Source organism: Streptomyces sp. NPDC043853 (assembly GCF_056436025.1).
Map to the genome: position 1 here is coordinate 601,862 of NZ_JBWKDJ010000002.1, position 57,671 is coordinate 659,532.

Below are 57,671 nucleotides of genomic sequence, written 5' to 3' on the forward strand. Positions count from 1 at the left end.
AGTTCGGCCGCGCCGGAGCAGAGCCCGGTGTCCATGACGAAGGCGAAGCTCTGCCCGCGGCGGAGCTCGCTGACCTGCTCCAGGGTGATGCCGTTCAGCACGCCCTCGCGCCGGATCCGGCCGACGTCCGGGCCGGTGATCCCGTGCCGCGCGAGGAGTTCGGGCAGCATCCGGCGGCCGTCGGGCTCGGTGAGCCGGTAGCCGAAGGATTCCACCGGGTGGGAGAGCCGGCGGGCCTCCAGCACGTAGGAGGGCCCGGTGGCGAGGACCCCGTCCCCGGTCACCGGCTCCTCGTCGAGCAGGACGGTCTCGCGGTACGCGGTGGCGTACCGGAGCCGGTCGAAGAACTTCTGCCCGGAGGCCGGGTAGTGCGCCGCGACGGGGTGCGGGACCCGGTCGAGGTTGATCCGCTGGATCACCCCGGCGAGGCCGAGGCTGTGGTCGCCGTGGAAGTGCGTGACGCAGATCCGGTTGATGTCGTGCGCGGCCACGCCGGCCCGCAGCATCTGGCGCTGGGTGCCCTCGCCCGGGTCGAAGAGGATGCCCTCGCCGTCCCAGCGCAGCAGATACCCGTTGTGGTTGCGGTGGCGCGTGGGCACCTGGCTGGCGGTGCCGAGGACGACGAATTCACGTGCGGACATGCCTGATTCCTACGCAGGTTTCCGGCCTCGCGGCCATTTCTTTTCGGCGCGCGGCCCGGGCCGCGCGCCCGGAGGGGACCTATCCGGGGGGCCAGGCGAAGCCGCGGCCGCCCAGCACGTGCGCGTGGGCGTGCCACACCGTCTGGCCGGCGCCGGTGCCGGTGTTGAACACGATCCGGTAGCCGTGCTCGTCCACCTTCTCCAGCGCGGCGACCTCTCCGGCCTCGCGCAGCACGTCCGCCATGGCCTGCGGGTCGCCGGAGGCGAGGTCCGCGGCGTCCCGGTAGTGCACCTTGGGGATCACCAGCACATGGGTGGGCGCCTGGGGGTTTATGTCGCGGAAGGCGACGGTGGTGTCGGTCTCGCGGACGATCGTCGCGGGCACCTCACCCGTGACGATCTTGCAGAACAGGCAGTCCGCCTGCGGTTCCCCGGCCATGGCCGTCGCCTCCCGTGCTCCTGGTCGTGGTCCTGTGGTCCTGGTCGTGATCCGATCGCCGGCGCGCGTACCCGCGCGGCCGTGTGATCACTTCCCGTCGCATCGTATCGGGCGGGTCACGCCCAGCGGCCGGTACGGGCCAGCAGTACGGCGACCGCTGCGGTGCCGGCCGTCGAGGTGCGCAGCACGGAGCGGCCCAGCCGGTACGGCCGGGCGCCGGCCTCCGCGAACACGGCGAGCTCCTCGGGGGAGACGCCGCCCTCGGGGCCGACGACCAGCACGACCGAACCGGCCTGCGGGAGTGCGGCCGTGGCGAGCGCTCCGGAGGGGGTGTCGCGGTCCTCGTGGAGGACCACCGCCAGGTCGGCCCCGGCCAGCAGCGCCGCCACCTGCTTGGTGGACATCGCCTCGGTCACCTCGGGGAAGCGGACCCGGCGGGACTGCTTGCCCGCCTCGCGGGCCGTGGCCCGCCATTTGGCCAGCGACTTGGCACCGCGGTCGCCGCGCCACTGGGTGATGCAGCGCGAGGCCTGCCAGGGCACGATCGCGTCCACGCCCGTCTCGGTCATGGTCTCGACGGCCAGTTCGCCCCGGTCGCCCTTGGGCAGGGCCTGGACCACCGTGATCCGGACCTCCGGCTCGGGCTCCTCCCCGATGGCCCCCAGGTCCATGACGACCAGCCGGTCCTTGCCCTCGGCGGCCTTGACCACGCCCTCCGTCCAGTGGCCGCGCCCGTCGGTGAGGACCACGTCCTCGCCGGGGTTCAGCCGCTTCACGGACACCGCGTGGCGGCCTTCCGGGCCGTCCAGCACGAACTCCGGTCCCGCCGGGACCTCTTCGACCACGAACACCGGGGCCGTCATGACGCACTCCTTCTCCGCACCGCCTGCAACGCGCTCTGCGCCTCGGCCACTTCGGCCGCCAGGACCTCCACCAGCTGCCCGGCCGGCAGCGACCGCGCCTGCCGGTGACCCTGGCCCGCCCACAGTGCCATGCCCTGTGGGTCGCCTGCCTCCGCCGCCGCCCTGCGCAGCCCCGAGGTCAGGTGGTGGACCTGGGGGTAGGCGGCCGGCGCGTACGGTCCGTGCTCCCGCATGAACCGGTTGGCCAGGCCGCGGGCCGGACGTCCGGAGAACGCCCGGGTGAGTTCCGTACGGGTGAACAGCGGGTCGGTCAGGGCCTTCTTGTGCAGGGCGTGGGCCCCCGACTCGGGGCAGGCCAGGAAGGCCGTGCCGAGCTGGGCGGCGTCCGCGCCGGCCGCGAGCACCCCGGCGATCTGCGAGCCGCGCATCAGCCCGCCCGCCGCGACCATGGGCAGCGCGACCGCCTCGCGGACCTGGCCGACCAGTGCGAGCAGGCCGGTGCCGGTGCCGTCGGCGTTCGGGTCGTCGCGGTGGGTGCCCTGGTGGCCGCCCGCCTCGATGCCCTGGACGCAGAGGGCGTCGGCGCCGGCGTCCTGGGCGGCGCGGGCCTCGGCGACCGAGGTGACCGTGACCATGGTGAACGTACCGACCCGGCGCAGACAGGTGAGGGCGGACGGCGAGGGGCAGCCGAAGGTGAAGGAGACCACCGGGACCGGGTCCTCCAGCAGAATGGCCAGTTTCGCGTCGTACGCGTCGTCGGTGGTGCCGGCGGTGTCCTCCGCGGCGAGCGAGACCTCGTACCAGCCGGCCTCGCCGGCCAGCTGTCCCCGGTAGACCTCGACCGCGGCCGGGTCGGCGGGCCCGTACTGCGGGAGGAAGAGGTTGACGCCGAACGGCCGCCGGGTGAGCCCGCGGAGCAGCTTGATCTCCTGGTACATGCCGTCGGCGGTCTTGTAGCCGCCGGCCAGGAATCCCAGCCCGCCGGCTTCGCAGACGGCGGCGGCGAGCGGCGGGCAGGACGCTCCGCCCGCCATGGGGGCCTGCACGATCGGGTACTGGTGAAGACCGTTCGGTGCGGAGGACATGAGCTGCATCGTGCCACGTCCCCCGCACCTCAACGAATCGCTCCATTCGCCTGGCATAGTCCGGTTGTGCAACCGGCCAGGCGCCGCGCCGCGGTACGGAAAACCCGCGGCGGCGGCAGGCGGCTCAGCGGCCGTTGAAAGCGTCCTTGAGCCGGCTGAACAGGCCCTGCTGGCCCGGCGCGAACTGACCCATCGGCCGCTCCTCGCCGCGCAGCTTCGCCAGCTGCCGCAGCAGGTCCTCCTGCTGGGCGTCCAGCTTCCCCGGGGTCTGCACCTCGACGTGGACGATCAGATCGCCCCGCCCGCCGCCGCGCAGGTGGGTGACACCGCGGCCGTGCAGCGGGATCGACTGGCCGGACTGGGTGCCGGGCCGGATGTCGACCTCCTCCATGCCGTCGAGGGTCTCCAGCGGGCACTTGGTGCCCAGCGCGGCCGCGGTCATCGGGATGGTCACCGTGCAGTGCAGGTCGTCACCGCGCCGCTGGAACACCTGGTGCGGCAGCTCGTGGATCTCCACGTACAGGTCGCCGGCGGGGCCGCCGCCGGGGCCGACCTCGCCCTCGCCGGAGAGCTGGATCCGGGTGCCGTTCTCCACGCCCGCCGGGATCTTGACCGTCAGGTTGCGGCGGGACCGGACCCGGCCGTCGCCCGCGCACTCGGGGCACGGGGTCGGGACCACGGTGCCGAAGCCCTGGCACTGCGGGCAGGGACGCGAGGTCATGACCTGGCCGAGGAAGGACCGGGTCACCTGGGACACCTCGCCGCGGCCGCGGCACATGTCACAGGTCTGCGCGGAGGTGCCGGGCGCGGCGCCCTCGCCGGAGCAGGTGGTGCAGACGACCGCCGTGTCGACCTGGATGTCCTTGGTCGTGCCGAAGGCGGCCTCGTCCAGCTCCAGGTCGAGGCGGATCATCGCGTCCTGGCCGCGCCGGGTGCGCGAGCGCGGACCGCGCTGGGACGCCTGCCCGAAGAAGGCGTCCATGATGTCCGAGAAGTTGCCGAAGCCACCGGCCCCGAAGCCGCCCGCGCCACCGCCGCCGCCGGAGGCGGACAGCGGGTCGCCGCCGAGGTCGTAGACCTGCTTCTTCTGCGGGTCCGACAGCACCTCGTACGCGGCGTTGATCTCCTTGAAACGCTCCTGCGTCTTGGGATCGGGGTTCACGTCCGGGTGGAGCTCACGGGCGAGCTTGCGGAACGCCTTCTTGATCTCGTCCTGCGATGCGTCGCGGCGCACGCCGAGTACGGCGTAGTAGTCCGTGGCCACTTACGACTCCGCCAGGATCTGTCCGACGTAACGTGCCACTGCGCGTACCGCTCCCATCGTTCCGGGGTAGTCCATGCGGGTCGGGCCGACCACGCCGAGTTTGGCGACTGTTTCGCCGCCCGAACCGTAGCCGACCGAGACCACCGACGTGGAGTTGAGTCCTTCGTAGGCGTTCTCGTGGCCGATGCGTACGGTCATCCCCGACTCGTTGACCTCGCCGAGGAGCTTGAGGAGCACGACCTGCTCCTCGAGTGCCTCCAGCACCGGCCGGATGGTCAGGGGGAAATCGTGTCCGAAGCGGGTGAGATTGGCGGTGCCGCCGATCATCAGCCGCTCCTCGGTCTCCTCGACCAGGGTTTCGAGGAGGGTGGCGAGTACCGTCTGGACCGTCGTCCGGTCCTCGGTCTCGAAGGATTCCGGCAGGTCCTGCACCAGCTGCGGCACGTCGGCGAAGCGACGGCCGACGACCTTGCCGTTGAGCCGGGCCCGCAGGTCCGCGAGGGACTGCTCGCCGAACGGCGTGGGGCAGTCGACCATGCGCTGCTCGACCCGCCCGGTGTCGGTGATCAGGACCAGCATCAGGCGGGCCGGGGCGAGCAGGAGCAGCTCCACGTGCCGGACGGTGGAGCGGGTCAGCGACGGGTACTGGACGACGGCCACCTGACGGGTCAGCTGCGCGAGCAGCCGTACGGTCCGGCCGACGACGTCGTCGAGGTCCACGGCCCCGTCGAGGAAGTTCTGGATGGCGCGCCGCTCGGGCGTCGACAGCGGCTTGACCCCGGCCAGCTTGTCGACGAACAGGCGGTAGCCCTTGTCGGTGGGAATGCGGCCGGCGCTGGTGTGGGGCTGCGCGATGTAGCCCTCCTCCTCCAGCACGGCCATGTCGTTGCGCACGGTGGCGGGCGAGACACCCAGCTGGTGACGCTCGGTGAGCGCCTTGGAGCCGACCGGCTCCTCCGTCCCGACGTAGTCCTGGACGATGGCGCGCAGCACCTCGAGTCTGCGTTCGCTGAGCATCGCGTGCCACCTCCAGCTGTGAGCGTCCCGCTGCGGTCCGTGATTGGCACTCACGCGGTGCGAGTGCCAGAGATCCCCCCGGTCAGTGTACGGCGGGCAGGTGTGTCCGAGGCAAGGGAGCCCGGCGCGGCACTCGTCACGCTCGCCCCGTCCGGGCGCCTTCCCGCCCACCCGTCAAGGTAGCGTCGCGCCATGGACGTGCGATGGGAAGAGGCGGGCTGGGAACGGCTGACCGGACGGGCCGGACGGCGGCGACTGCCGGTGTGGGACTGCACGGTGGGGCTGGTGGCCGGGGACGACGCGGTGCTGCTGGTGGACCCCGGTTCGAGCGTGCGCGAGGGCGCGGAGCTGCGTGCGCAGGCGGAGCGGCTCACGGGCCGCCGGGTGACCCATATCGCATTCACGCACGGGCATTTCGATCATGTCCTGGGCGCGGCGGCGTTCTCGGGGGCCGAGGTCTTCGGCGCGGTCGGGCTGGACGGGCTGCTGGGCAGCGAGCCGGGCCGGGAGGAACTGCGCGGGGACGCGGTGCGGCACGGGCTGCCCGAGGAGGACGCGGCGGGGTCGGCCGAGCTGCTGGCGGCGCCCCGGCACCTGGTGTCGGGCGAGTGGACGCTGGAGCTGGGCGGGGTGCAGGTGCTGCTGGCGAACGTGGGGCCGGGGCACACGCGGCACGACCTGGCGGTGTTCGTGCCGGGCGGCGGCCGGGAGGTGGTCTTCTGCGGGGACCTGGTCGAGGAGTCCGGGGAGCCGTTGGCGGGCCCGGACGCGGTGCCGCGGCAGTGGCCGGCGGCGCTGGACCGGCTGCTCGCCCTGGGCGGTGAGGACGCGCTCTACGTGCCGGGGCACGGGGCGGTGGTCGACGCGGCCTTCGTGCGTGCCCAGCGCGCCACACTGGCCGAGCGGTTCGGCGTGTCGCCTTGATCCGCTTCGGCGTGTCGGCTTGATCTCCGGGCGGTTGCCCCTACCCTCGGCCGGATGCGTGAGTACTCCCCCGACCTGACCCCCGCGTGGAAGCGCCCGAAGCCGGTGCCGGAGGTGGCGGCCGAGCCCGATCTGGTGGTCGAGGTGGCGGGCACGGACTTCTGCGGGGCGGTGGTGGGCTGCGAGGCCGGCACGGTCATGCTGGAGGACCGTTTCGGCAAGCGGCGGGTGTTCCCGCTGGAGCCGCGCGGGTTCCTGCTGGAGGGGGCGGTGGTGACGCTGGTCCGGCCCTCGCGCGCACCGGCGCCTCCGGCCCGTACGGCCTCGGGGTCGGTGGCGGTCCCCGGCGCCCGGGCGCGGGTGGCCCGGGCCGGCCGGATCTACGTGGAGGGCCGCCACGACGCGGAGCTGGTGGAGAAGGTGTGGGGCGACGACCTGCGCATCGAGGGCGTGGTCGTGGAGTACCTGTCCGGGGTGGACGACCTGCCGGCGATCGTCGCCGAGTTCGGCCCCGGGCCGGACGCCCGGCTGGGTGTCCTGGTGGACCACCTGGTGCCGGGCTCGAAGGAGTCCCGCCTGGCCGCACAGGTCTCCGCGGTCCCGGGCGTCCTGGTGGTGGGCCACCCGTACGTGGACGTCTGGCAGGCGGTGAAGCCGTCCGCCGTGGGCATCGCGGCCTGGCCGGTGGTCCCGCCGGGGCAGGACTGGAAGACGGGCGTGTGCCGGGCCCTGGGCTGGCCTCCGAACACGGGCGCGGCCTGGCAGCACGTCCTGTCCCGGGTGGGGTCCTACCGGGATCTGGAGCCGACGCTGCTGGGGCGGGTGGAGGAGCTGATCGACTTCGTTACGGTCGGTGGTGCGGCCTGACGCCCGGATAGGTGCCGAACTCGCTGGTGTCCAGCTCGGTGCCGAGGAGGTCCAGCCAGAGCGCCTCGCCGAACTTCGTGATCTGCTGCGTCCTGTAGTCGGCTTCGTCGCCCTTCCCGACGGGACGGGTGAGCAGGACGCAGTGCGCCACGATGGGGTCGATGATCAGGTAGGCGGGCACCTTGCCCGCTGCGTAGATCGAGCGCTTGACGCCGTAGTCCCTGTCGACACTGGTCTTGGACACGACCTCCACCACGAGGGTGATGAGCTGGGAGGGAAGGAGGCGGCCCGAGTCCGGGCGGGCCTCGCGCTCCAGGACCACCAAGTCGGGGACGGGTTCGCTGGCCTCGTCGACGATGTCGATGTCCTGGGTCTGCAGCCGTGCCCACCGCTTGCGCGGAATCTGGTCCTGCACCCCTTCCACGATCAGGTTGTGCACCAGATCGGGTATGGCCATCATCACGATTTCCCCCCGGAGGAGCTCGACCTTGACGCCCTCGGGAGCCTCGAACTGGTCGAAGAACTTCGCCATCCCACGCTCGTCCACAGCGGTCATCTCCGTGGTCCTCCACATCCGCCGCGTACCGTCCACGGCAGCCTAGGGACAGGGTAGGCAGTGCAAGCCGGATCCGCGGGGATTCACTCCGGCGAGGGATCAGTCCACGAGGTCGCGCACGACCGCATCGGCCAGCAGCCGCCCCCGCAGGGTGAGGACGGCGCGGCCGGCCTCGTACGGGGCGGGCTCCAGCAGCCCGTCGGCCAGCGCGCGGCGGGAGGCCGCGAGGCCGGCCGGGGCCAGCAGGGACAGCGGGACGCCCTCCAGCAGCCGCAGCTCCAGCAGGATCCGCTCCACCCGGCGGTCTTCCTCGGACAGGACCTCGCGCCCGGCACCGGGCGACCGGCCCTCCGCCAGCGCCGCCGCGTACGCGCCGGGGTGCTTCACGTTCCACCACCGGACCCCGCCCACGTGCGAGTGCGCGCCGGGGCCCGCGCCCCACCAGTCGGCCCCGCGCCAGTACAGCTCGTTGTGCAGGCAGCGGCCCGCCTCCGTGGTGGCCCAGTTGGACACCTCGTACCAGCCGTAGCCGGCCGCGGCGAGGGTCTCGTCCGCGATCAGGTAGCGGTCGGCGTGCACGTCGTCGTCGGTCATCGGCACCTCGCCGCGCCGGATCCGGCGGGCCAGCTGGGTGCCCTCCTCGACGATCAGCGCGTACGCCGAGACGTGGTCGGGGCCCGCCCCGATCGCCGCGTCCAGCGAGGCCCGCCAGTCGTCGTCGGACTCGCCCGGGGTGCCGTAGATCAGATCCAGGTTGACGTGCTCGAAGCCCGCCGCCCGCGCCTCGGCCACGCACGCCTCCGGCCGCCCGGGGGTGTGGGTGCGGTCGAGCACCTTCAGCACGTGCTGCCGGGCACTCTGCATGCCGAAGGAGATCCGGTTGAACCCGCCGGCCCGCAGCTCGGCCAGGTACTCCGGGGTGACGGACTCCGGATTGGCCTCGGTGGTCACCTCGGCGTCCGCCGCCAGCCCGAACTCCTCGCGGATCGCGCCGAGCATCCGCACCAGGTCCCCGGCGGCCAGCAGGGTCGGCGTGCCGCCGCCGACGAACACGGTCCGCACCTCGCGCGGGTCGTCCCCGAGCACCTTGCGGGCCAGCCGGACCTCGTCGGTCAGGGTGTCGGCGTAGTTGTCCCGGGAGGCCAGCACCCCGCCGGTGCCGCGCAGCTCGGTGGCGGTGTAGGTGTTGAAGTCGCAGTACCCGCAGCGGGTGGCGCAGTACGGGACGTGCAGGTAGAACCCGAGCGGCCGCGCCGCCGCGCCCTGCAGGGCATGCGACGGCAGCGACCCGTCCTCGGGCACGGTCTCACCATCGGGCAGTGCGGAAGGCATGGGTCCATTGTCCGTCACCGCGCACGCCCGCCGGACCGCGTCAGTCCTCGACGCAGCGGATGATCACCCGCTGCCGTGTTCCGGCCTCCGTGGTGCAGGTCACGGTGTCGCCGACCTCGTGCCACATGACCGCCTTGCCCAGGGGCGTGTACGGGCTGAGCCGTTCGGCCGTGCTGTCCGGGCCGGGGCTCAGGGCGATCTCGTACATGGTGACCCCGTCCTGCTCGTCCGCGTCCTCGAGGCCGACCAGGCAGCCGGGGGTGACGAGACCACCACCGGAGGCCGGATCGATCTCGGCCCGGTCGAGGACCGCCCGGAGGAACTCCTTGCGGTCGTTGAGCAGCTTGTGCCGCTGCTCACGTCCGGCCTGCTGCGCGCGCCAAGAGGAGCCGTCGACGGCGACGACCTCGGGCGCGGGCTTCTCCAGCTCGTCGCGGATCCGGTCCAGCTCCTGCGAGACGCGGCGGAACGCGGCCACCGAGAGCCGGTCGACCCGAACCCGCCGGTCCCGTCCAGCGCTCGGCTCCGGCTGTGGCTGCGGCTGCGGCTGCGGCTCCGGCTGCGGCTGCGGCTGCGGCCGAGTCCGTGCGGGCACGGCGGGGCGCGGCGTCGTGGCCGGGCGCATCAGCTGGGTGGTGCCCCCGTGCCTCCGGGCCTCCTCCGACCAGGTGTCGTGGTACCGGACGAGGGCGATCTGCACGCCGTCGACCAGCACCGGCACAGAGGTACGGCCGATGCCGGCCCGGATCGCACCCTGCACCTCGTGCCGGGTGAGCGCGATCAGCGGCTTCCCCCCGCGGACCAACTCGACCAGGTCCTCCCCCGACCGGCCGGAGTGTGCTAGGAACCGGGCCTGGCCGGCCGGGTCCTCGGGGTGCGGGACCGACCGGCTCATGCCGAAGGCGTGCTGCGCGGTGTTGACGTCGTCCCGGTGCAGCCAGGCAACGGTGCGGAATCCTTCGGGATCCACGCTCCAGCCGGCGGCCGAAGCCGGGCCGTCACCCCGGGCACCGACCCGGTCGGCGGCCGGGGACTCCGGCGACCGAACCGGAGCCGGGATCCGGGGCGCACCCGCGGCGGCCGCCGGGGGCGGGGCCGGAGACGGACACGGGGCATCGGGGCCAGGAGTCGCGGTCGGGTCCGGCTGCCCGGCCTCGGCAGAGCCCCCCGCCGGGGCAGGGACGACCTGGGCAGAGCCCCCGGCCTGCGTGGGGACGGCCGGGGCGGGGACGGCCGCGCCGGCCATCGGGGCCTCGGCCGGGGCCTGCGCCGGGACCGGAGCCTGGGCCTGCACGGACATCGCGGCGGAGGTCGCGCCGACAGCCGCGGACCGCGGCGTCAGGGCGGTGGCCCGCTCTATGCACAGCCGGTCCAGCTCCGCCCACAGCGGCTCGAGCGCCTTCGCCGGGTCGAGGAAGAACCGGCTGCCGCGGATCCGGACGAACGTCCAGCCCACCCGCTCCAGCTCGCGCTGTCGCGCGGCGTCCGCGTCCGCGTTCTCCTCCGTGTGGTAGGCGTCGCCGTCGCACTCCACCGCGAGCCGCCGGGTGCCTCCCTCGACCACCAGGTCGATGCGGTAGCGGCCGGCCGGGTACTGCGGCCGGACCCGGTAGCCCCGTCCCCGCAGCGCCAGGAAGACCCGCTGCTCGAAGAGGCTGTCGAACGCGTCGTGCGGCTCGTCCGGCGAGACCTCGCCGAGGCCCAGTCCGTCCAGTTCCTCGGCCGGCCGCGAGAACCAGTCCAGGTACGCCCGCCGCAGGTCGGTCTCGCCCAGATCGGTCGGGCCGAAGCTGTGGAAGAGCCACACCTGGTCACGGGCCCGCGAAGCGGCCACGTTGATGTGCTGCTGGTACAGCGCACTGCTGTACGGGCCGACCCGGCGCGGCCCGTCCGGCCCCTCCAGCGAGGCCACCGCGCTGATGAACACGATGTCGCGCTCATCCCCCTGGAACTCCTCGGCGTTGCCGACCCGGAGCCGGCGCCGCTGCCGTTCGTCGAGCGGCAGGCGATCGGTGAGCAGGTCCTCGATCAGGAACTTCTGGCCCGCGCCGAGCAGGGTGATGACGCCCATGGTCCTGCCCGCGTACGCGGGGTCCTCGGCACACCGGACGACCGCGTCGACCAGCCTCTCGGCCTCGGCCCGGTTGACCTGCCTCTGCCCGGTGCCCTCCACGTACCCGGAGGCCACGTGGACCGACTTCAGCGGGGGCAGTCGGTCGGCGCCGTACTGCCTCAGGGGCTGGAGCAGTCCGCCGTAGCAGAGTTCGTTGGAGAACCCAATGATCTCCGGCATGCAGCGGAAGTGCTCACGGAGCATCAGCCGCCCCCGGCCTCCGGCGAGTCCGGTCGCGATGTCGAAGAAGCTGGCGGTCGGGGTGAACAGGTTGCGGCGGAAGTCGGGAAGCCCGCTGAGCATGCGCCGCTGGAGGACGAAGAGCTCGTCGTGGTCGATACCGACGTTGGCGGGGCTGACCTGCTTGTCGTCACCCACCACGATGATCTTCGCGCCGAGCCAGGCCAGCAGCAGCGCTTCCGGCCCCGACTGGCTGGCCTCATCGATGATGACCACGTCGAAACGGCCCGCGACGTCCATCGGGACGGTGTCGGTGACCTGGTGCAGCGGCATGATCCAGGCGGGTACGGCCGACTGGCTGGCCTGGAGGCTCTCCCGGGCCTGCCGCCGGTACATGGCCGCGTACTTGCCGGTGCCCTTGCCGAGCCGCTTGACGTTCTGCTGGTACGAGGTGAGGGCCACCGCCTGGTCGTCGGTGAGCCGGGACAGGCAGCCGAACCACGCCTTGTCCGCGGCCAGCCGCTCCAGGCTGATCCGGATGTCGGCGTCGGCCTGGGCCAGCCGGGCGAGCTCCTTGGCCTCCGCCGCCGGATCGGTGAGTTCGCGCATGCGGGCGTCCCAGGCCGACCAGGCCCAGGCCGCTTCGTAGTCGGCCAGCCGGGTGTCCCAGTGGGCGGCCTCCGGGTCGCCCTCCAGTTCGCCGGCGAGATCCGGGAGTTCCCCGGCGACCGCCTGATAGGCCTCGTCGCAGGCCCGCTTGCGCCCGAGGGCCTCGCGGAGTTCGTCCACGTCACCGACGGCCTCGACGTACGCGGCCGTGTCCCGCGCCTCCGCGGCCTCGAGGGCCCGGCCCACCGCGGCTGCCGCGCCCCGGCGGTGGGCCGCGGCACGCAGGGCTTCGGCGGTTCCGGCGAGCTGCTCGCGCGGGACCTGGGCGGCCCGGTTGGTCTCACGCGCCCGCAACAGGTTGCGTACGGTGGCCCGGACCTGCTCGTCCTGCCAGAAGGTGCCTGCGAGACCGGGTGTCCCGGCGGCGGCCTCGACGACCGCGGCCCGGTGGCCGGCCAGCGCGGTGAGGGCGGTGAGCGCAGCGGCGTCCTGACGCAGGCGGGTGAGGCGTGCGGCGGGCGGCTGCCAGGGCTCGGCACCGGTGCTGCTGTGCTCGTTCTCGGCGTCCTGGAGGTTGCGTTCCAGCCGGATCCGGTGGAGGACGGTGGCGGCCGCGTCCGGGGTACCGAGCGCCTGGCCGTCCACGCGTACGGTCTCGGGGAAGTCACCCACGGCCTTGCGGAGCCGGGTCTTCAGGCCCAGGGGACCGCGGAGTTTCTCTCCCGCGGACAGGCCGTCCCGCAGAGCGGTGGCCAGGCCGAGGGCACCCGGCAGGTCGTACCGGTCCAGCCCGCTGACCAGCGCCGCTCCGAGCGCCGTCATGGCCGATTCGGCTTCCGCCAGTGCGGCGGCCGCACGGCCGTGCCGGTCGCGCAGTGCCAGGTCACGGCCGGCCAGGGCCTCCTCGCGGAGGGCGGCGACCCACGGGCCGGGCTCGCCGGCCGTGGTGGCGACGGAGGCGGAGAAGGTGTCCAGTGCGGATGCCAGCCGCTGCTGGGCGTCCGCGGTGAGGCCGGAGACGGCGTCGTCGAGGCGGGAGGCGAGCGGATCCTCACGGAGCAGGGCGAGGTCCGCCTCGGCGGCCCGTACGGCGGCCACGGCGAGAGCGAACTCCTCGCCGGAGAGCAGCGTCGCGGGTTCGGGCAGCCGGGCGCCGACGGACGCGGCCAGATCGCGGTGCCGGCCGGTGAAGGCGAGCGACGCCGCCCGCAGCGCGGTGAGCAGATCCCGTCCGACGACGGGCCGCTCGGTGGGCACGGTGCCGATCCAGTCGTACCGCGGCCGCTCCTCGTTGAGCCGGCGCGCGATCTGCGCCAGTGTGCCCTGGTAGTCGCCGATGTCGGCGCCGTGCCGATGGGTCTCCTGCTCACGCAGGGCGCGCAGGGTCTTCAGGGCCGTCGCCTGCGCCGAGCGGGCGGCGCGCAGCCGCTCCTCGTGCCCCTGAATGCTGCGGGTGTACTGGCGCGGAGAGAACTCGCCCTGGCGGTGCAGGATCGCCTTGATCGACTGCTCCAGTTCCTGCTGGGCGGTGACGTCGTCGGTACGGCTGACGCACAGCTCTCTTACGGATTCGGGCAGCTTGTCCTTGAGCACCTTGAGGGCGCGGGCGGTGTGGCTGGTGATCAGGACCCGGCGGCCGTGCGCGAGCAGGTCGGTGACCAGGTTGGCGATGGTGTGGGTCTTGCCGGTGCCGGGCGGTCCCTGGACGACGACGAGGTCCCGGTCGCGGAGCCGCTCCGCGATGGTCCGCTGTTCGTCGTTGGAGGGCAGGGCGAAGTAGAGCTCCTGCGGTGCAGCGCGGCCGGCCGTCCCGTCGGGGTCGGTGCCATGGCCGGGGTCGAGCGGAGCGGAGCCTCCGGCTCCGGCGATGGCCCGGAGGAGCGGGGTGGGTTCGGCGCCCTGTTCGATGCGGGCGGCGATGCCCTGGAGGGCTTCGAGCATGCTGCGCCGGGTGCGTTCGCGGAGGATCAGGGCCGGCGCGAAGCTGACGACCGGCCCGGAGCCGCCGGCCGCGGCGCTGTGGCGTACTGCGGTGGGCTCGTAGCGTCCCGCCTCGTGGGCGGCGATGACCCAGGTGCCGAGGGCCCGGTGGAGGGCGCCCAGCTGCTCCGGGTCGGTGGTGTCGGCCGCATCGAGGTCCTGCCGGATGCTCTCCCGGGTGGCTGCGCGGGCCTTCTGCTCGGCGTCCAGCATGGACTCTTCGAGGGCGGGGGCACCGTGCTCGGGGTCGGGTCCGACGGTGATGGTGCCCGTCTCGCGGTCGAGGGCGATGACGGCGCGGCAGGTGACGAGGTGGCGGCGGACCGCCTCGCCTCCGGAGGTCCAGGTGAGATAGCCGAGTCCGACGACGAGTTCGTAGCTCTCGCCGAGGTCGGTGACGTCCTCGTGGATGCGGTAGAGCCGGTCGTAGGCGCGGGCGGCGGGCTTCACCGCACGGTCGTGTTCGGCCCAGCGGAGCCAGCGGGCGGACCAGTCGCGGTGTGCGGCCAGGAGCTCCTCGCGTCGGTGGAACTCCTCCAGGGTGACGGTGGTCGTCTCGGTGCGCGTGCCGCCGCCGGGCTGGACGGTGGACACCGGGAGTCCGGCCTCGGCGGCGAGGGCAGGGGCCTCGGTACGGTCGGAGGCGCGGATCTCGGAGGGGTTGAGCCACGGGGCCAGGAGCCGGGCCGGGACGGGCGCTTCCTCCCGGTGGGGGCGGCGGGCCGACAACCACAGCTGTCCATCGCCGACGACGTGCTCGACGAGAAAGGACTCGAACCGCTCCGGGAGCTCGCTGAACCAGAGGAGGTGCCGCGCGCCGTCGAGGTTCCGTACGGGTTTGGCCCGGGTCTCTCCGGCCTCTGCGAGGTAGCGGAAGATCTGCCGGACTCGGGCCAGGTCCTCGGGGACGGCGGCGGGGACGGACACATTTACCTCGCTGTTCGAACAGCCGACGGGCAGGGCGAAAACCGCATCCTATGTCCGGCTGTGACAGCTCATCAGGCCTATCCGCCCCTCGAACGCCGGGCCCTGGAAGAGCCCGGCGTTCCCCGGGGTCTCAGGCCTCGCGGGTGCCCTCGTACATCTCGTCGATCAGGTGCTTGAACTCACGCTCGACGGCCGGGCGCTTCAGCTTGAGGCTGGGCGTGAGGTCGCCGTGCTCGACGTCGAGGTCGCGCGGCAGGATGCGGAACTTCTTGATGGTCTGCCAGCGCTGCAGGCCCTCGTTGAGGGTCTGGACGTAGGTCTCGACGAGGCGGTTGGTCTCGGGGGCCGCGACGACCTCGGCGTAGGACTTGCCCTCCAGGCCGTTCTCGGCGGCCCAGCCGAGGAGGGACGGCTCGTCCAGGGCGATGAGGGCGGTGCAGTAGTTCCGGTCGGCGCCGTGCACCACGAGGTTGGAGACGTACGGGCAGATCGCCTTGAACTGGCTCTCGATCTCCGTCGGCGCGACGTACTTGCCGCCGGAGGTCTTGATCAGGTCCTTCTTGCGGTCGGTGATGCGCAGGTAGCCGTCGGCGGAGAGCTCGCCGATGTCGCCGGTGTGCAGCCAGCCGTCGGACTCCAGGACCTCGGCGGTCTTCTCCGGCTGGTTGTGGTAGCCCTCCATGATGCCGGGGCCGCGCAGCAGGATCTCGCCGTCGTCGGCGATGCGGACCTCGGTGCCGGGGAGCGGCTTGCCGACCGTGCCGGTGCGGTACGCCTCGCCGGGGTTGACGAAGGAGGCGGCGCTGGACTCGGTGAGGCCGTAGCCCTCCAGGATGTGGATGCCGGCGCCGGAGAAGAAGTAGCCGATCTCCGGGGAGAGGCCGGAGGCCCCGGAGACGCAGGCGCGCAGGTTGCCGCCGAAGGCGTCGCGGATCTTGGCGTAGACGAGCCGGTCGGCGATCTTGTGCTTGAAGGAGAGCGGGAAGGGCGCGCCGGCCTTGCCGGTGCGGTGGAAGTTGTCCTGGCTGACCTTGGCGTAGTCGCGGGCCACCCCGGCCGCCCACTGGAAGATCTTGTACTTGGCGCCGCCGGCGGCGCGGGCCTTGGCCGCGACCCCGTTGTAGACCTTCTCGAAGATGCGCGGGACGGAGGCCATGTAGGTCGGCTGGACCACCGGCAGGTTCTCGATGATCTTGTCGATCCGGCCGTCCACGGCGGTGACGTGGCCGACCTCGATCTGACCGGACGTGAGCACCTTGCCGAAGACGTGCGCGAGCGGCAGCCACAGGTACTGGACGTCGTCCTTGCCGATCAGGCCGGTGGCCACCATGGCCTTGGCCATGTACGACCAGTTGTCGTGCGGCAGCCGCACGCCCTTGGGACGGCCGGTCGTGCCGGAGGTGTAGATCAGGGTGGCGAGCTGGTCGGCGGTGATGGCCGAGACGCGCTCCTTGACCACCGACGGGTGCTTGGCGAGGTACTGCCTGCCGCGCTTCTCCAGGTCGGCGAGGGACACCACCCAGCCGTCCGGGTCGCCCTCGGCGGGGATGGCGTCGGCGGCCTCCATCACCACCACGTGGTGCAGCGCGGGCAGGTCGGCGCGGCGCTCACGGGCCTTGGCCAGCTGGGCGGCGTCCTCGGCGATCAGCACCCGGCTGTCGGAGTCGGAGAGGATGAAGGCCGACTCGTCGGCGTTGGTGCTGGGGTAGACGGTGGTGACCGCGCCGCCCGCGCACATCACGCCGAGGTCGGAGAGGATCCACTCGACCCGGGTGCCCGAGGCGAGCGCGACCCGCTCCTCGGGGCCGACGCCGAGCTCGATCAGGCCGGCGGCGATGGCGAAGACCCGCTCCGCGGCCTCGCCCCAGGTGAGCGACTTCCAGTCGTCGGGACCCCGGCCGGCGGCCGAGGGGACCGGATAGCGGTACGCCTCGGTGTCGGGGGTCGCTGCGACGCGCTCAAGGAAGAGGGCCGCCACGGAGGGCGGGCGGTTCTCGATCATCGTCTTTGTGTCGCTCACGAACATCCTCCGGACCACGCGGCAGGGCTTGTGTAACTGGCGAGTAACCAGTGATCAGGGTAGGGGCCACCCGCTCGACGCGTAAGGGCCCGCGGGCGGCCGATTCATAACGAAAGAAGCCCCCGCGCCGGAGCACGGGGGCCAATTCCGGATGAGCGGTGACGAGTCGGTGGCCGACCCGCGGGGGACCTGTGAGGACCCTCCGCCCGGCGGCTACTTCTTCTTGGCGGCGGACTCGTCGCTGGACAGCACCGCGATGAAGGCCTCCTGCGGGACCTCCACGGAACCGACCATCTTCATCCGCTTCTTGCCTTCCTTCTGCTTCTCCAGCAGCTTCCGCTTACGGGAGATGTCACCGCCGTAGCACTTGGCGAGGACGTCCTTGCGGATGGCGCGGATGGTCTCGCGGGCGATGACGCGGGAGCCGATGGCGGCCTGGACGGGCACCTCGAACGCCTGCCGCGGGATGAGCTCGCGCAGCTTGGCGACCAGGCGCACGCCGTAGGCGTAGGCGGCGTCCTTGTGGGTGATCGCGGAGAACGCGTCGACCTTGTCGCCGTGCAGCAGGATGTCCACCTTGACCAGGCTGGAGACCTGCTCGCCGGTGGGCTCGTAGTCGAGGGAGGCGTAGCCGCGGGTCTTGGACTTCAGCTGGTCGAAGAAGTCGAAGACGATCTCGGCGAGCGGGAGGGTGTAGCGGATCTCGACCCGGTCCTCGGAGAGGTAGTCCATGCCGAGCAGGGTGCCGCGCCGGTTCTGGCACAGCTCCATGATCGAGCCGATGAACTCGGTGGGCGCGAGGACCGTGGCGCGCACGACCGGCTCGTACACCTCGGAGATCTTGCCCTCGGGGAACTCGCTCGGGTTGGTGACCGTGATCTCGCTCTTGTCCTCCAGGACCACGCGGTAGACCACGTTGGGCGCGGTGGCGATCAGGTCGAGGCCGAACTCGCGCTCCAGGCGCTCGCGGACCACGTCCAGGTGGAGCAGGCCGAGGAAGCCGACGCGGAAGCCGAAGCCGAGCGCCGCCGAGGTCTCCGGCTCGTAGACGAGCGCGGCGTCGTTGAGCTGGAGCTTGTCCAGGGCCTCGCGCAGCTCCGGGTAGTCCGAGCCGTCGAGCGGGTACAGGCCCGAGAAGACCATCGGCTTCGGGTCCTTGTAGCCGCCGAGGGACTCGGTGGCGCCACCCACCTGCTGGGTGATGGTGTCGCCGACCTTGGACTGGCGGACGTCCTTCACTCCGGTGATCAGGTAGCCCACCTCACCCACGGAGAGGCCGTCGGCCGGCAGCATCTCGGGCGAGTTGGTGCCGATCTCCAGCAGCTCGTGCGTGGCGCCGGTGGACATCATCCGGATGCGCTCGCGCTTGCTGAGCGTGCCGTCGACCACACGGACGTACGTGACCACACCGCGGTACGAGTCGTAGACCGAGTCGAAGATCATCGCCCGGGCGGGGGCGTCCTTGACGCCGACCGGGGCCGGGACGGTCTCGACCACGCGGTCGAGCAGCGCGTCCACGCCGAGACCCGTCTTCGCCGAGACCCGCAGGACGTCGTCCGGGTCGCAGCCGACCAGGTTCGCCAGCTCCTCGGCGAACTTCTCCGGCTGGGCCGCCGGCAGGTCGATCTTGTTGAGGACCGGGACGATCGCGAGGTCGTTCTCCATCGCCAGGTACAGGTTGGCGAGGGTCTGGGCCTCGATGCCCTGGGCCGCGTCCACCAGGAGGATGGTGCCCTCGCACGCGGCGAGGGACCGGGAGACCTCGTAGGTGAAGTCGACGTGCCCGGGGGTGTCGATCATGTTCAGGATGTGGGTCTTGCCCTGGCCCTCGCCCGCGGTGGGCGCCCAGGGCAGACGGACCGCCTGCGACTTGATCGTGATGCCGCGCTCACGCTCGATGTCCATACGGTCGAGGTACTGGGCGCGCATCTGCCGCTGGTCGACGACGCCGGTGAGCTGGAGCATCCGGTCGGCGAGGGTCGACTTGCCGTGGTCGATGTGCGCGATGATGCAGAAATTGCGGATCAGCGCCGGGTCGGTACGGCTCGGCTCGGGCACGTGGCTGGGGATGGCGGGCACGCAGTGTCCTGATTCTCGGGTCTTAGGTCGGAACGTTACGCAGGCCACCATCGTCCCATGCCTGCGCCAGTGTGCTCGGTTTGGGCCGTCCAATGGGCTCCTGGTAACGTGGCCAGCTGTGTCTGACATGCCCTCTCAGCTAGTCGGACGCAATCCGAAGATCAAACTCTGAACCTGAAAAGGCTCTTTCGTGGCGAACATCAAGTCCCAGATCAAGCGGAACAAGACCAACGAGAAGGCGCGCCTGCGCAACAAGTCGGTCAAGTCCGAGCTCCGTACCTTCATCCGCAAGGCCAACGAGGCCGTCGCCGCCGGTGACGCCGAGAAGGCCACCGCTGCCGCCCGTGCCGCGTCGCGGAAGCTGGACAAGGCTGTCTCCAAGGGTGTCATCCACAAGAACGCCGCCGCCAACAAGAAGTCGGCGCTGGCCTCCAAGGTTGCCGCTCTCTGAGCCTGAGCACTTCGATGTGATCGCCGGAAGGGACCCAGCGGGCCCTCTCATCCGCTCCTGACCGGCACCCAGCGCCGCACGCGGCCTGCGTTCGCCACGCGGGTGCGGCGCACCGGATGTAACGAAGGCCCCGGCCTCCGCCCTCCCCAGGGCGGCGGCCGGGGCCTTCGTCATGCATCAGGGGCTGGTGCGGGGCGGTCGGCGCGCGGGCGCGGGGCACCGATGCCGTTGCCGGCGACACGGTGCCGCCCCAGGAGACGACCGCACCCCCGACGGCCGACGTCTCTTCGCCCCCCCACGACGGACGGCGATTCCGCCTGGAACGGCATCCGATCAACCGATCAGTGGGAAAACGAGGTGCTGCCGATCCTTCGCCGACGGTCTGGTCGCCGGAGGAATCGTCCGCCTTGCTCGCACCGCAGTCCGCCCTGACCGGCGGAGCCAATGCCGCACCCACCGACACAGGGCCGTGTCGCAGGGTGACGCCGTTGCAGAGCGGGACCCTGGCCGAGAACCTGCCCGCGGACACCTCCGCCACCTTCGGGCCGCCCACCACTTCCGCAGCGTTCGTACCGCCCACCACGTCCACCACGCCCGCCGCGTCCTCCAGCCCCTGGCACCAGGCTGCGACGACCGGAGGCACTTTGGGCGCGGGAGGGCGCCTCTGCCGACGGGCCGGAGTCTTGGGTCAGGACGCGGCACGGCGGGGGCGGGCGGCGCGGGCGACGGCCACCACCGCCTTCTCCAGGGCGTACTCGGGGTCCAGGCCGGCGCCCTTGACGCCCGCGTCGGCCTCGGCGATCGCGCGCAGGGCGTCGGAGACGCCGTCCGCCGACCAGCCGCGCATCTGCTGGCGGACCCGGTCGATCTTCCAGGGGGGCATGCCTAGGTCCCGGGCGAGGTCGCCGGGGCGCGCCCCGCGCGGGGCGGAGGCCAGTTTGCCGATGGCGCGGACCGCCTGGGCCAGTGCGCTGGTGATCAGCACGGGGGCGACACCGGTGCCCAGCGACCAGCGCAGCGCCTCCAGCGCTTCGGCGGCCCGGCCCTCGACCGCCCGGTCGGCGACCTCGAAGCTGGAGGCCTCGGCGCGCCCGGTGTAGTAGCGGCCGACGACGGCCTCGTCGATGGTGCCCTCGACGTCCGCGCAGAGCTGCGCGGCGGCGCTCGCCAGCTCGCGCAGGTCGCTGCCGATCGCGTCGACGAGCGTCTGGCACGCCTCCGGGGTGGCCGAGCGGCCGAGCGTACGGAACTCGCCCCGGACGAACGCCAGGCGGTCGCCCGCCTTCGTCATCTTCGGGCAGGCCACCTCCCGCGCACCCGCCTTGCGGGCCGCGTCCAGCAGGGCCTTGCCCTTGGCCGCGCCGGCGTGCAGCAGCACGAGGATGATCTCCTCGGCCGGTGCGCCGAGGTACGCCTTCACGTCCTTGATCGTGTCCGCGGACAGGTCCTGCGCGTTGCGGACGACCACGACCTTGCGCTCCGCGAAGAGCGACGGACTGGTCAGCTCGGCGAGCGTGCCGGGCTGCAGCTGGTCCGGGGTCAGATCGCGTACATCGGTATCGGGGTCCGCGGCACGGGCCGCGGTCACGACCTCCCGTACGGCACGGTCGAGCAGCAGCTCCTCCTGCCCCACCGCGAGGGTGAGCGGGGCGAGCGGATCATCGGTGGGGTTCTTCCTGGTGGCCATCGGCTCCAGCATCCCACGGCGGACCGACACTCCCCCGCGTGCCCGAGAATGGTGCCGTGAACCTGCGACATGTACTGGTCCTGCCCGACCGCGACGCCGCCGAGGAAGTGGCCGACGAGCTCACCGACCGCTTCGGCCTCGCCGAGGAACCGCAGTTGGTGCGGGACGCGCTGGCCGGCGAGGACGACGCCGAGGACGCCCAGTGGCTGGTCGTGGTCGAGGACCCGGACGGCCGCTACGACCCGCAGGCCCTGGACGCCCTCGCCGACGAACACGAGGGCTGGCTGGAGGCCCCGTAGGCCTCTCTCTCACCGGTCGGCCGCCGACTCGGTGGGCCCGATTCAGCGTGTGCCGACCCCGTCCGGCCAAGTCAACTTCCTCCCGCCGGCGTCGTACCCGTCCACCCGGTCGGGAAGCAGGAACGGCTTCGACAAGGCGATCATAATCCGGCGGTCGGACCGTGCGACGGAGTGCAGCTTCGGCTCGCTGGTAGACCCGTCCTTCCATGTGATCACCACGCGCTGCACCTCCGGTGCTACCTGCCCCGTCGTCAGTACGTGCGACCCCTTGAAGTACCCGTCAGGGCCCTTGAACGCGGTGGGACTGGTCCGGACTTTGATCATCTGTCCTTCGTCGTCGAAGGGGAAGAAGGAGAAGATCTCCGGTTCGTCGCTCGGCCCGTCGAAGTCGACGTAGGTCCACGGCCACGGACCGGGTCCGACCGGCCCGTACCACGAGGCAGGATTTTCCGGCCGGTCGAGGTAGCTCGGCGGTTTGCGCGACACCACGGCCTTCGCGCGGAAGACCTTGCCGTCCATCTCGAGCGTGCCCAGGTCCGTCGAGACGGTCTCGTCGCCGTCGTACGGTTTCGGCTCGCGCGTCTGTGTCGGCGTCTGGACCACCCGGTCGGACGGGTCCTCCTTCACCGTCGACACCACCACACCGCCCAACGGGACAAGCACCGCCAAGGCCAGCGCGCCCGTCAGCACCGATCTCCGGGTGCGGCGCCGGCGGCCGCCCCGCATCACCGCATCCACCGGGGCGGGTCCCACCGCCACACCATCCGCGGCCAGGGCCAGCCGCGCGGCCACCTCGTCGTGCGCACCGGTCGTCGTCTCCATCGGGCTCCCGTCTCCCCCGCTCATCGGTCGACCACCGCCACCAGCGTGCGTATGGCCCGCAGCTTGGCGATCCCCTTGGCCGCGTTGCTCTTCACCGTGCCCACCGAGCAGCCCATGGCCTCGGCCGACTGTGTCTCGCTCAGGTCCTCCCAGTACCGCAGCACCACCGCCTGTCGCTGCCGCAGCGGCAGTTCGGCCAGTCCGCGCAGCAGCGCGGCGCGGTCGTCGGCCTGTGCCATCCGGTCGCCCGGGACGGGCCGGTCGATCAGTTCCCGCACCGGCCCGCCCTCGCCCGGTGGCGCCAGATCCTCTCTGAGTCGCCGCCGGAACCGCCGCGCGTGCGTGTTGGTCACCACCCGCCGTACGTACGCGTCCGGATCGTCCGCCTGGCGGACCCGGCGCCACGACGCGTACACCTTCTCCATGGACGACTGGACCAGGTCCTCCGCCGCGTGCTGCTCTCCGGTCAGCAGGTACGCCGTCCGCATCAGCCGCGGCCACCTGCTCGTCATAAAGGCATGGAACTCTTCGTCCATCGCCTGCTTGCGACCCCCCATGCTCTCCACCTCCTACTCTTCGGAGTCCACGAGCCTCCCCGACCGTTGCCTCGCTCCCGGAAAACGCCGACGGCCCGCCCCCGGCATGAGCCGGGAACGGGCCGGTGCACCGGAGAAGAGCCCCCGAGGGAGACGTGTCAGGCCTTGCGGACGATCTGCACGTCCAGTTCGACCTCGATGCTCGACCCGATCGCCGCGACGCCCTGGGCAAGGATCGACTGCCAGTCGATGGCGAAGTCCTCGCGGTGCAGTTCCGCGGTGGCCCGGCAGGCCGCGCGGGTCTCGCCCTCCAGGCCCGTTCCCAGGCCCAGGTACTGGGTGTCCAGGGTGACCGAGCGGCTGGTGCCGTGCAGGGTGAGGGCTCCGGCGACGGCCCACTTGCTGCCGCTGCGGTGGATGAACCGCTCGCTGTAGAACTCGACCGTCGGGTAGCGGGCCGCGTCCAGGAAGTCCGCCGAACGCAGGTGGTCGTCGCGCAGCCGCACACCGGTGTCGATGCTCGCCGCATCGATGATCACGTGCATGGAGGAGTCCTCCATGCGCTCGGCTATCCGGACCGCTCCCGCGAGCGTGTTGAACCGGCCGCGGATCCGGGCGAACCCGATGTGACGGGCCGTGAAGGCGATGGAGGAGTGACCCGGATCGAGCTCCCAGTGCCCCGGCTGCGGCAGCAGCGGCGGCTCCACGGGCTCCAGGACGATCTCCGCAACTCCCGGCTGGGCCCCGCCGCCGACCAGGGTCGCGCCGTGGAAGGCCGCGTAGCCCTCGGCGGTCACGGACATCCGGTACTCGCCCTCCGGGACGAGCGCGGTGAAACCGCCGTACGGATCGGTCTCGCCGGTGACGATCCGGCGGCCGATCGGGTCCGTGACCTCGAACCGGGCCTGCCGTACCGGCTGGTGCACCGTGTCGAGGACACGGCAGGACAGGAGACCCGCCGCGGGCGGCAGGGTCAGTGTCGCGGATGTGGACCGACTGGCGTTTCCCGCCGTCTCCGACCCCCGTCGGCGAGCGAACATGGTGATGCACCCCCGTGCTGTGTAAACGTACTCCCCGCTTGCGAAGACGCATTCGATCATGACGGAGGGGCGCGGGCAAACAGAACGCTTTCGGCCCGGCGCGCCTCCGCCGCGCCCGGTGCGGGCGCCTGCGCCCCGCCGGGAACGCCCGTGCTCCCGGTCCGGAACCGGTGACGGCCACGGAGCCGTCGGTGTCGGTCCGCAGGACCGCCGCCCCGGTCTCCGCCAGCCGGTCCAGGGTGTGCGGCGACGGATGCCCGTAGCGGTTCTCCTCCCCGACGGGGACCAGTGCGATCCGCGGCCGGACCCGCTCGTGGAGGGCCGGGTCCTGGTGGGCGGAGCCGTGGTGGGCGACCTTGAGCACGTCGACCCGCCCGAGCCCCGGATGGTTCGTCAGCAAGGCCCGCTGGGAGGGTGGTTCGAGGTCGCCCAGCAGGAGCAGGGTCAGGCCCTCGGTGCGGACCAGCAGGGCCACACTGGCGTCGTTGGGGCCGTCCGGGGCGGCTCCGGCCGCCGGGGGCCAGAGCACCTGCCAGTCCACCGGCCCGGCCCTCCGCCGCTCCCCCGCCAGGGCCGGCAGGACGGGGATCCGCGCGGTCCCCGCGATCTGCCGGACCCACCGGGCCCGGGCCGGTGGCTCCTCCAGGACGGTGGTCTGGATCAGCCCCACGGACCGCCCCCGCAACACCCCTCGCAGGCCGCCGACGTGGTCCGCGTGGAAGTGCGTCAGCAGCAGGAGTGGGACGCGTTTCACACCGAGGGCGTGCAGGCAACGGTCCGCGGGGGCGGGGTCCGGTCCGGCGTCCACCACGACCGCCGAGTCCGGCCCCACGGCCAGGACGCCGAGGTCGCCCTGCCCGACTGCGCACTGGACGTAACGCCAGCCCGGCGGCGGCCACCCGGTCAGCGTCCGGATCAGCGGGGGCGGCCGGAGCACCGCCACGAGCAGGACCAGGGCCACGGCGGCGCACATCCACCGGGCCCGCAGGACGCGCCCCGCGAACAGGACGGCCGTCACGGTGGCGGCGGCCACCAGCAGCCCGCCCGCCCAGCCGCCCGGCAGGGCCGACTCCGCGCCGGGCAGGGCGGCACCGGTCCTCGCCACCCCGGCGATCCATCCGGCGGGCAGCCCGGCACAGCGGGCCAGGACTTCCGCGGCCGGCATCCACACCGGCGCCACGGCCAGCGTGGCGAACCCGAGCACCGTGGCCGGGCCCGCGGCCGGCTCCGCGAGCAGGTTGCACGGTACGGCGACCAGGCTGACCCGCTCGGAGAGCACCGCCACCACCGGCCCGCACACCGCCTGCGCGGCGGCGGCCGCCGCGACCGCCTCCGCGAACCGGGGCCGCAGCCCGCGCCGCTGCAGGGCCGCGCTCCAGCGCGGGGCCAGTGTCAGCAGGGCCCCGGTGGCCAGGACCGACAGCAGGAACCCGGGGCTCCGGGCCAGCCACGGGTCGTAGAGCAGGAGGAGCAGCACGGCCGCGGCGAGCGCGGGGATCAGGGACCTGCGCCTGCCGGTGCCGATCGCCAGCAGGGTGACGGCCCCGCAGGCCGCGGCCCGCAGGACACTCGGCTCGGGCCGGCAGACCACGACGAACGCGAGGGTCAGCGCCGCCCCGGCCAGGGCGGTGCCCCGCAGGGAGAGGCCGATCCGGGGCGCCAGACCGCGCCGCTCGGCGTGCTGGGCGCTGCCGGCCGGTCCGATCAGCAGGAACAGGACGACGGTGAGGTTGGAGCCGGACACGGCGAGCAGGTGCAGCAGGTCGGTGGCGCGGAACGCGTCGTGGAGGTCGGCCGACACCCGCGAGGTGTCCCCGACGACCAGTCCGGGCAACAGCGCCCGGGCGTCCGCGGGCAGCCCCTCGGTGGCCTCCCGCAGCCCTGACCGCAGCGCACCCGCGAACCGCTGCGCGGTGTCCGGGCCGCCGACCGGACGGGGCGGGCTGTCGCCCGGCACCCGGAGCACGGCCACGGCCGGCCCCGCACCGTCGGCCGGCGCGAGCCGCCCGGACACCACGACCCGTGTGGACGGCAGCAGCCGGGCCCACCCCTCGTGCCGGGCGAGCACCACGACCGGAGTCCGCACTCGGCTGCCGTGCCCGTCCGGGCCGATCACCTCGGTCAGTACGGCGTCCAGTACGACCCCGGGCGGCCCCGCTCTGCTCCGGCGGGGGTCGGCGGCAACGGTCAGCTGCGCCTCGACCCGCGCGTACGCGCCGGCCAGACCGGGCACCGGACCGGTCCGCGCCTCCGCCCTGGCCAGGCCGGCCGCGCCCGCCCCGGCAGCCGCCCCGAGGAGCGCGGCGGCCACGGCCGTACCCACCGCCGTGGGCACGGCCCACCGTGACCCGGCCGGCCCCCGTCCCGCCACCGGCCCTGATCCCGCCACCGGTCGCGGTCCCGTCGGACGGGGTCCTGCCCGCCGCCGCCCGGCCAGTAACAACGCCCCGGCCGCGCCGCTCGCCAGCCCGGCCCCGACGGCCGTCCACTGCCCCGGGACACCCAGCGCGACCGCTGCGGCTGCCCACGCTGCCGCGGCCATGACGGCGAGCCGCAGATCGAGCGGACGGCGCTCCTCAGGCGCCTCGCTGCGAGGGTCCCCGCCACCGCAGCCGGCGCGACCGGGACTCCCGGAGTCCTGTCCGGCCGTGCCGGGGGATGTGGTGGGGCCGTTCACGGCCGCACCAGGGTCCGCAGGTCCGCGAACCGGCGCTCCCCGATTCCGTTGACCTGGCGCAGGTCCTCGACGGAGCGGAAGCCGCCGCGCACGGTGCGGAAGTCGACGATGTGCCGGGCGAGCACCGGACCGACTCCCGGCAGCCCGTCGAGCTGGTCGACGGTGGCCGTGCCGAGGCTGAGCGGAGCGCCCGGGACCTCGCTGCCGGACGGGGAGACCGGCGGGCCCGGCGAGGCGGGGGCGCCGACGAGCACCTGCTCGCCGTCGACCAGGACCCGGGCGCGGTTCAGTCCGCTGGTGTCCGTGCCCGGCCGTACTCCCCCGGCGGCAGCCAGGGCGTCCGCCACCCGCGAGCCGGCCGGAAGTCGCAGCACTCCCGGTGCGCGGACCTTCCCTCCTACGTCGACGACCACCCGGGGACCGGCCGAAGCGGAGGCCAGGGGTGTCCGGGCGGCCACCGGGACCGGAGCGGTCACCGTGGCGGTCACCGGCTCCGGACGGGCCGACCAGTACTGCTGCGCCGCGAAACCGAGTCCGGCCACGAGCACGACCGTCACGGCGGCGAGCGAGCGCGGCTCCAGCCCGCACCTGGCCTGCAGCCACAGCGGCAGCCGCTCCCGCACCGCGAGCCGCCGCGCGGCAGCCGGGCTCAGCCCGTCCGGTGCCGGCCCGGCCGCCGGTGCCGGATCGGCGACCGGAGCCGGGGCGGCGGCCGGAGCCGCTCGGGTGATCTGCGGAGACGGGGACGGGGACGGGGACGGGGGCGGAGGCGGGATCGCGGCCGGGGGGCCGGTCAGCAGGGCTTCGGCACGGCGGCGCAACGCGTCGTGGTCGATGGGCAGGTGCCGACGGCGACGCCGGCGGATCCGGCGGCTGCGGAACCGGCTGTCCGAGGCGGCCGTGCGGCCGGGGCCGCTGCCGGGACCGCCCGCGCCCGGGGCGGAGGAGCCGGGGGTGTCCCGGGATGCCGTCGCTGTCGCGGTTCGCCCCGGGGAGGGCTGCATGGAGGACTGCGGCGTGGGCGGGATCGAGTGCGAAGTCGCGGGCGGAGTCGTGGGCGGAGTCGTGGGCGGAGTCATGGGCGTGGGCTGCGTTTCCGGTGTCATGCCATGACGGTAGGAACGCAGCCGGAATCCCGTTCGGAACCTTCGATTCCTGTGGATTGCCGGGTCGTTGTGGATAACCGGCTCACCCTCCGGGGTGATCAGCGCGGCGAGATGACGGCGGCCAGCAGCCCCGGTCCGGTGTGCGCGCCGATCACCGCGCCCACCTCGCTGACGTGCAGTTCGGCCAGGCCCGGTACGCGTTCCCGGAGCCTCTCCGCCAGCTTCTCCGCCCGCTCCGGGGCAGCCAGGTGATGCACGGCGATGTCCACGTCGCCCGTCCCCGCGCGTTCCACGGCGAGGTCTTCGAGCCGGGCGATGGCCTTGGACGCGGTCCGCACCTTCTCCAGCATCTCGATGCGGCCGCCGTCCAGCTGGAGGAGGGGTTTCACGGCGAGCGCGGAGCCGAGCAGGGCCTGGGCCGCGCCGATGCGGCCTCCCCGGCGCAGGTAGTCGAGCGTGTCGACGTAGAAGAACGCGGACATTCCCGAGGCGCGCTTCTCCGCGGCGGCCACCGCCTCGTCGGCCGAGCCGCCCGCCTCGGCCGTCTCCGCGGCGGCCAGGGCGCAGAAACCGAGGGCCATCGCGACCATGCCCGTGTCGACGACCCGGACCGGGACGGGGGCGGTCCGGGCGGCGACCACCGCGGCGTCGTAGGTGCCGGAGAACTCGGCGGAGAGGTGCAGGCTGACGATTCCGGTCGCACCGGCGTCGGCGGCGGCCCGGTAGGCGCGTACGAAGTCCTCCGGGCTGGGGCGGGAGGTGGTGACGGAGCGGCGCTTCTGCAGGGCGAGGGCCAGGCTGCGGGCGGAGATCTCGGTGCCCTCGACGAGGGCCTCGCCGCCGAGGACCACGGTGAGCGGGACGGAGGTGATCCCGTGCCGCGCCATTGCCTGATGGGGCAGGTAGGCCGTGGAATCGGTGACGATCGCGACATGGCGGGACATGAGGCGGAGGTTACCCCTAGTGGGGGTGCGGCGGCAGCAAGGGGGCGGACTGCGGCTTCCGCTTTTCGCCCGGCGGCCGGCCCGGGGCTGCCTGGGGCCGCTGCGCGGAGCTGTTCCCCTACCCGCCCTTTCCCGAAACCGGGGCTCCGCCGCGGACCCCTCCGGACCTCTCCGGACCCCTCCCTTCGCCTGCGGGGCCTGCGGGGCCTGCGGGGGTGGGTCGCGCAGCTCCCCGCGCCCCCGGCAGCTCCGCTGGGGAGGTACCGCAACGTCAGGTCGTCGCCTCCGGGCGCGGGCTCTTCTGCCAGGGGTACTGCGGCCGCGGGGCGGACGGCGGGAGGGCGGAGCGGGACTCGGCCGACGGCCGCGGCGGGGTTGCCTCGGTGGGCGGGGTCGCGGACGCGCGGTCCTGTTCGTCCGCGAGGGCGGCGGCGAGGTCGTCGTCCGGGGTGGACGGGCGGGACCAGTCGCGAAGGGCGTCCGACTCCATCCCGATGCGGTCCGAGAGGACCGACAGGTCGTCCTCGGAAAGGCGTCGGGCGCGGTCGTGGGCCGCCCAGCGCAGGGAGTCAGCGGACCGGGTGATGCGCTGGGTGCGCTCGCGCAGTTCCGGCAGCATGCCCTGGAGCCGGGCCTTGTCCGGCTCCGTCTCCAGCCGCTTCAGCTCCTCGTCCAGCTCACGGCCGTGCCGGCTCAGCTGTTCGAAGAGGGACAGGGACTCCTGCAGGGACGCATCCGTGCGCGCACCCTCCTGCAGAGCCTGCTGGGTGGCGCGCATCGAGGTCCGCAGGTCCAGCCTCAGCTGCGCCAGTGCCCCGGCGACGCCCACCTGGCCGAGGCTCTTGGCCCGCAGCGTGGTGTCCTCGACCGTCCGCCGGGCCTGGGTGACCGTCCGCTCCACCCCCCGCTTCGCCGCCCCGACCACCTTGACCGTGGCGTACGCGCCGAGGCCGACGAAGGCCAGCAGCATCAGCGCGAAGATGATCAACGCGGCCTCCATGTCGGCCCCTTCCCCTGGTCGAGTCCTCGCTTGGTCGAGTGCTCGCTCACCTCCACCGTAAACGCCACGGGCAGGCCAGGGGTTCCCTTGGAACCCCCAACCTGCCCGTAAGGGAAAACCCCCGGCGCCTGTGTCAGGTAGGCGGGTCAGATGACGATGTTCACCAGCTTGGGGGCGCGGACGATCACCTTGCGGATCTCCGCCCCGCCCAGTGCCGCCACGACCGCCTCGTCGGCCAGCGCCAGCTTCTCCAGATCGGCGTCGGCGATGGCCGGCGGGACCTCCAGGCGGGCCTTGACCTTGCCCTTGATCTGCACGACGCAGGTGACGGCCTCGTCGACCACGTACGCCGGGTCGGCCACCGGGAAGTCCCGGTGGACGACGGAGTCGGTGTGGCCCAGCCGGTGCCACAGCTCCTCGGCGATGTGCGGGGCCAGCGGGGCCACCAGCAGGACCAGGCGCTCCGCCACGGACCGCTCCAGCGGCTTGCCCGCCTTGGTCAGGAAGTTGTTCAGCTCGGTGATCTTGGCGATCGCCGTGTTGAAGCGCAGCCCGGCCAGGTCGCCGCCGGCCCCGTCGATCGCCTTGTGCAGGGCGCGCAGGGTGGCCTCGTCCGGCTCGCCGTCCACGACCGTGACGGCGCCCGTCTCCTCGTCGACGATGTTGCGCCACAGACGCTGCAGCAGCCGGTACTGGCCGACCACCGCGCGGGTGTCCCACGGCCGGGAGACGTCCAGCGGGCCCATCGCCATCTCGTACAGGCGCAGCGTGTCGGCGCCGTACTCGGTGCAGATCTCGTCGGGCGTGACGGCGTTCTTCAGGGACTTGCCCATCTTGCCGTGCTCACGCTTGACCGGCTCGCCCTGGTAGAAGTAGCCGCCGTCGCGCTCCTCGACCTCGGCCGCCGGCACGTAGACGCCACGGGAGTCCGTGTACGCGTACGCCTGGATCATGCCCTGGTTGAACAGCTTGTGGAACGGCTCCGCGGAGGAGACGTGGCCCAGGTCGAACAGCACCTTCGACCAGAATCGCGCGTACAGCAGGTGCAGCACCGCGTGCTCGGCACCGCCCACGTACAGGTCGACGCCGCCGTGCGGCGCGCCCTCGCGCGGACCCATCCAGTACTGCTCGATGGCCGGGTCCACCAGCTGCTCGGAGTTGTGCGGGTCCAGGTAGCGCAGCTCGTACCAGCAGGAACCGGCCCAGTTGGGCATGGTGTTGGTCTCGCGGCGGTACGAGCGGACGCCGCGTCCGTCGCCCAGGTCCAGCTCGACGTTCACCCAGTCCTCGCGCCGCGACAGCGGGGTCTCCGGCTTGGAGCCCGCGTCGTCCGGCTCGAAGGTGCGCGGGGAGTAGTCGTCGACCTCCGGCAGCTCCAGCGGCAGCATCGATTCGGGCAGCGGGTGGGCGACGCCGTCCTCGTCGTAGACGATCGGGAAGGGCTCGCCCCAGTAGCGCTGGCGGCTGAACAGCCAGTCGCGCAGCCGGAAGTTGACCGTGCCCTCGCCGATGCCCCGCTCCTCCAGCCAGGAGGTGATGGCGGCCTTGGCCTCGACGACGCCCAGGCCGTCCAGGGAGACGCCGGCGCCGGTGGAGTTCACCAGCTTCGCGTCGTAGGAGACGAAGGCGTCGCCCCAGGCCGCCGGGTCGGTGCCGCGGTCGTCGGAGGGCTGCACCACGCAGCGCATCGGCAGCTCGAAGGCGCGCGCGAACTCGAAGTCACGGCTGTCGTGCGCCGGAACCGCCATGATCGCGCCGGTGCCGTAGCCCATCAGCACGTAGTCGGCGATGAAGACGGGGACCTTGTCGCCGCTGACCGGGTTGACCGCGTACTCGCCGGTGAAGACGCCGGTCTTCTCCTTGGCGTCGGCCTGCCGCTCGACGTCGGACTTGGCGGCGGAGAAGGCGCGGTAGGCCGCGACGGCCTCGGCCGGGGTGGCGTGGCCGCCCGTCCAGACCTCGTGGGTGCCCTCCGGCCAGGCGGCCGGGATGAACTTCTCCACCAGCGGGTGCTCCGGCGCCAGCACCATGTAGGTGGCGCCGAACAGGGTGTCCGGACGGGTGGTGAAGACGGTGACGGCCTCGTCGCCCAGGGCGAAGTCGACGCGGGCGCCCTCGGAGCGGCCGATCCAGTTGCGCTGCTGCAGCTTGATGGCCTCGGGCCAGTCCAGCGCCTCCAGGTCGTCCAGCAGCCGGTCGGCGTACGCGGTGATGCGCATGTTCCACTGGCTCAGCTTGGCCTTGAAGACCGGGAAGTTGCCGCGCTCGGAGCGGCCGTCGGCGGTGACCTCCTCGTTGGCCAGGACGGTGCCCAGCCCGGGGCACCAGTTCACGGGCGCGTCGGAGGCGTACGCCAGCCGGTACTCGTTCAGTACGTCGCCCCGCTCGGCGGCCGTCAGGCCGGCCCAGGCGCGGCCGCCGGGGACCTCACGGGAGCCGTCCTCGAAGGCGGCGACCAGCTCGGCGATCGGGCGGGCCTTCTTCGCCTCGGTGTCGTACCAGGAGTTGTAGATCTGCAGGAAGATCCACTGGGTCCACTTGTAGTAGTCCGGGTCGATCGTGGCGAACGAGCGGCGCCGGTCGTGGCCCAGGCCCAGCCGGCGCAGCTGGACCTTCATGTTCTCGATGTTCGCCTCGGTCGACACGCGCGGGTGGGTGCCGGTCTGCACGGCGTACTGCTCGGCGGGCAGGCCGAAGGCGTCGAAGCCCAGGGTGTGCAGGACGTTGTGGCCGGTCATCCGCTGGTGGCGGGCGAACACGTCGGTGGCGATGTACCCCAGCGGGTGACCGACGTGCAGTCCCGCACCGGAGGGGTACGGGAACATGTCCATGATGAACTTCTTGGGCCGTGCGGCCAGGGCCGGGTCGCCGGCCAGGTCACCGGTCGGGTTGGGCGCCTCGTAGGTGCCCTCCGCGTCCCATACGTCCTGCCAGCGTGCCTCGATGTCGGCGGCCAGGGCGGCCGTGTAACGGTGCGCCTCGGCCGCCTCGGGGGCCGGGGTGTTCGTCTCGCTCATGATTCCTACAAGCTCCATCGATCGTCTCTGCCGTCTCTGCCTGCCCAAACGAAAAAACCCCTCGCACAGGAGGGGACGCCGCGCCGAGTTCGACCGTGATCCCGTGGACCAGCAGGTCGAGGCTGCTCAGCGCGGCTCGGTAAGCAGAAGGCGTACGGCACGCATGGCGTCAGGGTACCGCAGCGGCCTCAGCCGCCGCTCGGGCGACCACACAACGAGAAGCGGGCCACCCGATCCGGGTGGCCCGCTTCCTCACTGTGGAGCTAAGGAGAATTGAACTCCTGACCTCCTGCATGCCATGCAGGCGCTCTACCAACTGAGCTATAGCCCCTTGCTTCTTGCCGCCGGGCCCCTGCTCGGTTTCCCTTGCCGGTTCCCCCTGGCGACATCCAGAACACTACACGGTCATGGCCCCGGACCAAAAATCGGTTTCGGTGATGTCTGATTTGGTCCGATTTAGGTGGAAGCTCACGCCCGGGCGAACTGGTAGAAGCGCTTCAGCGTGCAGTGCTCGTCGAGGAGGCGGCCGTAGATCGGCTCCCCCTCCAGCTCCCGGTAGGTCTCGATGGGGTCGCCTTTTATGATCAGCGCCCGCGCGCATTCCTCGCACCAGTACTGGTAGTCGGGATTGACCGGGTCCATGTCCCGCACGATCGGCGTGCCGTTGTCGCACCAGTCGCACCGCCGCCGGTGTGCACCCATCCGTGAGCGACTCCCTCCCGTTCAGAGCCGGCCGGGCCGTCGTCTCCCCCTCCGGCCGTCCGATTCTGCCATGCGGCCGGTCGGACGTGCAGCACGGAACAAACGCGAAGAATCCCACCCCCTGCCGGGGATGGGATCCTTACCGCTGTGGAGCTAAGGAGAATTGAACTCCTGACCTCCTGCATGCCATGCAGGCGCTCTACCAACTGAGCTATAGCCCCTTGCTCTCCGCCGTTCCCCCGCTGTTTTCTGCGGTGTTCCCTGCGGACAAGAAGAACCATAGCCTGTGACCAGCCGGAAAGTGAAATCCACTCCCCGGCGCCCGTCAGTCGTCGTCGCCGAGCACCGGCTCCGGCAGCGTGCCGGCGTTGTGCTCCAGCAGCCGCCAGCCGCGCGCGCCCTCGCCCAGCACGGACCAGCAGCAGTTGGACAGCCCGCCGAGGCTCTCCCAGGAAGACGGGTCGAGACCGAGCAGCCGGCCGATGGTGGTGCGGATGGTGCCGCCGTGGCTGACCACGACCAGGGTGCCGTTCCCGTCGAGCCGGTCCGCGTGGTCCAGGACCACGGGGGCGGCCCGGTCGGCGACCTCGGTCTCCAGCTCGCCGCCGCCGCGCCGTACCGGCTCGCCGCGCTTCCACGCCGCGTACTGCTCGCCGTACTTCGCCACGATCTCCTCGTGCGTCAGACCCTGCCACTCGCCGGCGTACGTCTCCCGCAGCGCCGCGTCGTGCGCGACGGGCAGGCCGGTGACGGCGGCGAGCTCCGCGGCCGTCGCGGCCGCCCGCTTGAGGTCGGAGGCCACGATGGCGGCCGGCGTCAGCGAGGCCAGCAGCCGGGCGGCGCGGCGGGCCTGGGCCACGCCGGTCTCGGTCAGCTCGATGTCCGTGGAGCCCTGGAAGCGGCGCTCCAGGTTCCACGAGGTCTGGCCGTGCCGCCAGAGCACGATCTTGCGGCCTGGACGCCCGGCGCTGCCGCCCGTCGCCGCGCTCGGCTGCGTGCTGGTCGCGCTCAGAACAGATCACCGTCCAGGTCGTCCTCGGCCTGCGTCGCACGCAGCTTGGCGTGCTCCTCGGCCTTGCCCTTGGTCAGCTTCGCGTCCTCGGGGAGCTCGATCTCGGGGCAGTCCTTCCACAGGCGCTCCAGCGCGTAGAAGACGCGCTCCTCGCTGTGCTGGACGTGGACGACGATGTCCACGTAGTCGAGCAGGATCCAGCGGGCGTCGCGGTCGCCCTCACGGCGCACCGGCTTGGCGCCCAGCTCCTTGAGGAGCCGCTCCTCGATCTCGTCGACGATGGACTTGACCTGGCGGTCGTTGGGCGCCGACGCGAGCAGGAAGGCGTCGGTGATCGACAGCACGTCGCTGACGTCGTACGCGATGATGTCGTGCGCGAGCCGGTCGGCCGCCGCCTGGGCGGCGGTGGTGATGAGCTCGATGGAGCGGTCCGTGGCGGTCACTGAGCCATGCTTTCGGGTCGAGGGCAGATCCTTACAAGGGTCTCATGGGCGGCCGACACCGCCCACGCCTTTCCCCGCGGCCCGGCCGCTACCGGGCTTTGTAGTCCTTGCCCAGCACCACGACGACGTCCGCGTTGACCGGGCTCGCGGCCTTCTTCACCGCGGTCTCGGGCAGCCCCAGGGTCTTGGCGACCTCGACCGCCTTCTCGCGCTGGGCGTCGTCCTGGTAGGTGACCTGGGTGCCCGCCTGGCTCTGGCCGGCCTTGCCGCCGTCCACGAACGTGTAGCCGCCGTTGACCAGCGCGGCCCGGGCCGCCGTGGCGGCCGTCTCGTTGCCGGTGGCGTCCTTGAGGCCGACCCGCGGAGCCGCGGAGGCGCCCTGCGGGGCGGTCAGGCTGCCGCCGAGGATCTCCTTGACGACGGTCCGGCCGGCTTCGTCGGACAGGGCGCCGTCCTGCTTCACCGCGACCACGTCCGTGCGGTACGCGCCGAGCTTGGCGTGCTCGGCGAGCCGGGCCAGCGATCCGCCCAGCGCCCGGTCGGTGAGGGAGGGGTCGAGGATCTGGCCGAGGGACTCCACGGTGAGGACCGCGGACCGCTCCTCGCTGGGCATCTTGCGCAGGGTGGCGTACATGACCTTGCCGAACCGCTCCAGCTGCTTGGCCTCCGGCTCGCCCTGGGCGCGGTGGGTGGCGTAGGCGACGGCCATGGCCCCGGTCAGGTTCTGCTTCTGGCCCTGGCCCACGGCGGGCGTCTTGGCCTTGTCGTCGGCGGGGACGGCGGTGTCGGTGTCGACCTCGATGCCGCCGACCGCCTGGACCAGGTTCTCCAGGTACGGGGTGTCCAGTCGCCAGGTGCCGCCGATGTGCGTGCCGAGCATGGCGTCGAGGGCCTCGCGGGTGCCGCCGAGGCCGTCCTCCTCGACCGACTTGCCCAGGGCGACCGAGGTGCCGTCGTCCCTGGGCACGGTCATGGTGTTCGGCAGCAGGACCGTGGCGCCCTTCTTGGCGGTCACGTTGTCGACCAGCAGGGCGGTGGAGGTCCCGCCCTTCTTGGTGTTGTGCAGGTGGACGACGATCATGTCGCGCTTCTGCGGTCCGGTCTCCGCGGCGGTGCCCGTACCGGCGCCGTCACGGCCGAGGAAGGGCAGCTTGCCCGCGTACCAGAGGTAGCCGACGCCGCCCGCCGTGAACAGGGCGAGGACGATGATCAGGGCGACCACCCGGTTGCGGCCGCGGCGCCGGGCCTCCTCGCGGCGTTCGGTGCGGCTCTCGGTGAACTTCAGCCAGTCGATGACGTCGTCGCTGTCCTCGTCGGGCTGGTCGAGGAAGGCGAACTGCTCGGTCCGGTAGTCCGGGGCGGGGCGGCGCTGCCCCGGCACCGGCGCGGTGCCGGCCTCGGGGCCCTCGTCGTCCGGGTCCGTGCCGGGGTCCGCGGCCGGGTCCCGGTCGGGCGCCTGCTGCGGGATCCACTGGCGGCCGGTCTGCTGCGGCGGGGCCTGCTGCGGGCCCTGCTGGTACGCCTGCGGGGGCATCTGCTGCACCTGCGGCATCTGCCCGGTGTCGTAGCCGTCGTAGCCGCCGCCGTAGCCGTAGCCGTAGCCGTCCTGCCCGTAGTACTGCTGCGCGGGCTGCTGCGGGTACTGCCGGGGCGCCGCCTGGGGCTGGGCGACCGGCTGCCCGTAGGCGTCATGGCCGTACGGTTGCTGCTGGTACTGCTGCGGGTACTGGCCGTACTGCCGAGGGGGCGCGGCGGGCACCTGGCGGTACACCGGCCGACCGTACTCGTCGTAGCCGATGAACTGCGGTTCCTGTGGGTCGTTCACCGCGGTGCCCCTCTCGTGCGGAAGCTAGGCTCCCCGGTACAGCTCTCGCTTGTCGATGTACCGCACCACACCGTCGGGGACCAGGTACCAGACCGGGTCGCCGGCGGCGACCCGCGCGCGGCAGTCGGTGGAGGAGATCGCCAGCGCGGGGACCTCCACCAGGGATACGCCGCCCTCGGGCAGGCCGTCGTCGGTGAGCAGGTGGCCGGGCCGGGTGACCCCGATGAAGTGCGCGAGCGAGAACAGCTCCTCGGCGTCGCGCCAGGTGAGGATCTGCGCCAGGGCGTCGGCGCCGGTGATGAAGAACAGGTCCGCGTCGTCGTTGAGGCGCCGCAGGTCCCGCAGGGTGTCGATGGTGTACGTCGGGCCGCCGCGGTCGATGTCGATGCGGCTCACCGAGAACTGCGGGTTGGAGGCCGTGGCGATGACCGTCATCAGGTAGCGGTCCTCGGCCGGGGACACGGCCCGCTCCGACTTCTGCCAGGGCTGGCCGGTCGGTACGAACACCACCTCGTCGAGGTGGAAGAGCGCGGCCACCTCACTGGCGGCCACCAGGTGGCCATGGTGGACCGGGTCGAATGTCCCGCCCATCACGCCGAGCCTGCGCTTGACCGGACCGGTAGGCGTTTCCTGCTCTCCCATGAGCGCAGACCATACCGGCCCGGAGCCGGGGTGCGACTGCCGCGGTCGGACTAACGGTCGCGGTTGAGGCGCGTGGTGACCCACAGCATCAGGAGCAGCACGAAGAGCGCACCGCCACCGGTCAGGTACGGGTTCAGGCTGTCGTGGTTGCCGCCGTGGGTCTCCGCCCCCTCCGAGGCGAGGAGAACCAGGCTCTGGGCGGTGGTGGAGAGGCTCATCAGGCAGGTACCTATCGGGTCGGGGAGCGGGGCCGAGACTTCGCTCACATCGTATGCGGGTGCCTGGGGCACGCTCACGCCGACTCAGGCGTTGGAGAGGATAGACGCAACGCAGAGCAGTCCGATCAAGGGGGAGGCGCAATGGCTGACACGGCATTCGAGAAGGTGCCCGCACGCGACCGCAGGAGGTTCCCGGGGATCTCCTCACGGGCCTACGAGCACCCGGCGGACCGGTCGGCACTGGTGGCGCTGCGCAAGCTGAGCGGGTTCGACACGGTGTTCAAGGCGCTCAGCGGGCTGCTGCCGGAACGCAGCCTGCGGCTGCTCTTCCTCTCGGACTCGGTGCGGGTGGGCGAGACCCAGTTCGCGCACCTGCACGCGATGCTGCGCGACGCCTGCTACATCCTGGACCTGGAGAAGGTCCCGCAGATGTACGTGCAGCAGGATCCGCGGCCGAACGCCATGTGCATCGGCCTGGACGAGCCGATCATCGTGGTCACCACCGGTCTGGTGGAGCTGCTCGACGAGGAGGAGATGCGGGCGGTGGTGGGCCACGAGGTGGGCCACGCGCTGTCCGGCCATTCGGTGTACCGGACCATCCTGCTGTTCCTGACCAGCCTGGCGGTGAAGGTCTCCTGGATTCCGCTGGGCAATGTGGCGGTGACGGCGATCGTCACGGCGCTGCGGGAGTGGTTCCGGAAGTCGGAACTGTCGGCGGACCGGGCCGGACTGCTGGTCGGGCAGGACGTACGGGCCTCGATGCGCGGCCTGATGAAGCTGGCCGGCGGCAACCACCTGCACGAGATGAACGTGGACGCCTTCCTGGCGCAGGCCGAGGAGTACGAGGCCGGCGGTGACCTGCGCGACTCGGTGCTGAAGATCCTCAACATGCTGCCGCGGACGCACCCGTTCACCACGGTGCGGGCCGCCGAGCTGAAGAAGTGGGCGGAGAGCCGCGACTTCCAGCGGATCATGGACGGGCACTACCCGCGGCGCGAGGAGGACAAGGACGCCTCGGTGAGGGACTCCTTCCGGGAGTCCGCCGCGCACTACGCGGACTCGGTGCGGACGAGCTCGGACCCGCTGATGAAGCTGGTCACCGACATCGCGGGCGGGGCGGGCGACCTGGCCGGCTCGCTGCGGGACAAGTTCGCGGGGGCCGGCCGGGACGGCAAGGGCGCCGGGGACGGGGACGGCGGGAAGCAGGACTGACCGGCGGCGGAAGCCGCAGCCGTCACCGGGCCGGGAGCGGTCCGGTGGCGGTCCGGTGGCGGTGGCGCCGGCTACGAGGCGGTGCCGGCCGGGACGGAACGGGCCGGGGTGGCTCCCGTCCGGCCCGCCGGTTCTGCCTGGTCTGCCGGGCTCGCCGGGCCGCTCTGCTGGTTCGGGCTCGCGGCCGGGCTCTGGGCGGCCAGGGCGCCGCACAGCCCGCCCGCCCGCCGTTCGCGGCCGACGGCGAACGGGTCGGTGGCCGGCGGGCCCGTCGTGGTGGCCTCGGCCCCGGCGAGCAGCGGGGTGAAGCCGGCGTACGGCTCGACGGCGCAGTCGTGCGGCCCGGCCTGCACGTACGCGGCCAGCAGCTCGGTCCGGCGGGCCACCAGGTCGTCCCGGTCGAAGCGCATGCGCAGTTCACGCCGGACGGTGAACAGCGAGGCGCCGCCGTCGGCCGACGGCCCGGCCACGGGCTGCCCGGCGGCTGTGTGCCCGGCAGCCGTGTGCCCGGCCGCGGGCTGCCTGGCGGCTGCCGGACGCACGGCGTAGACGAAGGTGTGGTCGGAGATCACTTCGAGCACCCCGGGGGCGACCTCGTCGAAGGCGAGCGTGCCCTTCACCCGGACCCGGGAGTCGGCCATCACTGCGGTGTCCGGATCGAAGCGGACCAGCCAGCCAGTGGCGGCGTGCAGCGCGTCGCCGCCCTCGGAGGTCATGCTGCGGTCGAACTGGTCCTGCTGGTCGGGGTCGAGCAGGATCCGCACCGGGCGGTAGGCGGCCCCGGCGAGCACGTCCGGGTCCAGCGAGGACTGCACCAGGTAGTCCTTGGCGATGCTCAGCGCGGCGACCACCTGGGTGTCGGTGAAGTGCGGGGTGCGGCGCACCGCCGGGAGGGTGATCCCGGCCGCACCGACCCGGTACTGGGCCGCGGAGCTGTGCGCGAACAACTCGGCCGGCGTGCCGCCGGGCACCGGACCGGCCGGGGCCAGCGGGACGATCGTGCTGGTCAGCGCCTCGGTGCGGTTCCCGGGCGCGGCGACGTAGGGGTTGCGCAGGCCCATCCAGACGGCCGCGCCGAAGGCGAGCGCGATCAGCAGGACCAGCACCAGGCCCTGGCGGGCGGCCCGGCCGGGGGTGCTGGTGCGGCCGCGCCCGCGGCTGTGACCGGTGGACCAGACGGAGCGGCTGCGGACGGCGCGCGCGTGTTCGCCCATGCGTTCGTCGGCGGAGAACTCCTGGAGGCGCGCAGCCCGGACGAACTCCTCGTCGAACACCACCGACCGGTATTCGTCCGACCGGAAATCGTCCTCGCCCCCGCCGAAGGGGTCGGGGGTGGGCTCATATGGATCTCGTGGCACGGCCATGCGCGTCTCCCTGCTCCGGGAGGAGGTCGTACCTTCAGGGTTGGCGCACGGCGGGGTGCGTAAACGCGTCACCGCCGCCGACTTCCGTCAGGGGCGTCCTGCTCGCGGGGGGCGGGGTCCGTCCGGGGTCTCCGGAGGAACCCGAGGCACCACGGTAGACCGCGATGAAGGCCAGCGCGACCATTCCGATGCCCATGACCACGGCGAGGACCCAGGCCACCGGGCGCAGCCACCGGGACCGGCCGCGGTAGGGCCGCAGGGTCCCGCCGTAGGCGCCGTACGGGCCGTAGCCGGGGCCGCCGTAGGGGCCGTCGTCGTAGCCGAACGGGAGGTCGTCGGGGCCGTAGCCGTCCGGCGGGCCGTCGGGCCATCCGTACGGGTATCCCTCGAAGGGGTCCTCGTCGGCCGCGCGGCCGCCCGCGACGGCGGCGCGGGCGGCTTCGGCCTCGCGCAGCCGTTCGGCCGCGCTCGGCTCATGGATCTCGGCGTTCCGGACGAAGTCCTCGTCGAACACCACGGAGGCGAAGTCCTGATCCGCGCCCCCGCGGTCGTCGCGCTCGTTTTCGGGGTCCCCGTCGTCCGGGAACGGCTTGCCCCCCACGTCGTCCGGCACGGGTCCAGCGTAGACCTGGGCACCGGTTTTGGGCAGGCGGTAAGCCGGAATTCGGCCACGCGGAGTCCGGAAGGGGGTTACCGCACGTGTCCGTCGCCGGTGACGATGTACTTGGTGGAGGTCAGCTCCGGGAGGCCCATCGGACCGCGGGCGTGCAGCTTCTGGGTGGAGATGCCGATCTCCGCGCCGAAGCCGAACTGGCCGCCGTCGGTGAACCGGGTGGAGGCGTTCACGGCGACCGTGGTGGAGTCGACCAGCTGGGTGAAGCGGCGGGCCGCGGCCTGCGAGGTGGTGACGATGGCCTCGGTGTGGCCGGAGGTCCAGCGGCGGATGTGGGCGACGGCCTCGTCGAGGGAGCCGACGACGGCGGCGGCGATGTCGTACGAGAGGTACTCGGCGGCCCAGTCCTCGTCGGTCGCGGGCAGCGCGGTGACCTTGCTGTCCTGTGCCGCGGCGAGGACGGCCGGGTCGCCGTGGACGGTGACGCCGGAGTCGGCGAGGGCGTCGAGGGCGCGCGGCAGGAAGGCGTCGGCGATGTCCCGGTGGACCAGCAGGGTCTCGGCCGAGTTGCAGACGGAGGGCCGCTGGGCCTTGGAGTTGATCAGGATGTCCACGGCCGTGTCGATGTCGGCCACCGCGTCGACGTAGACGTGGCAGTTGCCGGTGCCGGTCTCGATGACGGGGACGGTGGACTCCTCGACGACCGTCTTGATGAGGGAGGCGCCACCGCGCGGGATGAGCACGTCGACGAGGCCTCGGGCGCGCATCAGCTCGCGGACGGAGTCGCGGGACTCGCCGGGGACGAGCTGGATCGCGTCCGCGGGGATGCCGGTGGAGGCCACGGCGTCGCGCAGGATGCCGACGAGGGCGGTGTTGGAGGCGTACGCGGAGGAGCTGCCGCGCAGCAGGACGGCGTTGCCGGACTTCAGGCAGAGCGCGGCGGCGTCCACGGTGACGTTCGGGCGGGCCTCGTAGATGATGCCGACGACGCCGAGCGGGACCCGGACCTGGCGCAGGTCGATGCCGTTGGGGAGGGTGGAGCCGCGGACGACCTCGCCGACCGGGTCGGGGAGGGCGACGACGTCGCGGACGTCGGAGGCGATGGCGGCGACGCGCTCGGGGGTGAGGGTGAGGCGGTCGATGACGGTCTCGCTGGTGCCGGCCTCGCGGGCCTTGGCGATGTCCTTGGCGTTCGCCTCGACGATCTCGGCGGTACGGGCCTCCAGCGCGTCGGCGATGGCCAGCAGGGCGGCGTCCTTCGCGGACCGCGGGAGCGGGGCGATGTCCGCGGCGGCGGTGCGGGCGCGCTGGGCGGTGGCGATGACGGGCGAGACGGAGGCGTCGTTCAGCGAGGTCATGCCGTCCAGGGTAGTGCGCCGCGATCGCCTTGCCGGCGGGCTTCCACCCCCCGAGACGGCGCCCCCGCCGGGCGGCTCCCGCCGGGGCTGCGCCGGGCGGACGCCGTCGCGATGTGGGCAGGCCGCGCCGGATCCCGGCCGCCGCCATGGCCGTGGGGGGCTGGCGCGCCGGCCCCGTCCCGCCGCCGTGTGGGCAGGCGTGCCGCAGGGCGGCACGGGTGGGCACACGGCACCCCGGTCCCGCGAGGGCTCGCGCAGCCACCCCCGGCCCCGGTCCGGCTGCAGTTCGGACCCCGTCCGGGCGGAGCTCCCGCTCCGGGCAGTGCCGGGTCTGGCGAAGCCACCGCCCTGGCCGGGCCCGGCTGCGCACGGAGCCGAGGCAACGCTTCGGTGAAGCCGGAGCGAGCCCGCTGGGCGGCGTTCCGGTGTGCCCACCCGTTCCGCCCTGCGGAACGCCTGCCCACACCTCCGGCGGAGGGCGCGGGAGGGCACAGCCCTGCGGAACGCCTGCCCACACCTCCGGCGGAGGCCCGCCCACACCTCCGGCGGAGGGCGCGGGAGGGCTCAGCCCTGCGGAACGCCTGCCCACACCTCGGCGGAGGTGCCCGCCCACACCTCAGCGGAGGCCGCCCACACCTCCGGCGGAGGGTGCGGGAGGGCTCAGCCCTGCGGGGTCAGTACGGGTGTACGCCGACCGGGTGGGCCGGGGGCGGGCCGTAGCCTTCGGCCACGCGCTGGTGGTAGGTCGCGCGGTCGATGACCTCCAGGCCGACGATCTCCCACGCCGGCAACCGCGCCGAGGAGCGGTGTTCGCCCCAGAGCCGCAGGGCGACGGCCGCCGCGTCGTGGAGGTCGCGGGCCTCCTCCCAGTAGCGGATCTCCGCGTGGTCGTCGGCGTACCGGCTGGTGAGGAGGAAGGGGTGGTCGTGGGCCAGCTGTTCCAGGCCGCGCCGGACCTCGGCCAGCGGCACCGGCTTGCCGGACACGCTCAGGGTGACGTGCCACAGCCGGGACTGGTGGTCCTCGTCCTCACCGCCGCCGCCCGCGACGCTGGTCAGCGCTCGTCCCACCAGTCGGCTCCTCTGCCCTGCGTGTCTGCCCGTTACCCACAGTTGACCAGTCCCGGGCCTGCTTCGCGGCGGTTTTGCCGAACCTCAGCCCTGCAGCAGAACCAGATCGTCCCGGTGGACGACCTCGCGTTCGTACTCCGGTCCGAGTTCCCGCGCGAGCTCGCGAGTGGAACGGCCCAGCAGGCGCGGCATCTCCTTGGCGTCGAAGTTGACCAGGCCGCGGGCGATCGGCCGGCCGTCCGCCGTGCGGAGCTCGACGGGGTCGCCCGCGGAGAAGTCGCCCTCGACGGCCGCGATGCCGGCGGGGAGGAGGGAGCTGCCGCGTTCGGTGACCGCGCGGACCGCGCCCTCGTCGAGGACCAGGTGGCCCTGCGGGGTGGAGGCGTGCTGGAGCCAGAGCAGGCGGTCCGCGGAGCGCTTGCCCGTGGCGTGGAAGAAGGTGCCCGTCTCGCGCCCGGACAGGGCGTCCGCGGCCTGGCTGGCCGAGGTGAGGACCACGGGGACGCCGGCAGCTGCGGCGATCCGGGCGGCCTCCACCTTGGTGACCATGCCGCCGGTGCCGACGCCCGCCTTGCCCGCGCTGCCGATGGAGACGTGCGCGATGTCCTCGGGGCCGCGGACCTCCTCGATCCGGCTGGTGCCCGGCTGGGACGGGTCCCCGTCGTACAGGCCGTCCACGTCGGAGAGCAGCACGAGGAGGTCGGCGCGGACCAGGTGGGCGACCAGGGCGGCGAGGCGGTCGTTGTCGCCGAAGCGGATCTCGTCCGTGGCGACGGTGTCGTTCTCGTTGACGACCGGCAGGGCGCCCATGGCCAGCAGCTGGTCCAGGGTGCGGTAGGCGTTGCGGTAGTGGGCGCGCCGGCTGGTGTCGTCCGTGGTCAGGAGCACCTGGCCGACGCGGACGCCGTAGCGCGCGAAGGAGGCGGTGTAGCGGGCGACCAGCAGGCCCTGTCCGACGCTGGCCGCGGCCTGCTGCCGGGCCAGGTCCTTGGGCCGGCGGCGGAGCCCGAGCGGGGAGAGGCCGGCCGCGATGGCGCCGCTGGAGACCAGCACGATCTCCTTCTCGCCGCCGCTGCGGGCCTTGGCGAGGACGTCGACGAGCGCGTCGACCCGGTCGGCGTCCAGGCCGCCCGCCGCCGTGGTGAGGGAGGAGGAGCCGACCTTGACCACGATCCTGCGGGCGTCCACCACAGCCTGCCTAGCCCCTGACACGTCCATCCCCTTGCCGCCCGTCCGCCGAATACAGCCCTCAATCTACGGGGTTCCGGCGAACGGGCGCCTTCCGGTTCAGACCGTGGACGCGCTCGGACCACGGATGTGATCAGCCGGCGGATGCGGTCGGATGTGGTCGGACCGCGGATGGGGTCAGACCGCGGACTTGCTGCGGGTCGGCTCGGTCTGCGCCTGGGCGGCGGCGCCGGGCACCAGGATCTTCCGGGAGAGGAGATAGGTGAACGGGATCGCCACCACGGCCGCGACCAGCGGGGCGATCTTCGTGTTCATCCCGGCCCAGGTGACCAGCGCGTACAGCCCGACCGACTGGATCACGTAGTTGGTGACGTTGGTCAGCGGGAAGAGCAGGAACTTCTTCCAGGTGGGCCGCGTGCGGTAGGTGAAGTAGGTGTTCATGAAGAACGACCCGATCATCGCCAGCACGAAGGCGAGGCTGTACGCGGCGAAGTACGGCATCCACGGGTGCAGGAGCAGGTAGATGCCGAAGAACGTGGCCGTGTTGACGCCGCCCACCAGGCCGAACCGGAAGATCTGGCCGAGCTGGTCCTTCAAGGTCATCGGGCGTCGATCCGGTCGGCCCCGTGGGATTCCTTCACCAGGAAGTGCGGGCGCCGCTTGGTCTCGTAGTAGATGCGGCCGATGTACTCGCCGATCAGGCCGAGCATGGTCATCTGGACGCCGCCCAGGGCCACGATGATCGCGACGAGGGTGACGTAACCGGGGGTGTCGACGCCGTTGGTGGCCGCCTGCACGATGACCCACAGGGTGTAGAGCGCTCCGATGGCGGTGAGCGCCGCGCCCATCCAGATCGCCAGCCGCAGCGGCCGGTTGTTGAACGAGATCAGCCCGTCCATGGCGTAGTTCAGCAGGGAGCCGAACTTCCACTTGGTCTCGCCGGCCTCGCGCTGCGCGTTCTGGTAGTCGAACGTGACCGTGTCGAAACCGATCCAGGAGAACAGGCCCTTGGAGAAGCGGTTGTACTCCTGGAGCGAGACCAGTGCGTCCACGGCGGCCCGGGACAGCAGGCGGAAGTCGCCCACGCCGTCCATCAGCTCGACGTCCACCCACCGGTTGACCATCCGGTAGTAGAGGCGGCTCAGGGCGCTGCGGACCTTCTTGTCGCCGTCGCGGTTGCGGCGGGCGATGATCTGGTCGTGGCCGAGCGCGTACAGGTCCAGCATCTTGCCGATCAGCTCCGGCGGGTGCTGGAGGTCGGCGTCCATGATGACCACGGCGTCGCCGGTGGCCTCCTTCAGGCCGGCCAGCATGCCGGCCTCCTTGCCGAAGTTGCGGCTGAAGGAGACGTATCGGGTCTGCTCGGGGTTCACTTCGGCGATCTTGCGCAGCTTCGCGAGGGTTCCGTCGCGGCTGCCGTCGTCGACGTAACAGACCTCGTACTCGATGGGGAGGGCGCCGAGGACCTTGCGGATCTCCGTGTCGAAGCTGTCGATGACTGCTTCTTCGTTGTAGCAAGGAACGACTACGGACAGCTTCGTCATGAACACTTCCTGCTGGGTCTGATCCGCGGGTCTGATCCGCATGCTCTAGAAGTATGCACGCCCGGAGGTGGGCTGCCGGAGCCGAGTGGAACACACGGTAGTTTTGACGGGTTAAGCGGAACGGAACATTTAGGGATCGAGGTGCACGTGCCTGACGTCTCCGTGGTCGTCATCGTCTACAACGACGCAGAGCGTCTGCCGACAGCCGTCCAGTCGGTCATCGACCAGACGCTGCAGGGCGTCGAGGTAGTGATCGTCGACGACTGCAGCAAGGACCGTTCCTTCGAGGTCGCCAAGGAACTCGAAGCGGCGCATCCCGGCAGAGTGCGCGCGTTCCAGCTGCCGCAGAACAGCGGCGGCTGCGGCGCCCCCCGCAATCACGGCATCCAGCAGGCCGCCGGCACGTACGTGATGTTCCTGGACAGCGACGACGTCCTGGAGCGCAACGCCTGCCGGAACATGCTGGACGCGGCCGAGCGGACCGGGGCGAACCTGGTCTCGGGCATGTGCGTGCGCGTCCACCTCGACAACCGGTGGGGCAAGACCACCGAGTGGTACCCGTGGATCTACTCCCGCACCCGGACGCTGGAGTCGATCACCGAGTACCCCGACCTCCTGGTGTACGACACCCTCTCCACCAACAAGTGCTACCGCCGGTCCTTCCTCCTGGACGAGGGGCTGGAGTTCCCGGTCGGCATCCACTACGAGGACCTGCTGTTCTCCGCGCAGGCCTACGTCGCGGCCGGCCGGATCGCCCTGATCCCCAACCACGTCTACTTCTGGAACGTGCAGGAGAAGGCCGCCTCGAAGTCGATCAGCAACCGGCGCCACGAGATCGCCAACTTCGTGCACCGGATGGAGATCCACCGCCGCGTCGACGCCCTCCTCGCCGAGAAGGGCCACGACGAGATCAAGTCGGCCAAGGACGCCAAGTTCCTCAAGCACGACCTGGTGCTCCACCTGCGCGACCTGCACCTGCTGGACGACGACTACCGGCAGGAGTTCGCCCGGCTGGCCAACGGCTACCTGGAGGGCATCGACCCGGCCGCGTACGACCAGGTCAACCACCTCCAGGCGATCTGCGCCTACCTGCTCGGCAAGGAGGACTGGGTCAACCTGCTGTCCGCCGCCGAGTCGATGACCAACCGCGGCCGGCTGACCTCCTCGCTCGCCGAGCTCGACGGCCGGATCTACTGGTGCGCCGAGCACGTCGACGACCCGGCCGACGCCGAGGCCCGGCGCATACTGGACGTCACCGACCAGGGCTTCCACACCACCCCGCTGGCCTCGCTCGCCCTGGGCAACCGGCTCACCTCGTACGAGGACGACGGCCGCGGCACGGTCACCCTGTCCGGTTCCGTGGTGAACCCGCTGGGCCGGATCTCCGCGGACGGCCCGCTCAAGGCGGAGCTGGAGTTCCGCGCCCGCCGCCAGATCGGCGTGAAGTCGTTCAGCTTCCCGGTGGAGAAGATCGATCACGCCGGTGACACGATCGAGTGGTCCGTGCGGGCCGACATCGGCAAGAGCGTCCGCCCGCTGGGCATCATCGACGCGGTCTGGGACGTCCGGCTGAAGCTGACCGCGGGCAAGGACCGGATCAACACCCGTGTCGCCGTCGGCAATGTGGACCTGGAGGACGCGGCCAAGCTGCGTGTCCGGCCCCGGCTGACCCGCCTGGTCTCCGACCGCTTCGAACCGGAGATCACCAAGAAGGGCAACCTGTCGTACGTGCTGACCGCCGAGGGCGCGGCCGCCGTGCGCACCCAGGCACTGATCAACGGTGCGATGCACGGCAGAGCAGCCGGACTCGTCAAGCGGAGCCTGAAGAAGGCCCTGCGGACCAAGCGGAACATCGGCTCCGGCGAGCAGAAGGTGAAGGTCTACCACGAGGTCTTCTCGAAGCTGCCGATCAAGAAGGGCCTGGTCGTCTTCGAGAGCCACATGGGCAAGCAGTACAGCGACAGCCCCAAGGCGATCTACGAGGAAATGGTCCGGCAGGGCGTCGAGTTCGATGCCGTGTGGTCCTACGCGGGCTCCAAGCCCACCGGGTTCCCCAAGGACGCCACCCTGGTCAGGCGGTGGAGCTGGCAGTACCTGCGGGCGCTCGCCCAGGCCGAGTACTGGATCGACAACCAGGGCTTCCCGCTGGCCCTCACCAAGCGCCAGGGCACCACGTACATCCAGACCTGGCACGGCTCGGCGCTCAAGCGGATGGGCTTCCACGAGCCGCGCACCAAGGCGCTCGGCCAGGACGGGCAGGCGAAGTTCCAGGCCGCGGTGGACCGGTTCGACCACTTCCTGATCCGGTCCGAGCACGACAGCCGCACCCTCGCCAAGGCCTTCCGGCTGCGCGACACGGTGCTGATGCGGGCCGGCTACCCGCGCAACGACGCCCTGGTGGCGGCGCACCGCGCGGAGGCGCAGAGCGGCGAGCGGGTCCGCGGCCCGCTGGCCGCCGAGCTCGGCATCGACCCGGAGAAGAAGGTGCTGCTCTACGCGCCGACCTTCCGGGCGGCGGCGGACGGCTCGGTGGAGGGCTTCGCCTTCCCCTTCGACGTGGAGGAGTTCGCCGAGCGGCTGGGGGACCGTTTCACCCTGCTGGTGCGCACCCACTACCTCAACAGCGTCACCCTGCCGCCCTCCGTGGCGGGCCGGGTGATCGACGTGTCCAAGCACCACGACATCACCCCGCTGCTGGCCCTGGCCGACGGTCTGATCACCGACTACTCGTCCGTGATGTTCGACTACGCGGTGCTGGACCGGCCGATGCTCTTCTTCGCGTACGACTACGAGGCGTACGCGTCGGACCTCCGCGGCACGTACTTCGACCTCAAGGAGAAGGCGCCCGGCCCGGTGGTCGCCACGGCGGACGAACTCCTGCAGGCGCTCTCCGCCTTCGAGGAGGCCGACGCCAAGTACGCGGAGGCGCGGCAGCGTTTCCTCGCCGAGTTCGGTGAGCACGACCGCGGGGACGCCGCCCGCCGGATCGTCGAGAAGTTCTTCCAGGGGAGCGGCAAGTGAGCCAGGGCCGTGACGTCTTCTTCGTGTCCAACAGCGTCGACGAGATCGGCGGGGTGACCACCTGGTCGCACCAGATGGCGCGGCTGCTGTCGGACCGGGGCCACCGGGTGCACCTCATCGGCATCTGCCCGGTGGAGGAGCACATCCGGCAGGCCTTCCCCGAGGAGCTGCCGTACGCCACCACCACCCTGTACGACGAGCGGCCCCCGTCGCCGCGCGCCCTGCGCGGCATCAAGGGCAGGCTGAACGCGCCCGAGCGGCGCCGCCAGGCCGCCCGCCGGGCCGGGATGCTGGAGCAGGCGGAGAAGCTGAGCACGCTGTTCCGTGCGGCCGCGCCCGGTGCCGTGGTGATCTGCACCCAGGTCTGGGCGATGGAGTGGGTGGCGCTCGCCGACACCAAGGGGCTCACCGTCATCGGGATGAGCCACGAGTCGTACGAGGCCAGCCACAAGTCCTCGCGGGCCGCCCGGGTACGGCGCCACTACAAGGACGTCGACCGGCTGCTGGTGCTCACCCCGGAGGACGCGGACCTGTGGATCCGCGCCGGGATGGACAACGTGGGCTCCATGCCGAACCCGCTGCCGTTCATGCCGGAGGAGCCCGCGCCGCGCGAGGCGAAGGTCGTCGCCTCCGTCGGCCGGCTCGCCTTCGAGAAGGGCGTGGACCTGCTGCTGGACGCCTGGTCCGAGACGGCACCGCTGCACCCGGACTGGACCCTGCGGATCTACGGGGCGGGACCCGAGGAGGCCTCCCTGCGGGCCTACTGCACCTCGCTGGGCCTGGACGACTCGGTGGAGTGGATGGGCAGCACCGGCGACGTGCTGGGTGCGCTGCGCGGGGCCTCGGTGTTCGCGCAGGCGTCCCGGGCCGAGGGCTTCCCGATCACGCTGCTGGAGGCGATGGCCGCCGGTGTGCCGCCGGTCGCGTTCGACTGCGCGCCGGGCGTCCGGGAGATCGTCTCGCACGGCGAGGACGGCCTGCTGGCCCGGCTGGGCAACACGGTGGAACTGGCCGGGCACCTGAGCCGGCTCATGTCGGACAAGGCCCTGCGGGACGGAATGGGCGATGTCGCCTTCCGCGACGTGAAGCGGTACTCCAGCGCGGAGATCACCGACCGCTGGGAGGAACTCTTCGCCTTCCTCCAGCGATAGGCCTGCGGCGCGGGGAGCCGGAACGGCGCGCCGCGGCATCCCTCCCCGCGGCCGGGCGGATCCGGCCGCGGGACACGCCCGCCGGACAGGCCTGAGGCCGCCCTCCCCCTGTGGGAAGGGCGGCCTCACGCATTCCGCGGGCCGGGGCCCGCGCCGCCGGGCGCGGTGCGTGCCGCGGCCGTGCGGGCGCCGGCGCCCGGCGTGCCGGAGTGCACGGCTGCCGCTCCGGTCCGGGGCCGCACCGGGCGCGGCTAGCGCTCGTGGGGGACCAGGGTCTTGTTCGCCTGCCAGCCGGCCCACGCCGAGGTGATCATCTCGCGCACGTCGTGGCGGGCCTTCCAGCCCAGCTCCCGCGCGATCTTGTCGGCGGAGGCGACGACCTTCGCCGGGTCGCCGGGGCGCCGCGGGGTGACCACCGGTTCGTGGTCGTGCCCGGTGTTCTCGTTCAGCAGCTCGACCATCTCGCGGACCGACACGCCCTCGCCGCGGCCGATGTTGACGGTGAGGTCCTGGTACTCGCCGGCCGTCGCCCACTGGGCGAGCTTGCGGGCGGCCACCACGTGGGCGTCCGCGAGGTCCTCGACGTGGATGTAGTCGCGGATGCAGGTGCCGTCCGGGGTCGGGTAGTCGTCGCCGAAGATGCGGGCGCCCTCGCCCCGGTCGTAGCGCTCGAAGACCATCGGGACCAGGTTGAACACGCCGGTGTCGGCGAGCTCGGGGGTCGCGGCGCCCGCCACGTTGAAGTAGCGCAGGCAGGCGGTGGCGATGCCGTGCGCCTTGCCGGCCGCGCGGACCAGCCACTCGCCGGCCAGCTTGGTCTCCCCGTACGGGGACAGCGGCGCGGCCGGGGTCTCCTCGGTGACCAGGTCCACGTCGGGCATCCCGTACACCGAGGCCGAGGAGGAGAAGAGGAAGTTGCGGATGCCGGCCCGGGCCACCGCGCCCAGCAGGACCTGCAGGCCCTCCACGTTCTCGTGGTAGTAGTACAGCGGCTTCTCGACGGACTCGCCGACCTGCTTCTTGCCCGCCAGGTGCACCACACCGGTGATCTTGTGCCGGCGGATGGTGTCGTCCAGCACCAGGTGGTCCAGCACCGAGCCGATCACCAGGGGGACGCCCTCCGGCACGCGGTTCTCGTTGCCGGTCGACAGGTCGTCGAGGACGACGACCTTCTCCCCCGCGAGCTGCATCGCGCGGACGACGTGCGAGCCGATGTAGCCGGCCCCTCCGGTGATCAGAAACGTCATGCGGGTCTCCCGAGTCCTGTCCATATTCTCCAACATGCCGCGCGTGCCGCACGGCACATCCTGTTCCGACGCGCCTGGCGGCCCGGCGGTTCTGCCGCGTGGAACGGCTAGCGCGCGCCCCGGCCCAGCCGGGCCCGGCCGAGGCGGCCGCGCACCAGGTCCACGGCACCGTCCGCGCCGGGCGCGAGGCGCAGTGCGAGCGATCCGGCGGCCGTGCGGTACGGCTGCGCCAGCAGCACACCGTACCGGCTGCTGGGCAGCGCCCGCCGCCGCAGCAGGTCGCCGAGGGGGCGCAAGGAGGTGAGCAGGGTGCTCCCGTCGGCGCACTCCACGCCCACCCGGACGTCCCAGGCCTGCATGCCGCGCAGGCCCAGCCGGCGGCCGGTGACGGCCAGCGCGGCCGGTTTGAAGGGCAGTTCGGCGGTCCAGGTGCCGTCCGCGCCGGGGCGCAGCTCCACCGGGTGGCCGCTGACCGGTTCGCCGCCGCCGCGGGGCAGGAACCGCAGCCGCGCGGTGCGCGGACCGGCCGCGGCCAGCCGCCCGTACAGGTCGTGGACGCGGACGGCGAGGGCGCCGGAGCCGGCCGGTTCGGCGTCCACGGTGACCGGCAGGTCGGCGACGGGCAGCGCGCCCAGGCCGTCGAGTTCGGCGGCGGGCAGCTCCTCGCTCCACACCGGGGTGCCGTCGGCGGTCTCGGCGTACGGGGGCAGCAGGCGGGGCGGTTCGGCGGCGAACCGGGTGAGCCGCTCCACGTCGGCGGGCGGCGTGTCGGAGGCGCGCAGCACGCGGACGATCCAGCGGGCCTTGGCCGCGGCGGCCTCGACGGCGGCCTCGTCGAACCCGGCGACGTACCGGCGGGTCAGGTCCCACCAGGCCTGCCGGTAGCCGGGGTCCTTGCCGAGCTCGCGCAGGTACATGCGCAGGTCGTATTCGAGGAACTTGACCTGGCAGGCGAGGCCGAGCAGCGGGGAGGCGGCGGCGAGGGCGGCGTGCGCGGTGCGGTGCGCCTCGATCCGGGAGCTCCAGTTGCCGACGTCCTTGCGGTCCAGGGAGATCGAGACCCGGGCGGCGCTGCGCCGCACGTGCCAGACGTACACGAGGTCCTCGACGACGGCGATGCGCGGGGCCGCGGCCAGGACGCGGGCGGTGAAGACGAAGTCCTCGTAGACGAACCTGCCGTCGGGGAACCGGATGCCGTGCGCGTCGAGGAAGTCCCGGGCGTAGAGCTTGTTGACGCACAGGGTGTCGCGGACGAGTTCGGGGCGGTCCGCGGGGTTCTCGATGACCTCGCCGGGCGTGAGCAGGCCGGGCATCCAGGGCACGTCGTTGCCCTGGGGCAGCTCGCGGCGCACGCAGGAGCCGACGGTGACCGGCGCGCGGTGCTCCTCGGCGGCGCGCAGGAGCGCGCCGGCCGCACCGGGCGGCAGGACGTCGTCGCTGTCCAGGAAGAGGACGTACGGCGCGGTGGCGGCGGCGATGCCGTCGTTGCGCGGGGTGCCGCAGCCGCCGCTGTTCTCCGCTCGGTGGATCACCTTCAGGCGCGGGTGCGCGGCGGCGAGCTCGTCCAGCACCCGGCCGGTGCCGTCGGACGATCTGTCGTCCACCGCGATGACCTCGCTGACGGCCGGGCCTTGGGCGAGGGCCGATGCGACGGCCTCCCCCACCAGCCCGGCGTCGTTGTAGGCGATCACGACGACGCTGACGCTCGGAGTACTCACCGGACGGATCCTACGGGAGCCCCGGACGTGCGGAACGGGCCGGTCCGGGGTGCCCGGACCGGCCCGTTCGCGCTGCTCCCGTCAGAACGGGCGGAACTCGTCGAACTCCCGCTGGGCGGAGTCGCCGCGCTGCGCGTCGCGGTCCTTGCGGCGCTGCGCCGCCGGACGCGGGGCTTCCAGGCGGTGGTCCTCGCCGCGGCGGCCCAGCATCTCCGCGCCGGCCATCATGGTCGGCTCCCAGTCGAAGACCACGGCGTTCTCGTCGGGGCCGATGGCCACGCCGTCGCCCGCGCGGGCACCGGCCTTCATCAGCGCGTCCTCGACGCCGAGGCGGTTGAGGCGGTCGGCGAGGTAGCCCACGGCCTCGTCGTTGTTGAAGTCGGTCTGGCGCACCCAGCGCTCCGGCTTCTCGCCGCGCACCCGGTACAGCTCCTCGGCCTCGTCGTAGGTGACGGTGAAGCCGGCGTCGTCCACGGCCTTCGGGCGGATGACGACCCGGGTCGCCTCCTGCTTGGGCTTGCGGGCGCGGGCCCTGGCGACGATCTCGGCGAGGGCGAAGGAGAGCTCCTTCAGACCGGTCCGGGCGACCGCCGAGACCTCGAAGACCTTGTAGCCGCGCTCCTCCAGGTCGGGCCGGATCATGTCGGCCAGGTCCTGGCCGTCGGGGATGTCGACCTTGTTGAGCACGACGAGCCGCGGGCGCTTCTCCAGACCGCCGCCGTACAGCTTGAGCTCCTCCTCGATCACCTCGAGGTCGGAGAGCGGGTCGCGGTCGGACTCCAGGGTGGCGGTGTCCAGCACGTGCACGAGCACCGAGCAGCGCTCGACGTGCCGCAGGAACTCCAGACCCAGACCCCTGCCCTGGCTGGCGCCGGGGATCAGGCCGGGGACGTCGGCGATGGTGTAGACGGTCGAGCCGGCGGTGACCACGCCCAGGTTCGGGACCAGGGTGGTGAAGGGGTAGTCGGCGATCTTCGGCTTGGCCGCGGAGAGCACCGAGATCAGCGAGGACTTGCCGGCGCTCGGGTAGCCGACGAGGGCCACGTCGGCGACGGTCTTCAGCTCCAGGACGATGTCGCCCGTGTCGCCGGGCTCGCCGAGCAGCGCGAAGCCGGGGGCCTTGCGGCGGGCCGAGGAGAGCGCCGCGTTGCCGAGGCCTCCGCGGCCGCCCTGGGCGGCGACGTACGTGGTGCCCTGGCCGACCAGGTCGGCGAGGACGTTGCCCTGCTTGTCGAGGACGACCGTGCCGTCGGGAACGGTGAGGACCAGGTCCTGGCCGTCCTTGCCGGAGCGGTTGTCGCCCTCGCCGGGTTTGCCGTTGGTGGCCTTGCGGTGCGGGCTGTGGTGGTACTCCAGCAGCGTGGTGATCGCCTGGTCCACGGTCAGGATCACATCGCCGCCGCGGCCGCCGTTCCCGCCGTCGGGGCCGCCGAGCGGCTTGAACTTCTCCCGGTGCACGGAGGCGCAGCCGTGGCCTCCGTTACCCGCGGCGACGTGCAGCTCGACGCGGTCCACGAAGGTGGTCATGGTTGTTCCTCCAGAGTTGTACAGCGGTGTGTGCCTTTGTAACGCGCCGAGGGCGGATCCGCTTCCCGGCTCGCGCCGGGAAGACGGAGATCCGCCCTCGGTGAGTTTCGAACGCCTAGATCAGATGATCGGATCAGGCGGCCGGAACGATGTTCACGACCTTGCGGCCACGGTGGGTGCCGAACTGCACCGCTCCGGCCTGCAGGGCGAACAGCGTGTCGTCGCCACCACGGCCGACACCGGCGCCCGGGTGGAAGTGGGTGCCGCGCTGGCGGACGAGGATCTCACCAGCGGAAACGACCTGACCGCCGAAGCGCTTCACGCCGAGCCGCTGGGCGTTGGAGTCGCGACCGTTCCGGGTGGACGATGCGCCCTTCTTGTGTGCCATTGCTCAGTCCCTCTTTACTTCGCGGCCGTCGGGATGGACGTGACCTTGATCGCCGTGTACTGCTGACGGTGACCCTGGCGACGGCGGTAGCCCGTCTTGTTCTTGTAGCGCAGGATGTCGATCTTGGCGCCCTTGTGGTGGTCCACGACCTCGGCCTGGACCTTGATGCCCGCCAGGACCCACGGGTCGCTGGTCACGGCGTCGCCGTCGACAACGAGCAGGGTCGAGAGCTCGACCGTGTCGCCAACATTGGCAGTGGAAATCTTGTCAACCTCAACGATGTCGCCGACAGCAACCTTGTGCTGGCGACCACCGCTGCGCACGATGGCGTACACGCGGATCTCTCTCTCGCTCGATGGGAACCCCTGAAGCCAGCCGTCTCCCGCAGAACGCGGAGCGGCCTCCCCCGGACCGCGCAGCGGCTCGGGAGGTGAGGTGCTCAGTGGCTGGCGTGCACGTAGACACGCCGACGGTCAAGGTTACGGGGCCAGGTTTGAGAGGTCAAACCGGGCCCCGCGACCCCCGCCGCACCCGTGCTCCCACGGGTGCGGCAACGGCTGGGATCAGGCGTCGGTGGCGGCCGAGACGGACGGAGCGGTCTGCTCCGCCGCCGCGGTCTTCTTCGTCGCCTTCTTGGCCGTGGTCTTCTTCGCCGTCGTCTTCTTGGCGACGGCCTTCTTCGCGGTCGTCGTCTTCTTGGCGACGGCCTTCTTCGCCGGGGCCTTCTTGGCGGCCGTCTTACGGACCGTCTTCTTGGCCGGGGCGGCCTCCTCGGCCTCCGCGGCCGCGTCGCCCGCCTCGGCGGACCCGGCGGCCTCGGCCTGCTCCGGAGCGGCCACCACCAGGACGGCGGCCTCGGCGCCCGCCGGGGAACCGGCCGGAGAAGTGGCCTTGCGGGTGGCACGGCGGCGCGGACGCGCCGGGGCGGCCTCCACCACCGGCTCGGGCTCGGCGACCGGCTCGGCCACCGGGGCGGCCTCCGGCTCGACGGCCGGGACCACGATCTCGGCGACGGCCTCCACGACGACCTCGGCCGGAGCCTCGGCGGCCGGCTTCGGCGAACCGGCCGGAGCCGTGGCCTTGCGGGTGGCACGGCGGCGCGGACGCGCCGGGGCGGCCTCCACGACCGGCTCGGGCTCGGCCACCGCGACGGCCTCGACCGTCTCGCCGGCCTCCACCGCCTCGGCGACGACCTCGGCGGCCGGCTCCAGGACGGTGTCCGCGGGCTCGGTCACCGGCTCGGTCCGGACCTCCGGCTCGACCGCGGTCTCCACGACCGGCTCGGCCACCCGGGCGGCGGCCCGCGGGGCACCGGCCGGAGCCGTGGCCTTACGGGTGGCGCGGCGGCGGCTGCGGCGCGGGCTCAGACCCGCCGCGGCCTCCGCCTCGGCCGCGCTGCTGTACAGCTCCTCGTCCGGGGCGAACGACGGCTCCGGCAGCGCGAACGGCGCCGCGGCCTCCGCCGCGACCTCGGCCTCGGTCTCCACCGCCACGGCGGACTCCGCGGACTCGACGGATCCGACCGCCTCGACCTCGTGCTCGTGCTCGTGGACCCGGCCGCCGCGCTTCTTCGCACGCTTGCCGTTGCCACCGCCGCCGACGGCCGTCGGCTGCTCCATGTGCACGATCACACCGCGCCCGTTGCAGTGGACGCAGGTCTCGGAGAAGGACTCCAGCAGGCCCTGGCCCACCCGCTTGCGGGTCATCTGGACCAGGCCCAGCGAGGTGACCTCGGCGACCTGGTGCTTCGTACGGTCCCGGCCCAGGCACTCCAGCATGCGCCGCAGCACCAGGTCCCGGTTGGACTCCAGCACCATGTCGATGAAGTCGATGACGACGATGCCGCCCAGGTCGCGCAGCCGCAGCTGACGCACGATCTCCTCGGCCGCCTCCAGGTTGTTCCGGGTGACGGTCTCCTCCAGGTTGCCGCCCTGGCCCGTGAACTTGCCGGTGTTGACGTCGATGACGATCATCGCCTCGGTCTTGTCGATCACCAGGGAGCCGCCCGAGGGCAGCCACACCTTGCGGTCGAGCGCCTTGGCGAGCTGCTCGTCGATCCGGTACGTCGCGAAGACGTCCACCTCGGAGGTCCAGCGCTGCAGCCGGTCCGCCAGGTCCGGCGCCACGTGCGAGACGTAACCGTGGATGGTCTGCCACGCCTCGTCACCGCTGACGATGACCTTGGAGAAGTCCTCGTTGAAGATGTCGCGGACGACCCGGACCGTCATGTCCGGCTCGCCGTACAACAGGCTCGGCGACGAGGTCGAGATCTGCTTCGACTTCTTCTGGATGTCCTCCCACTGCGCCTGCAGGCGCTCGACGTCGCGGCGCAGCTCGTCCTCGCTCGCGCCCTCGGCGGCGGTGCGCACGATGACGCCCGCGTCCTCGGGGACGATCTTCTTGAGGATGGTCTTCAGGCGCGCGCGCTCGGTGTCGGGCAGCTTGCGGCTGATGCCGGTCATCGAGCCCTCGGGCACGTAGACCAGGTACCGGCCGGGCAGCGAGACCTGCGAGGTCAGGCGGGCGCCCTTGTGGCCGATCGGGTCCTTGGTGACCTGGACCAGCACGGACTGGCCGGACTTCAGGGCGGACTCGATGCGGCGCGGCCCGTTGGCCATGCCGAGCGCCTCGAAGTTGACCTCACCGGCGTACAGGACGGCGTTGCGGCCCTTGCCGATGTCGATGAAGGCGGCCTCCATGGACGGCAGCACGTTCTGGACCTTGCCCAGGTAGACGTTGCCGACGTACGAGGTGGCCTGCTCCTTGTTGACGTAGTGCTCGACGAGCACGTTGTCCTCGAGGACGCCGATCTGGGTGCGCTCGCCGTTCTGACGGACGACCATCACGCGCTCGACGGCCTCACGGCGGGCCAGGAACTCGGCCTCGGTGATGATCGGCACGCGGCGGCGGCCCTGCTCGCGGCCTTCGCGGCGGCGCTGCTTCTTCGCCTCCA

Annotated in this window: 45 protein-coding genes, 2 tRNA genes and 1 pseudogene (2 of these 48 running past the window's edge); 7 read left to right on the forward strand and 41 right to left on the reverse strand. The window is 72.3% G+C overall.

The window, feature by feature from the left end:
• The 6 genes from AC067U_RS08005 to hrcA form a co-directional block, all read right to left on the reverse strand.
• Positions 1-641 carry the 5' portion of a ribonuclease Z gene (locus AC067U_RS08005; protein ID WP_478828777.1) on the reverse strand. It extends 265 nt beyond the left edge of the window, so 641 of the gene's 906 nt are visible here — the first part of the coding sequence; it begins with the start codon at positions 639-641; its stop codon lies off the left edge, out of view.
• 79 nt (positions 642-720) lie between these two features.
• Positions 721-1,080 carry a histidine triad nucleotide-binding protein gene (locus tag AC067U_RS08010; protein WP_478828778.1) on the reverse strand — a complete coding sequence of 120 codons (360 nt, stop codon included), beginning with the start codon at positions 1,078-1,080 and terminating at the stop codon, positions 721-723.
• Positions 1,081-1,196: 116 nt separating this feature from the next.
• A complete protein-coding gene (locus AC067U_RS08015; RefSeq protein WP_478828779.1) occupies positions 1,197-1,943 on the reverse strand; it encodes a 16S rRNA (uracil(1498)-N(3))-methyltransferase in 747 nt (248 codons plus the stop codon).
• A complete protein-coding gene (locus tag AC067U_RS08020) occupies positions 1,940-3,028 on the reverse strand; it encodes a nitronate monooxygenase (protein ID WP_478828780.1) in 1,089 nt (362 codons plus the stop codon). The genes AC067U_RS08015 and AC067U_RS08020 overlap by 4 nt, the downstream gene beginning before the upstream one ends.
• 124 nt (positions 3,029-3,152) lie before the next feature.
• Positions 3,153-4,292, reverse strand: coding sequence for a molecular chaperone DnaJ (gene dnaJ / locus AC067U_RS08025; RefSeq protein WP_478828781.1), 1,140 nt, complete (start codon positions 4,290-4,292; stop codon positions 3,153-3,155).
• Complete coding sequence (gene hrcA / locus AC067U_RS08030) at positions 4,293-5,309, reverse strand: heat-inducible transcriptional repressor HrcA (protein WP_478828782.1); 1,017 nt, start codon at positions 5,307-5,309, stop codon at positions 4,293-4,295.
• Positions 5,310-5,501: 192 nt separating this feature from the next.
• Between hrcA and AC067U_RS08035 the strand changes: the two genes are divergently transcribed.
• Together AC067U_RS08035 and AC067U_RS08040 are read left to right on the forward strand one after the other, a co-directional pair.
• Complete coding sequence (locus AC067U_RS08035) at positions 5,502-6,233, forward strand: MBL fold metallo-hydrolase (protein WP_478828783.1); 732 nt, start codon at positions 5,502-5,504, stop codon at positions 6,231-6,233.
• Positions 6,234-6,287: 54 nt separating this feature from the next.
• A complete protein-coding gene (locus AC067U_RS08040) occupies positions 6,288-7,100 on the forward strand; it encodes a DUF3097 domain-containing protein (RefSeq protein WP_478828784.1) in 813 nt (270 codons plus the stop codon).
• Here the strand turns inward: AC067U_RS08040 and AC067U_RS08045 are convergent.
• The 5 genes from AC067U_RS08045 to lepA all read right to left on the reverse strand — a co-directional run bounded on the left by AC067U_RS08045 (position 7,078) and on the right by lepA (position 18,896).
• Positions 7,078-7,656, reverse strand: a complete 579-nt coding sequence (locus tag AC067U_RS08045) for a Uma2 family endonuclease (RefSeq protein WP_478828785.1) — start codon at positions 7,654-7,656, stop codon at positions 7,078-7,080. The two genes, AC067U_RS08040 and AC067U_RS08045, sit on opposite strands and share 23 nt — an antisense overlap.
• A gap of 99 nt (positions 7,657-7,755) precedes the next feature.
• Positions 7,756-8,988: a radical SAM family heme chaperone HemW gene (gene hemW, locus AC067U_RS08050; RefSeq protein ID WP_478828786.1), complete on the reverse strand. Its 1,233-nt coding sequence runs from the start codon at positions 8,986-8,988 to the stop codon at positions 7,756-7,758.
• 40 nt (positions 8,989-9,028) lie between these two features.
• Complete coding sequence (locus AC067U_RS08055) at positions 9,029-14,797, reverse strand: AAA domain-containing protein (protein ID WP_478828787.1); 5,769 nt, start codon at positions 14,795-14,797, stop codon at positions 9,029-9,031.
• Between the two features lie 130 nt (positions 14,798-14,927).
• Positions 14,928-16,817: an AMP-dependent synthetase/ligase gene (locus AC067U_RS08060; RefSeq protein WP_478828788.1), complete on the reverse strand. Its 1,890-nt coding sequence runs from the start codon at positions 16,815-16,817 to the stop codon at positions 14,928-14,930.
• Positions 16,818-17,030: 213 nt separating this feature from the next.
• A complete protein-coding gene (lepA, locus tag AC067U_RS08065) occupies positions 17,031-18,896 on the reverse strand; it encodes a translation elongation factor 4 (protein WP_478828789.1) in 1,866 nt (621 codons plus the stop codon).
• A 190-nt stretch (positions 18,897-19,086) separates the two neighbouring features.
• Between lepA and rpsT the strand changes: the two genes are divergently transcribed.
• Positions 19,087-19,347, forward strand: a complete 261-nt coding sequence (rpsT, locus tag AC067U_RS08070) for a 30S ribosomal protein S20 (RefSeq protein WP_365107784.1) — start codon at positions 19,087-19,089, stop codon at positions 19,345-19,347.
• 688 nt (positions 19,348-20,035) lie between these two features.
• On the opposite strand, the gene holA is transcribed toward rpsT, so the two are convergent.
• Positions 20,036-21,034 carry a DNA polymerase III subunit delta gene (holA, locus tag AC067U_RS08075; RefSeq protein WP_478828790.1) on the reverse strand — a complete coding sequence of 333 codons (999 nt, stop codon included), beginning with the start codon at positions 21,032-21,034 and terminating at the stop codon, positions 20,036-20,038.
• Positions 21,035-21,090: 56 nt separating this feature from the next.
• On the opposite strand from holA, the gene AC067U_RS08080 reads away from it, so the two are divergent.
• Positions 21,091-21,333, forward strand: a complete 243-nt coding sequence (locus AC067U_RS08080) for a hypothetical protein (RefSeq protein WP_478828791.1) — start codon at positions 21,091-21,093, stop codon at positions 21,331-21,333.
• A gap of 42 nt (positions 21,334-21,375) precedes the next feature.
• On the opposite strand, the gene AC067U_RS08085 is transcribed toward AC067U_RS08080, so the two are convergent.
• From AC067U_RS08085 to AC067U_RS08160, 16 genes and pseudogenes are all read right to left on the reverse strand, one after another.
• Positions 21,376-22,155 carry a hypothetical protein gene (locus AC067U_RS08085; protein ID WP_478828792.1) on the reverse strand — a complete coding sequence of 260 codons (780 nt, stop codon included), beginning with the start codon at positions 22,153-22,155 and terminating at the stop codon, positions 21,376-21,378.
• 20 nt (positions 22,156-22,175) lie between these two features.
• Positions 22,176-22,712 carry a SigE family RNA polymerase sigma factor gene (locus AC067U_RS08090; RefSeq protein ID WP_478828793.1) on the reverse strand — a complete coding sequence of 179 codons (537 nt, stop codon included), beginning with the start codon at positions 22,710-22,712 and terminating at the stop codon, positions 22,176-22,178.
• Positions 22,713-22,849: 137 nt separating this feature from the next.
• Positions 22,850-23,731 (reverse strand): YceI family protein, encoded by an 882-nt coding sequence (locus AC067U_RS08095; protein WP_478828794.1) that lies wholly within the window; start codon positions 23,729-23,731, stop codon positions 22,850-22,852.
• A gap of 133 nt (positions 23,732-23,864) precedes the next feature.
• Positions 23,865-26,408 (reverse strand): annotated as a pseudogene (locus AC067U_RS08100) (ComEC/Rec2 family competence protein); the annotation flags it as partial.
• Complete coding sequence (locus AC067U_RS08105; protein WP_478828795.1) at positions 26,405-27,514, reverse strand: ComEA family DNA-binding protein; 1,110 nt, start codon at positions 27,512-27,514, stop codon at positions 26,405-26,407. The gene AC067U_RS08105 and the pseudogene AC067U_RS08100, both read right to left, overlap by 4 nt.
• A 98-nt stretch (positions 27,515-27,612) precedes the next feature.
• Positions 27,613-28,458, reverse strand: a complete 846-nt coding sequence (locus tag AC067U_RS08110; RefSeq protein WP_478828796.1) for a DegV family protein — start codon at positions 28,456-28,458, stop codon at positions 27,613-27,615.
• Positions 28,459-28,729: 271 nt separating this feature from the next.
• The gene (locus tag AC067U_RS08115) at positions 28,730-29,458 is read right to left on the reverse strand and encodes a hypothetical protein (RefSeq protein ID WP_478828797.1); all 729 of its coding nucleotides are present in this window, start codon (positions 29,456-29,458) and stop codon (positions 28,730-28,732) included.
• A 146-nt stretch (positions 29,459-29,604) separates the two neighbouring features.
• Positions 29,605-32,475: a leucine--tRNA ligase gene (leuS, locus tag AC067U_RS08120; RefSeq protein WP_478828798.1), complete on the reverse strand. Its 2,871-nt coding sequence runs from the start codon at positions 32,473-32,475 to the stop codon at positions 29,605-29,607.
• A 258-nt stretch (positions 32,476-32,733) separates the two neighbouring features.
• Positions 32,734-32,806, reverse strand: a tRNA-Ala gene (locus AC067U_RS08125).
• Positions 32,807-32,943: 137 nt separating this feature from the next.
• Positions 32,944-33,177, reverse strand: a complete 234-nt coding sequence (locus AC067U_RS08130) for a hypothetical protein (protein ID WP_030229679.1) — start codon at positions 33,175-33,177, stop codon at positions 32,944-32,946.
• A 148-nt stretch (positions 33,178-33,325) separates the two neighbouring features.
• Positions 33,326-33,398, reverse strand: a tRNA-Ala gene (locus AC067U_RS08135).
• A gap of 104 nt (positions 33,399-33,502) precedes the next feature.
• Complete coding sequence (locus AC067U_RS08140) at positions 33,503-34,189, reverse strand: histidine phosphatase family protein (protein ID WP_478828948.1); 687 nt, start codon at positions 34,187-34,189, stop codon at positions 33,503-33,505.
• Positions 34,186-34,632, reverse strand: coding sequence for a ribosome silencing factor (rsfS, locus tag AC067U_RS08145; protein ID WP_478828799.1), 447 nt, complete (start codon positions 34,630-34,632; stop codon positions 34,186-34,188). The genes AC067U_RS08140 and rsfS overlap by 4 nt, the downstream gene beginning before the upstream one ends.
• Positions 34,633-34,720: 88 nt before the next feature.
• A complete protein-coding gene (locus AC067U_RS08150; protein WP_478828800.1) occupies positions 34,721-36,457 on the reverse strand; it encodes an LCP family protein in 1,737 nt (578 codons plus the stop codon).
• A gap of 24 nt (positions 36,458-36,481) precedes the next feature.
• On the reverse strand, positions 36,482-37,099 hold the full coding sequence (gene nadD, locus AC067U_RS08155) for a nicotinate-nucleotide adenylyltransferase (protein ID WP_478828801.1): 618 nt from the start codon (positions 37,097-37,099) through the stop codon (positions 36,482-36,484).
• 50 nt (positions 37,100-37,149) lie between these two features.
• Positions 37,150-37,317 (reverse strand): hypothetical protein, encoded by a 168-nt coding sequence (locus tag AC067U_RS08160; RefSeq protein WP_478828802.1) that lies wholly within the window; start codon positions 37,315-37,317, stop codon positions 37,150-37,152.
• Between the two features lie 141 nt (positions 37,318-37,458).
• Here AC067U_RS08160 and AC067U_RS08165 point away from each other — a divergent pair, with 141 nt between their 5' ends.
• The gene (locus tag AC067U_RS08165; protein ID WP_478828803.1) at positions 37,459-38,529 is read left to right on the forward strand and encodes a M48 family metallopeptidase; all 1,071 of its coding nucleotides are present in this window, start codon (positions 37,459-37,461) and stop codon (positions 38,527-38,529) included.
• A 71-nt stretch (positions 38,530-38,600) separates the two neighbouring features.
• Here AC067U_RS08165 and AC067U_RS08170 read toward each other — a convergent pair whose 3' ends face one another.
• The 7 genes from AC067U_RS08170 to AC067U_RS08200 all read right to left on the reverse strand — a co-directional run bounded on the left by AC067U_RS08170 (position 38,601) and on the right by AC067U_RS08200 (position 45,666).
• Positions 38,601-39,893 (reverse strand): SCO2583 family membrane protein, encoded by a 1,293-nt coding sequence (locus AC067U_RS08170; protein WP_478828804.1) that lies wholly within the window; start codon positions 39,891-39,893, stop codon positions 38,601-38,603.
• A gap of 34 nt (positions 39,894-39,927) precedes the next feature.
• Positions 39,928-40,506 carry an SCO2584 family spore wall biosynthesis protein gene (locus AC067U_RS08175; protein WP_478828805.1) on the reverse strand — a complete coding sequence of 193 codons (579 nt, stop codon included), beginning with the start codon at positions 40,504-40,506 and terminating at the stop codon, positions 39,928-39,930.
• Positions 40,507-40,583: 77 nt separating this feature from the next.
• Positions 40,584-41,864: a glutamate-5-semialdehyde dehydrogenase gene (locus tag AC067U_RS08180; RefSeq protein WP_478828806.1), complete on the reverse strand. Its 1,281-nt coding sequence runs from the start codon at positions 41,862-41,864 to the stop codon at positions 40,584-40,586.
• Between the two features lie 674 nt (positions 41,865-42,538).
• Positions 42,539-42,976, reverse strand: a complete 438-nt coding sequence (locus AC067U_RS08185) for a hypothetical protein (protein ID WP_478828949.1) — start codon at positions 42,974-42,976, stop codon at positions 42,539-42,541.
• A gap of 42 nt (positions 42,977-43,018) precedes the next feature.
• Positions 43,019-44,146 carry a glutamate 5-kinase gene (proB, locus tag AC067U_RS08190; protein WP_478828807.1) on the reverse strand — a complete coding sequence of 376 codons (1,128 nt, stop codon included), beginning with the start codon at positions 44,144-44,146 and terminating at the stop codon, positions 43,019-43,021.
• A gap of 153 nt (positions 44,147-44,299) precedes the next feature.
• Positions 44,300-44,725 (reverse strand): GtrA family protein, encoded by a 426-nt coding sequence (locus AC067U_RS08195; protein WP_478828808.1) that lies wholly within the window; start codon positions 44,723-44,725, stop codon positions 44,300-44,302.
• Positions 44,722-45,666: a glycosyltransferase family 2 protein gene (locus tag AC067U_RS08200; RefSeq protein WP_478828809.1), complete on the reverse strand. Its 945-nt coding sequence runs from the start codon at positions 45,664-45,666 to the stop codon at positions 44,722-44,724. The genes AC067U_RS08195 and AC067U_RS08200 overlap by 4 nt, the downstream gene beginning before the upstream one ends.
• Positions 45,667-45,807: 141 nt before the next feature.
• On the opposite strand from AC067U_RS08200, the gene AC067U_RS08205 reads away from it, so the two are divergent.
• Positions 45,808-48,687: a bifunctional glycosyltransferase/CDP-glycerol:glycerophosphate glycerophosphotransferase gene (locus AC067U_RS08205; protein WP_478828810.1), complete on the forward strand. Its 2,880-nt coding sequence runs from the start codon at positions 45,808-45,810 to the stop codon at positions 48,685-48,687.
• Positions 48,684-49,838 carry a glycosyltransferase gene (locus AC067U_RS08210; RefSeq protein ID WP_478828811.1) on the forward strand — a complete coding sequence of 385 codons (1,155 nt, stop codon included), beginning with the start codon at positions 48,684-48,686 and terminating at the stop codon, positions 49,836-49,838. Before AC067U_RS08205 ends, AC067U_RS08210 begins: the two co-directional genes overlap by 4 nt.
• 251 nt (positions 49,839-50,089) lie before the next feature.
• Here AC067U_RS08210 and galE read toward each other — a convergent pair whose 3' ends face one another.
• The 6 genes from galE to AC067U_RS08240 all read right to left on the reverse strand — a co-directional run.
• On the reverse strand, positions 50,090-51,085 hold the full coding sequence (gene galE, locus AC067U_RS08215; RefSeq protein WP_478828812.1) for a UDP-glucose 4-epimerase GalE: 996 nt from the start codon (positions 51,083-51,085) through the stop codon (positions 50,090-50,092).
• Positions 51,086-51,192: 107 nt separating this feature from the next.
• Positions 51,193-52,803 carry a glycosyltransferase gene (locus AC067U_RS08220; RefSeq protein ID WP_478828813.1) on the reverse strand — a complete coding sequence of 537 codons (1,611 nt, stop codon included), beginning with the start codon at positions 52,801-52,803 and terminating at the stop codon, positions 51,193-51,195.
• 81 nt (positions 52,804-52,884) lie between these two features.
• A complete protein-coding gene (gene obgE, locus AC067U_RS08225; protein ID WP_478828814.1) occupies positions 52,885-54,330 on the reverse strand; it encodes a GTPase ObgE in 1,446 nt (481 codons plus the stop codon).
• Positions 54,331-54,463: 133 nt separating this feature from the next.
• Entirely contained in the window at positions 54,464-54,718 is a 255-nt protein-coding gene (rpmA, locus tag AC067U_RS08230) for a 50S ribosomal protein L27 (RefSeq protein WP_008738950.1), read from the reverse strand.
• A gap of 14 nt (positions 54,719-54,732) precedes the next feature.
• Positions 54,733-55,053, reverse strand: coding sequence for a 50S ribosomal protein L21 (gene rplU / locus AC067U_RS08235; protein ID WP_046905603.1), 321 nt, complete (start codon positions 55,051-55,053; stop codon positions 54,733-54,735).
• Between the two features lie 228 nt (positions 55,054-55,281).
• Positions 55,282-57,671, reverse strand: part of the annotated coding region (locus tag AC067U_RS08240; RefSeq protein WP_478828815.1) for an Rne/Rng family ribonuclease (this coding region is incomplete at its 5' end). Its footprint extends 1,291 nt past the window's final position; 2,390 of its 3,681 annotated nt are in view.

What these genes read in the sequence shown, in the direction of transcription:
- nadD (WP_478828801.1), bottom strand. Translation starts at nt 37,099, where the DNA reads ATGGGAGAGCAGGAAACGCCTACCGGTCCGGTCAAGCGCAGGCTCGGC.
- AC067U_RS08200 (WP_478828809.1), bottom strand. Translation starts at nt 45,666, where the DNA reads ATGACGAAGCTGTCCGTAGTCGTTCCTTGCTACAACGAAGAAGCAGTC.
- AC067U_RS08035 (WP_478828783.1), top strand. Translation starts at nt 5,502, where the DNA reads ATGGACGTGCGATGGGAAGAGGCGGGCTGGGAACGGCTGACCGGACGG.
- AC067U_RS08010 (WP_478828778.1), bottom strand. Translation starts at nt 1,080, where the DNA reads ATGGCCGGGGAACCGCAGGCGGACTGCCTGTTCTGCAAGATCGTCACG.
- galE (WP_478828812.1), bottom strand. Translation starts at nt 51,085, where the DNA reads ATGACGTTTCTGATCACCGGAGGGGCCGGCTACATCGGCTCGCACGTC.
- AC067U_RS08020 (WP_478828780.1), bottom strand. Translation starts at nt 3,028, where the DNA reads ATGTCCTCCGCACCGAACGGTCTTCACCAGTACCCGATCGTGCAGGCC.
- AC067U_RS08165 (WP_478828803.1), top strand. Translation starts at nt 37,459, where the DNA reads ATGGCTGACACGGCATTCGAGAAGGTGCCCGCACGCGACCGCAGGAGG.
- AC067U_RS08015 (WP_478828779.1), bottom strand. Translation starts at nt 1,943, where the DNA reads ATGACGGCCCCGGTGTTCGTGGTCGAAGAGGTCCCGGCGGGACCGGAG.
- hrcA (WP_478828782.1), bottom strand. Translation starts at nt 5,309, where the DNA reads ATGCTCAGCGAACGCAGACTCGAGGTGCTGCGCGCCATCGTCCAGGAC.
- obgE (WP_478828814.1), bottom strand. Translation starts at nt 54,330, where the DNA reads ATGACCACCTTCGTGGACCGCGTCGAGCTGCACGTCGCCGCGGGTAAC.
- AC067U_RS08130 (WP_030229679.1), bottom strand. Translation starts at nt 33,177, where the DNA reads ATGGGTGCACACCGGCGGCGGTGCGACTGGTGCGACAACGGCACGCCG.
- AC067U_RS08105 (WP_478828795.1), bottom strand. Translation starts at nt 27,514, where the DNA reads ATGACACCGGAAACGCAGCCCACGCCCATGACTCCGCCCACGACTCCG.
- AC067U_RS08085 (WP_478828792.1), bottom strand. Translation starts at nt 22,155, where the DNA reads ATGGAGACGACGACCGGTGCGCACGACGAGGTGGCCGCGCGGCTGGCC.
- AC067U_RS08095 (WP_478828794.1), bottom strand. Translation starts at nt 23,731, where the DNA reads ATGTTCGCTCGCCGACGGGGGTCGGAGACGGCGGGAAACGCCAGTCGG.
- holA (WP_478828790.1), bottom strand. Translation starts at nt 21,034, where the DNA reads ATGGCCACCAGGAAGAACCCCACCGATGATCCGCTCGCCCCGCTCACC.
- hemW (WP_478828786.1), bottom strand. Translation starts at nt 8,988, where the DNA reads ATGCCTTCCGCACTGCCCGATGGTGAGACCGTGCCCGAGGACGGGTCG.
- AC067U_RS08195 (WP_478828808.1), bottom strand. Translation starts at nt 44,725, where the DNA reads ATGACCTTGAAGGACCAGCTCGGCCAGATCTTCCGGTTCGGCCTGGTG.
- AC067U_RS08170 (WP_478828804.1), bottom strand. Translation starts at nt 39,893, where the DNA reads ATGGCCGTGCCACGAGATCCATATGAGCCCACCCCCGACCCCTTCGGC.
- rpmA (WP_008738950.1), bottom strand. Translation starts at nt 54,718, where the DNA reads ATGGCACACAAGAAGGGCGCATCGTCCACCCGGAACGGTCGCGACTCC.
- AC067U_RS08045 (WP_478828785.1), bottom strand. Translation starts at nt 7,656, where the DNA reads ATGACCGCTGTGGACGAGCGTGGGATGGCGAAGTTCTTCGACCAGTTC.
- AC067U_RS08110 (WP_478828796.1), bottom strand. Translation starts at nt 28,458, where the DNA reads ATGTCCCGCCATGTCGCGATCGTCACCGATTCCACGGCCTACCTGCCC.
- AC067U_RS08040 (WP_478828784.1), top strand. Translation starts at nt 6,288, where the DNA reads ATGCGTGAGTACTCCCCCGACCTGACCCCCGCGTGGAAGCGCCCGAAG.
- AC067U_RS08180 (WP_478828806.1), bottom strand. Translation starts at nt 41,864, where the DNA reads ATGACCTCGCTGAACGACGCCTCCGTCTCGCCCGTCATCGCCACCGCC.
- AC067U_RS08160 (WP_478828802.1), bottom strand. Translation starts at nt 37,317, where the DNA reads ATGAGCCTCTCCACCACCGCCCAGAGCCTGGTTCTCCTCGCCTCGGAG.
- leuS (WP_478828798.1), bottom strand. Translation starts at nt 32,475, where the DNA reads ATGAGCGAGACGAACACCCCGGCCCCCGAGGCGGCCGAGGCGCACCGT.
- AC067U_RS08090 (WP_478828793.1), bottom strand. Translation starts at nt 22,712, where the DNA reads ATGGGGGGTCGCAAGCAGGCGATGGACGAAGAGTTCCATGCCTTTATG.
- AC067U_RS08115 (WP_478828797.1), bottom strand. Translation starts at nt 29,458, where the DNA reads ATGGAGGCCGCGTTGATCATCTTCGCGCTGATGCTGCTGGCCTTCGTC.